Below are 57671 nucleotides of genomic sequence, written 5' to 3'. Positions count from 1 at the left end.
CCTCGGGGATCGAGCTGTCCAACCGCTGCTGAGCGAGCTGGTGCAGCATTTGGGGTAAGGCACCGGGTGGCACCTCCCCGTCGAGTTCGGAGACAGCCTGCAGCACGGTGCCGGCCACCTGCCTCTTTGGCAGGATCCCGTCGAATTCCGCCATCAGGCGTTGGGCGACGCCGTCCACCGACTCCGAGCCGTTCGAATATTTAGTCATCATTCCTTCCTATCGAGCCGGATGTTGTTTCTCCATTTGATCGCAGAACGCGCGAACCGACCTGACGGTTACTGGTCAATTGTGAATGCCTGCACTAGAACCTGTCCTCCTGGCCGCGGGAGATCCTCGCGGATCTCCGCACCGGTAGATCACCACGCTCGGTGCGCACCACCGCGACATCGCGCGTGCTCCGCGTCGCGGTATTGGGTGAAACTGCTGACAACCTGCCGCGGGGCTGCTGCGGTGGCTCCGTCGAAGACGCCTGCGTTACTTGTTCGACCGTTGCCTGCTCCTTTCGAGTCTCTGTTCCCGACGTGCTGTTGCCCAGCGGCTAACTGTGTCCGGTGGCGATTCGCATCGATCGCGAATCGCGACAGAGGAATCCACTAGTGCACTGCACAGTCGTGGGTGCAAGATGCTGTGCGCGCATCCAGCTGCCGTGGGTGTCCACGCAGTGCTGGATTGACATGAGGCACTGGGTCACATCCCCGTATCTATCAAAGCGGGCGATCCGCATACCACAACTACTGCACCACGAGTCCCTGTGTGGACACTGAGGACTGGATGTGATTGATCAAATCTTCTACTAAGATGCTCTCGACACGCCGAAATGAGTTGTACACCTTGCAATTACGTAAGGAGTGGTTCCAGTTTTCCGGCAAGCACCGTGGAACTGGGTGTGGATGCGTCGGAGGGAATTCCTTGACTCCGATTGTCGCCGTCGCCGACAGGGTTAGTCAGGACGGCGAACGAGCCGAGTACGGGTTCGTCCGCAGCGCCCACTGCATATGCCGTCCCGGCAGCGGCCAGCCCAAATCGGTAGTCGTGCCGCAGGATCGGGTTGCAAGGCGTGTGCGGCTAAGCAGTCGGCAGAGGGGGGCGCATCGGACTTGACCTGTTCAGCGAACGCGCTAGCGAAGTCCGAACACCGCGCGAAGCGGTCAGCGGGGTTCTTTCTTGCGAGGGCTGCGCCAGCACCGGGTCGAGACTGGCGAGCTCGGCTCGCGTGTCCGCCAGCGCTGGCGGTGCAGCGTGCCTGCTGATGACCACGGCAGGATTAGGTGGTACAACGGTGAGCCGGTCAGCACGTGATAAGCGGTAGCCGCCAGGGCGTATTGGTCCGCGCCGGCAAGCATCATGACAGTCGGCTCCGACACCGATCCGTGCGACAGCAGTGTGGGGGGCCACGCGCGACGTAATCGGGTGTTATCGGCGGCTGGGCTGCGGCTGCACGTGCGCCGACTGATGAGGCTAGCTGGCAGTTATCTCCACCGTGGGTGGAGATAATGCGGCGAGAAACCACGAGTGACCTGCTCATAACTTAAAGGTCGTATGTCGCGCATCCACCGGCCTGGCGGAAGCCACATAGGTGGCCACCGTGATTCTGGAAGAACACGCGGAATTACGGTGGGCCAGCTTAGATGCTGCCCAGAAACGACCCGGTGTGAGATGTCATCCGTTGAGCCGACCGATTTCTTGGACAACCGTCTGGTTATAGGATTCGACATTTAGACGGCAAAACCCAGCCGACATTTCAATGGCAATGCCACGAGTTGTACCTGGTCGGGGTGCGGCCAAATGACACGCAGTTTGGCAACCTACATGTCCGGACGGCCCGGTGGGGTCGCTGATACTGGTTTCGTGTCGGTTGGCGCGGTGGTGGCTCAGGTCGGTGAGGTGCTGGGCCGCGCGTATTCGCTGTTCGGTGATCCACCGGCCTCCGGGCAAGGACCCGCCGCGGGCTCGGTGATGAAGCTCTCCGGCGCCAGGGAACTGGTGCGCTCGGGGCAGGCGCAGATGGCGCCGTTGTCAGGGCAGCTGGCCACCAACTACTCCACCTTCGCCGGCGGCGCGGGCCCGGCCCTGGACACCCTGGCCGGCAACGACCGGGCACTGAGCACCCAGCTCGACGAAGCCGCCCGCACCGACCGCACCGGCCGCACCAGCTCCGGCACCGTCGTCAACGGCGCCGCCGCCGACACCAACGGACTGGCCCCGTTCACCAACACCCCCGCCGGCCAGAAAGCACTCCTGGTCGCCCTGCGCCAGCGCGTCGCCCAACAACAACAAGTCGTCCAGGCCTACAAAACCCGCGACGCGCAAATGGCGGCGATTCTGCGGTCGATGGCCTACGGAGGGCGCGGCGGTGTGGGCGCAGGAAGCGGCTCACCATTCGGCGGCGGCTCAGGCCTGTCGATGCCACAAATGGGGTCGCCGCTGAGCGGACTTCAGGGGCTCTCCGGGTTGTCTGGGCTAGGCGGCAGCGGCACGCGCCTGATGTCGAGCACGCGACCGGGGGGCCGCGGCCCGCTGGGAGCCTTGGACGCCGGCAGCATTGTCGCCAGAGCCATCCAGGGCCAGCTGCCACCAGTCAAGGCTCCCGAGAACGGGCTGCAGAAGTTCACCGTGCTCACCAATCGCGCTGTCTCGGCGGCGTTTCCGCAGATCCGAGAGATAGGCGGCGTGCGCGCCGACTCGTTGAAGTGGCACCCCAACGGACTCGCGCTGGATGTGATGATCCCCAACTGGAATACCCCTCAGGGAAAGGCCCTGGGGGATGAGGTGCTGGCGTTTGTGAAGGCCAACAAAGAGGCACTCGGCGTCGACCACGCGATCTGGCGTCAAGCGATGTACTACGGCCCTGGGGGCGGTGAACCGATGGGGGCCGTGGCGGGGCCACCGCGAACCATTTCGACCACGTGCACATCGCGACCAAGGGTGGCGGGTATGTGCGCACCTAACGCGTAGCAGCCTCCACGGTGCCACCTGCTGCCGAATTTTGTGTCTGGGGGGTGGGTCTGGGTCGCTGATACTGGTTTCGTGTCGGTTGGCGCGGTGGTGGCTCAGGTCGGTGAGGTGCTGGGCCGCGCGCACTCACTGTTCGGCGACCCGCCGGCCTCCGGGCAAGGACCCGCCGCGGGCTCGGTGATGAAGCTCTCCGGCGCCGGGGACCTGGTGCGCTCGGGGCAGGCCCAGATGGCACCACTGTCGGGGCAGCTGGCCACCAACTACTCCACCTTCGCCGGCGGCGCGGGCCCGGCCCTGGACACCCTGGCCGGCAACGACCGGGCACTGAGCACCCAGCTCGACGAAGCCGCCCGCTCCGATCGCACCGGCCGCACCAGCTCCGGCACCGTCGTCAACGGCGCCGCCGCCGACACCAACGGTCTCGCCCCGTTCACCAACACCCCCGCCGGCCAGAAAGCACTCCTGGTCGCCCTGCGCCAGCGCGTCGCCCAACAACAACAAGTCGTCCAGGCCTACAAAACACGCGACGCGCAGATGGCGGCGATGCTGCGGTCGATGGCCTACGGAGGGCGCGGCGGTGTGGGCGCAGGAAGCGGCTCACCATTCGGCGGCGGCTCAGGCCTGTCGATGCCACAAAGCAGTGGGGGATTCGGGGGAATCCCATTGGGCGGCGGCGGTTTTGGCGGTGGCTCCAGAGGTGGCGGATCTGGTGGGCGACGACCGTCGCCCAGGATCGACACGGGCCGCGATATCCCTCCTGGTAGGGGTGGGCAAGCTGTCCAGGCGGCGTTGTCGAAGCTGGGCCGCCCGTATGTGTGGGGCGCGAAGGGCCCTTCGGTCTTTGACTGCTCGGGGCTCACGGGGTGGGCGTGGCGTCAAGCCGGCGTGCAGCTGGGGCCCGACACCTATACGCAAGTGAATCAGGGGGTGGCCGTGCCTCCTGGTGAGGTCCGCGCCGGTGATCTGATCTTTCCCAAGGCGTCCTATGACGGCCGCGGCCCGGGCCATGTCATGTTGGCGATTTCGTCGACACAGGTAGTGCACGCCCCTCAGACCGGTGATGTGGTGCGTATCGCGCCGATGCCGCCAGGGTTTATCGCGCGCCGCCCGGTGGCCACCTAGCCCGGAAAATCGTGCACGGAGGGGGATCGGCGCGGCTTTAGGCTCGTAGTTATCCGCCCGAGGAAAGGATGTGGCCGTGGAGTCTGGGTTGCAGCAACAAGCCAGTCAAATCTTGGATCTCGCGACGCGGGCGAAGAAAGTCTTCGGCGGTGATTCCACCCCGCAGCGGCCACCGGAGTTCGCAGCGCCGCGCGATCTCGAAGAGACGATCTCCCGTGATCACTTCTGATTTCAGTGCCGCGGCGGGCCTATCGCCGTCAACGATGTTCGTGCAGAAGAGGTTACGATGACCGACGCTCGCAAGTTCGATGAGCTGGTGTCCTGGCATGCCAAGCCAGTCGCCGGGGTCGGTATGGGCTGGGATCCGGGTTGGCGTGCCGACGGGGGAGCGTTTGCCCCCAACATCAGCCCCTCGGACCCGTACTGGAACACGGTGTTGGACAAGGCCCAAGCGGCTTATGGCGATCCTGGTATGCGGTTCAACACCTCTGACCCGAGCGCCGACCGCTATCTCGTTTTCAGCGACGGCACGCGGGTACCGACCGATGGCTCGTTGGCCTATCGCGACAACGGCAACACCTACGTGATGAACAACGATGGCTCGGTGTCGCTACTCGGTGGCGACGGCAAGGCCGGTCAGCCGTTCTTCCCGGAGTTCCGGCGCAACGAGGCCGGCCAGTATGTGCCGGTCAACGCTCAAGGCCAGCAGGTCGCCCCGCTGGCCGCCTCCTACGTGGACGATCCAGCAACAGGCAAGCGCACCTACTACAACGCCAACGGAGACGTCGTGGGATCTGAGCAGCGGCCCGCCACACCGCCTCCGGGCAGCCAGCCCGGCGTGGCGACCGATGAGCAGCAGTCGGGGCGCACCGCTGACGCGGTACGCAAGCTGCACGACGAGATGAAGGACCGCTACAGCCAACTCAGCGAGGCTGAGGGCAAATTGACCGAGGCGATGCTGAGCGCCCGGACCACGACCGCCGAGGGCCAGCAGAAGCTCAACGACATCCAGCAGAAGATCGTCGAGGCGGTTAACAACCCGGCGATGTCTCTGGACACTCCGGCGGGCGAGCAGTCGTTCTTGAAGTTCTTGCGCAGTCAGGTCGCCGCGATCGGCGAAGTACTCCAGTCGGGGACTTTGACTGCCGAGGATCAGGCCAAGGCGGCGTCGGCGCTGGCCGCCCTCTACGACATGGACGGAGCCTCCCCGGACACCGGGGGCGAGACTCCCAGTGACCCCAATGCCCAACCGGGACCTGCGACTCCGGCTCCGGCGCCGCCGGTCAGCGATCCCGCGCTTGTCGATCCCGCGCTCACCGATGCGGGGCTGGGGCCGATGGAGCCGATGCCCGATCCGATGTTGTCGGATTTGGGGATGGGCGGTCCGATGGGTGCTGACCCGCTGGCGGGGCTGGCCTCCGCGTTGCCGGCCGCGATGGGGGCTTTCCCTCAAGGTGGCGGATTGGGTGGCGGCAGCCCGCTTGATGCTCTCACCGGAGCCGCTGCGCCGCTGGCCGGTCTGGCTTCCCAGCTGGGCGAGCAAGCCCGCCGTGAGGAACCCGACCCCGGCGTCGAGTCGGAGAAGGACAAGGACGACGAGCTCGACGAGGACGAGGGTAAGGACGACCACGACCACGCACCCGAGCCAGTGCCCGAGGAAACCCCGCCGTCCACGACGCCGCAATCGGGCACTCCGCCCGAGCCGGTGCCCGCGGGCACACCCGGGGAGGGCGCCCCACCGGCGGCACCGGGCCCGCCCCCACCGCCGCCGACGGCAATCACGCTGCCGGACGGCTCGACCGCCAATGCACGCACGCCAGAGCTGGCCCAGGCCGTCAAGGCCCACCTCGACGGCAAGCCACTCGAGGAGGCCTATCGCGAACAGCACCTCGAGCTGCCCCCGCCGGGCACTCCGGTGACCGCTCCGGTCGATCCGTCGCGCCTGTCGGCCGGCATGCTCGCGGTGTTCAACGACCATTACGCGGTCGCGCTGAGCTCGGTGAAGGCGCTCCAAGATGGCCAGGTTGTGCCAGCGTCGATGATTGCCTCCAGCCCGGGCTTCTTGGGCTGGCTCGATCCCAGCGCGGTCGCCGCACCAGCGCCCACGCCAGCTCCCACGCCGGTGCCTATCCCACCGAGCTCCCCGGCCACCGACCCGGCGAACCCGGCGCCGCTGGCCAGCGCACCGGTGCCCACCCCCATCGGATAGCGGCCGACGTATGACGCGGCGGCAAAAAATCGCGACAATATCTAGATCAAAGGAGCTATGAGATGACCGACCCGATTCATATCGACCCTGAGGTGATGCGCACCGTCGCCAACCAGCACGACGATGTCGCCGACCAGATCGCGCCCGCCCGTGAGGCCAGCACCGAGATCCTGGCCGCGGTCAACACCTTCGGCCCGATCATGCACCAGTTCAAGTCGGCGGTGTCGGACTTGATGGTCAACCGCGACGCCGCGCTGCTCCACCACGAACACACCCACCGCAGCGCCGCGATCGGGTTGCGCCGCGAAGCGGCCAACTTCGTCACCCGCGACGAAATCAACGCAGAAAACCTCCGAGTTGACCAGCAATGACAACCTGCCGCTGAGCGAGCAGGCGTTCCTGGCCAGGACCCCCGACGATGCGGTCCTGGTCAGAAATGCCGTCAAGGGGCACATCCTGGGCGTTCAGCTCGAACCCAAAGCCATGCGCGACAACATGCACGAGTTAGCTCAGCGAATCATGGCCTGCGCTGACGTGGCGTATCTTCAGGGGCAGGTGGCACTGCGCGAGCAGATGGAGCACGCCAAGCTCGATCCCGTCTGCTACGCAGATTTCCCCACCGAAAGGGACCTGGCCGCCGCCCGTGACCGACTGAGGAATCTCTAGACCGATGGTTTCTGTTGACCCGAGTGGACTGGTCTCGGCAGCGCAACGGATCACCGCAGCGCTGTCGGATGTGACGACAGCTAACCCCGAGCATCCCCCGCTGGCCGCAGATCCGGCGTCGGTGGGCGCTGCGGGCAGGCTCACCACTGCGGGCACCACCTTGGCCAGCGTCCTGGTCGAACAGGCGGCAGGGCTAGCCGCGACCGCCGAGCAGCTGGCCAACGTGGCAGCAGGTTTCACCGCCAAAGATGCGGCCAACGCAACCAAAATCTCCAGCCTCAACACCGCCAGTGAGGGCGCCGCCGTGTCGGGCTGGGCGCCCCCGTCGCCACCAATCCCTCCCGACGCGCGTCCAGTGCTGGCCGCACCACCCGCCGCGCCCGCCGAGATCATCTCCAATGCGGTGCACTCCGGCGACTCCGCCAGCGGCGAAGCGTTCATTTCGGGATGGCGTCAGGTCGCAGGCTCGGCCCGCGACGCCTCAGCCGCGGTACGGTCGGTCGCCGATAGCCTCCCAGACAGCTGGGATAGCCCCGTGGCCACCGACGTGGTGCGCGGACACCTGATCAAATACGCCAATGCGTTGGAAACCTCCGGCCAGCGCGCCGATACGGTCGCCGAGCAGGCCAATCGCCATGCTCAAGAGGTCGCTCAGGCGCGCAGCGACATCCCGAGTCCGGACGCGTTTCAAGCGATGAACCACCAGCTACAGACGCTGGCGCAGGCTAACGCGCAGACCGGCGGGATGTACGCGGTGCCGCTGGCCAACGCGGTGGAGCAGAAAGCTCAGATGGAGGCCCAAACCGCGCAAGGCTTCGGCGGCTACTACGCCAGCACAGAAGCCACCACCGCCGGTGAGGTTGATCTGGACGGCGACGGTATCCCCGACGTTCCCGCCGGCGAGGCGGCTGCCGCGGCCGCTGCGGGGGAAGGAACGGGTCTGCCGGGCGAAGCGACGCCGGGAGAGCCCGGGTCACAGGATATGGCCGGTCAGCTGGCCTCGATGCTTCCCAGCATGATCCCCACGGTTCTCGGGGCGGCCGGGGGACTACTGGGCGGCGCGATGTCATCGATGATGAAGGCGCCCGAATCGCTGATTCAGGCCGGAACGCAGGCGATGGGTGCGGCTACTCAAGGGCTGTCGGGGTTGATGCAACCCGAGCTCGACGACATCGGCACCGAGGACCTGGGCCTAGACGATGCGCCGCTCGATGACATGAGCGGCTTCGGCGGCGGAGGGGGCGGGGGTGGCATGACGTCGCCAGCCTCCGGCGGGGCACCGTCGACGCCGCCGGTGATGCCCTCCACGGGCCCCAACCCCACCCCGCCGACCTTGCCCACCGGTGGGTCGCTGCCTCCGCCGGTGAGCCCCACGATGGGCCCGGGCGGCGGCATGATGCCGATGGGAGGCATGCCGATGGCCGGCATGCCAGGGGGTGCAGGCCAAGGCGGCGGGGCCGACGAGCGCAATGCAAAGCCCAAACAGGTTGTGGGCAAAGATCGTCCGCACACAGAATCGGTGACCGGCAAGGTGACTGCTGACCGGATCGCAGTGTCGACAACCGCACCGGACCGCAAGGACGACGACCCGCCGCCCAACGACGACGCACCTCAGCGCAGTAGCGCTCCGCTGATTCGCCGTATCACGACCGTCGCACCGAAGGACGGCGCCTAATGTTGGGCGGCGTGGGGTTCGACGATCTCGGCGACGAGGAAAAGGTCAAGTTTTCCGAAGCGGAACAGGCCGCGACCCTGGAGCGTCTCGACAAGATGATCGCCCAGCTCGGGGCGCTGCGCACCGAGGTCGAAGACCCCGATGGCTATGTGCGGTTCACCCTCGGTGACGACGGCCGGCTCCTCGAACTGTTCATCCACGAGGCTGCCCGCACATCGCTGACCAACTTGGCGTTGGAAAAGAAGCTCAACGATCTGTTCGCCGCCGCGAACGAGGCAATGATGCTGTCCCGCAAAGAGTTCTGGGACCACTACAGCATTACCGACATCTGATCCGCAGGTCTAGCTCCGAAAAGCGCTGAGTCAGAACCGAGTTTTTCAGATCGGCCTTGGCGGGCCTATAGCCAAAACCCCGCGCTGATTGACTAACGCACGGGGCACGGTCTGGGGCAGGCAGACTGACTGTGATCGCGAGAAGTATTGGCAACAAATGCCGTTCGAAAGTTTTAAGTGGAAGGGCCCGACCAAGGGTGGGAGGAGTCGGGCCCTTCCGGTTCCGACCTCGGGGGGCGCGACCGGAACACCACGAACGCTACCGCAGCGCCCACGCCCCTCCGTGCACAAAATTCGGCGGCGCGATGCTGCGCCATCGCAGCGGCTCGTTGAGGTGCCGCGCGGGTCCGCTACAGATCCGGGGTAGCTGTAGGCAGCCAACCTGTGAAAGGCCGCGAACATGTGTTGACAGGGAGGTGCCGAGCGGATCGGGGCCTAATTTGGCGGTGCCAGACCCCACCGGGGCCGTTTACCCTGGAGGTATGACAGCGGGCGGGAAAACCCAAGCATATGTGCCGCCGCCGAACGGTGGCCCCTATGGGCCGCCTCCTGGCCCCGGCCCATCCGGCTACGGCCCGCCGGCGCCTCCACCGGTGTTGCAGCCCCGACGCCCGGGACGCCTGCGGACGGCACTCGCCGCCGCGGGCATCATCCTCGCTGTGGTTCTGGCGGCATCCGCGCTGGTAGTGGCCCTGACAACCCGCGTCGACAGCAACGACTCGAACAACGCCGCTCCATCTGCTGGAGACCCGGCCGCGTCATCTAGCCCCGCGTCCACTGAGCAGGCCGACCGCGCACTCTGCGCAGCCATCGGACCGCTGATGAGTGAGTACAGCACCACCGCCAAAGCGTGGTTCGCCCTTGGCCAGCCCGGAACACCTGCAAGGGACGGAGCTCTCCCCAAATTCATAAGTGACACTGAGGACTGGGTGGCCCGCGTCGAGGTGGCGATGAAGGAGCATCCGGGAGTTCAGCCGCGATTTACCCGCACTTTGGAGCGCCATATTGATGACCTGTGGCTGCTGGTCAACAACATAGAGCCAGGGCCAGAAAAGTCCTATGACAGCGCGGCCTGGACCGACAGCCTCATTGCCTATGGCGGTCCGCAATCCATCTGCGATTCGCTCGGTGCTGGCTGGTAGCTGATGGGGGGGACTAGCTGATGCCGGCTTCAGCAGCAGTTGCCACAGGCCCGGGGATGCCGACACGGCCGTACTCAATGCGCATTCTGGGCGGGTCCTGGCCGTCGACGTCGCCGGAGTCGTGGTCGGACACCGCGAGCGCGCTGAGTAAGAAAAGTGCCGATCTGAGCATGTCGGCAGCGGCGATCCGTCGCGCAGCCGATGACCTCGGCGGTTCCAATTCCGGGCAGATGATCGACGCGATGTGTGAGCGCTCGTATCGCACGGCGCAGACGGTGATCAATCACTCGGACCTCTACGGCGAGATGGCCAAGGCCGTCAAAGAAACAGCTGAGCTGATCTGGCATGCCCGGGGCCGGCTCGAAGAGATCGACCGCAAAGCACATGAGGAGATCGAACGGCTCAAGCAGCAACTTCAGGCTTTGGCGGGCTCGCCGTTAGGCGCTGGCGCGGCAATGGCCGCCATCTACGCAGCAATCGAAGCCGTCATCACCGCAGCGCAAGGGGAAGCACTGGCTGTAGGGACTGACACAGCCGCGTCTATCGCAGAGCTCGCCGCCAACATCGGCGGCACCCCCTCAAGCCAGCTGCCCAGCGGCGGCCAGATCACACCAGCCGATCACACCACCCAAGGCGGCAACGGCGACAACGTCCAGGCCCTCGACAATCCCACTGGCTCGGGCGGCACGCCGCCTTCTACTCCAAGCGACCGGCCTGAAAATTTCAGCGGATCGAATGGAACACCAGGCGCCGACCGGCCTGAAGGCAACCCCAGCCCGGGCTCAGATAGCCAAGCGGGCGAAAGTCCCGTGCCCGGCCAGACTCCGGGAGAAACTGGATCAGCAGGCAAGGATGGCGTCGAGACCCCGGGCGACGGTGCAGCTGATCCTATGAAAAACGGGCCGCTTGCCGATGGGCGGCCGGAGCTATTCGGCTCTTCGCCGAGCGCTGTTCCAACCGCGCCGCCGCCCGCGATGACCGGGAGCGGAGGCGGCGGGTCATCGCCGCTAGGTTCGATCGGGAGTGGGTTTAAGCCGCCGTCTGCGAGCGGGTTGTCGTCGGCGGGGACCGGTGGTCTGTCGCCTAGTTCGTTGTCTTCCAATGCGGGGCTGTCGTCGTCGCTGCCGTCTTCTGTGTCGCCGGCGGCGGGCGGTCTTCCGTCTGCAGCTGCGGGTGGTGGTGGCGCACCGGGGGCGGCTACCTCGTCTGACTTTTCCCGCGGGTTCAATGCGGGCTTAGGTACGGGCTCGGTGTTGCCGCCGCCTGTTGCTCCTCCTCCGGCGCAGCCCCTGAGTTCGACTACGGGTGCGTCGAGTACGCCGGTCTCGGCCGGTCCCGCGCCGGTGTCGGCGGCTGGCGGGCCTGCGCACGTCGCGTCGCCAGGGTCGGCGGCGAGTGTTCCGGCCGGCCACATGGGGTCGATGGGTGCGCCGATGATGCCGCCAGCGGCCGCTCCGGCTGGCCCGCTGCCTCCGTTCAACTCTGATTTGCAGCCCAGGCAGGTCGCGCCAGCTGCGGCGGGCGCACCGCCGCCCGCGCCGCCGCCAGCTCCACCTGCCAGCCCGGGCCAGGGGACAGCGCTTCCGCCGGGTGTGGTCGCCTCGGGTGTCAGCGCCGCAGCGGCGGGCGCGATCGCAGGGGCGCAGTCTGGGGCGCCTGACCCGTTGCTCGATAAGGCCTCGGAACTGGTCTACGAGCTGATGCACGCCTCGCGGGTTTATGGGTGCATCGACTGGTGCGTCGGGATGTTCAAGACGCCGTCAGGACCGCAGGCATGGGTGGTGAGCAGTGAGGGCAGCGGGTTCATCCCGCCGGGGGTGTTTCTGCCCAGCTCCGCGCGGCTAGTTTTTTCAGATCCTGGTTTGGACAAGGATTTTCACGCCCGCTGGTTCGGCTGGGTCAACCCAGCCCAGACGATGACCGCGTACGGGCAGATGTGCATGGCGAGCAACCCGAACGTCGAGTTGTGGGCGCTGGCGGTGTCGACGGACTATGGCGGCAACGCCGCTGTGGCGCGGGATGCCGGTGTACGGCATATCGAGAATTGCGCGTTGACCACGTCACCGATCAAGGCCGACTCAGCACCGCCGGGGCTGGATGAAACTCGTATTCATCGGCTGGAGTCCATTGACCGCCCCGAGTACGCGCGCCTGACCACCGGCGGGGTGGTTGATCGTTCCCAGCTATGGGCGTTGACGGTTGCCGCAGTGCGCACGGTCCTATCTCGCGCCTCTGAGCTGCTGGGCTTCCAGGTTCCTCCGGCCATTCGCCAGGTCGCTACGGCGATCGAGAATGGTGAGCCGGTGATCGAAGAGTTGTGGGCCGATCTTGACGTGGCGATGCGCGCAGCGATCCTCGACAGCGCGGGCCAGCGGCCAGGTCGGGTGGCTGGCGACGTGGGCCCGTCTGCCTATGCGCGTTGTTTCCACAACGTGGCCCGCGCCGCGGAGCTGCTGTCGTGGTGGCGCAGCACGACACCGGATTATGTCGAGATCGCCTACACGGCAAGGCATATCGCGAAGGAAGCTGAACTATGGCCCACGATGGCCGCATGAGGGGAGTTGTGTAGATGCCTGCAGTATCTGGGGGCGCGAAGCCGATCGAGGTGTTGCCCGCGGCGGTCACGGGCACTGCCCAGTCGATCGCTGGGGAGGTGAGCCGGTCGGCCCAGCCTGGCCCGGTTCCGATGCCTGCGGGGGGTATTTCGCCGATCGATGTCGCCGCCAACGCCGTGGCCGTCGCGGTGGCCGAGAATGTCGCGCACTGCTCGGCGACGCTGGCGCCGGAGCCCATCGAAGGGGTTCAGAAGGCCGAGACCGCCACGACCGAGCTTCGGGGGCAGGACACTGAGAGCGCCGCCGACATCAGGTCGGTCGCTCAGACTATGCAGCCGATGCCGCCGCCGGGGGCCAGCGGCGGCGGGGGCGCACCGAGCATCCGCCCGGTCAGCAATACCGGCGCGGATAGTTGGCATTGGGAATATGACCACAACGGGCTGATGGTCAGGGTCGATGACGTCGAGCCAATTGATCCGGGCGGCGCGGCCGGGGGTGGTTTCGGCGGGCTTGCCCCGGTGGGCCCCTGACAGTTCGATTACCGGTTGTTGCGTGAAGGGGGTCGCAGCATCGTGGGTTTTCTGGTTATCGGGCGCTCTGAAATTGGCGCCGATATAGCCCCCTGGACGGGGTTAGGGTCGGATACGTGACCACTCAACAGTTCAGGCGGCCCGGCCCGATTGCACGCCCGCCGGCGACGGCGGGCGGCAAGATCGCGATCGATCCGCCAATTCCGGCGCCGATCCCGCCGCCGCGAAGTGTGTGGGGGATTGTGCTGCCGATCGTTCTGATTGTCGGTGTGATCGGGTTTATCGTCGCGATGTACATGTCCGGAATGCGAAGCTTCGCATCGGGTTTCGGCATTTTCGGGATCATGATGTTGATCGGCATGGCGGGCATGCTGTTCCGCGGCCGCGGAGCGGCGCAGAAGATGTCCTGGGGTGAGCTGCGGCAGTACCGGGCCAACTACTTCGCCCGCCAGGACGATGTGCGCGATGAGATCGAGGTGCAGCGCCGCGCCCAGTTCGACCATCGCGAGCATTTCCATTGGGACCCGGCCCAACTCGTGGCCGCGGTCGGCACCGAGCGCATGTGGGAACGATCGCCTAGTTCGGATGAATTCGGCGAGGTCCGGGTCGGGGTCGGCAAGGTCAAGCTCGCCATGACGATCGAGAAGCCGAAGATTCCCGAGGCATCACAGATCGAACCGGCCACCGGTCACGCCCTGCGCAAGTTCCTGCTGGAGCAGGAATACATCGACGACATGGCCAAGGTGATTTGGCTGCAACGTTTCGCGGGGGTCTCGTTTATCGGGGATATGGACGAGGCACGCGCTCTACTGCGGGCGATGGTGTGTCAGCTGGCGGCATTCCACAGCCCCGCCGACCTGCAGATTCTGGTGGTCAGCGACGCCCCGTCGGTGTGGGACTGGACGAAGTGGCTGCCGCATATGCAGCATCACAGCAAGCGCGACGGCTGCGGTGAGCGCCGGCTGCTGTTTTCCTCCCCAGCGCAGTTGGAGGAGTTTTTCGACGAGGCGGAGCTTCCGCGTAGCGAGTGGACACCCCCGGCCAGTGGGTTGCACGGCGCGGGGAACAGCGTTCTGCCGTTCCGGGTGATCATCGACGACAACTGCGGAACCCCCGAGGACTGGGCCGGCCTGACTGGCAGCGCCGGGTATGCCGGCACCTGCTTTGTGCGCCTTGCACCGTCGGTGCCGCCGCCCTCGCCGCATGATGCGTTCGGGACGAAGAGTTGGATCGGGTTTTCCCCGGAGACCACGTACCGCCTCGTGGGTGGTGCGCTGCGCAAGCGACTGCCCGCCGAGGACCTCACACCGTTTAGCGGTGTGCAGCATCCGTCCTCCGACGAGCTCGACGACGCGTTCTACGCCAAGGCCGACCAGCTGTCGATCACCGCAGCGGAGCGGTTCGCTCGGGCGATGGCCCGATTCCGCGCCTCCGGTGGGGTCACCACGGTCACCGATTCCGGCCACCAGCAACGCACGCTGCTCGACGCGGTGGGGGTGCGCGACCCACGCCACCTCGACGTGGACCGCCTGTGGTCCCCGCGCCGCAGCCAGGGCCCCGAGTGGATGCGCTTCCCGGTCGGTCTCGACGACAGCGGACAGGTCGTCGACCTGGATCTCAAAGAGGGCAGCCAGCAGGGCATGGGCATGCATTCGCTGTTCATCGGCACGACCGGCGCGGGCAAGTCCGAGGGCATCATCACCGAGGTCGCCTCGATGGCGTTGACCCATTCACCGGAGGTCGCCAATGTGGTGTTCTTCGACTTCAAGCTGAAATCAGCCGCCGGCGTGCTCGAACAGTTCCCGCATGTGGTGGCCAGTGTCAGCAACCTCGGCGATGAGCGCCACCTGGTCGGCCGCATGTATGAGGCGCTGGAGGGCGAGCTTGATCGGCGCGGCGCGCTGTGCAACGCCGCCGGCCCGGACGTGGTGGATCTGACGGTCTACAACCAGCGGCGGCTTACTGATCCCTCGCTGCCGCCGGTGCCGGTGCTGTGGGTCATCGCCGACGAGTACCAGGAGCTGCTCAGCGACCGGGACTGGGGCGATAAGTTCCGCAGCTTGTTCTGGCGGATCATGCGCCAGGGCCGCGCCTATCACATGTTTTTGCAGCTGGTCGGCCAGACCGTCGACACCCAGAAGCTGCGCGACATCCGCAAGCTGCTCGGCTTCACCATCGCCGGCCGTACCGGCACTGAGGAAGATTCCCGCGAGGCCCTCGGTGTGGGGATCGCCGCCAAGATCGACGAGAAAGGCGCGGAGGGAACTGCATTCCTGCGGGTGGCGCAGCGCCAGCCACGCCAGTTCCGATTCTTTTATTCCTCGGCTGATTTCGTTCCGCAGACCGGGCCGGATGACAGCCGTCCGCTGGAGGCCGGCACCTGGTTCGAGCCACGTGCTTTCACGGCCGAAGAGGCCGCCGACATCGATGGTCTGCTGGCAGAGCCGGTCGAGCGCGACGCTGCCCCGGCGACGGTCCCGGAGGCCGCCAGCGTGAAGATCATCGACGCGGTGATCGGTTCTCTGCAGGCGACGGGGGCCGCCCCGCCGCGCCAGCTGTGGCTGCCGCCGCTAGGTGCCCCGCCGGCCGCCGACGATTTGGTGGCTCGGCTGCGCGGCAAGCCGTGGGATGTCGACTACGGCCAGAATCCGGGCCTGGTGTTGCCGGTGGGGCTGGAGGATCGCCCGCGTCAGCACCGCCAGGATGTCTGCTACCTGAACATGCTGGAAAGTAGCGCGCTCATTGTCGGTGCCCCCCGTATGGGTCATACCAATGCGGTGATGACCATGATCACCGCGGGGGCGTTGATGTACCGGCCGGAGCGGGTGCAGTTCTACTGCATTGCCGCCAGTGGCCCGCAGTTGGCCGTGTTGAATGATCTTCCGCATGTGGCCGCGGTGGCGGCTCTGCACGACACCGAAGGTGTTACCCGCCTGCTGGCCACCGTGCGCGGGATCGTCGACGAGCGCGAACGGCTTTTCGCCACCCGTGGCCTGGATATGGAGCAGGTGCGGGAGGCCAAGTTCGGCCCTCATCCGACCGATATCGGCGTCTCCGGCGGTGATGTGGTGCTTGTCATCGACGGCTGGGGCAACTTCAACGACGCCAACCAGAAATGGGCTGAACAGGTGATGTCGCTGATGCGTGCCGGCAACTACGGGGTGCGCACGATCGTCACCCACACCAGCTATCTGTCGAAACTCAACACCCAGGTCAAGAACCTGTCCACGGAGCGCATCGAGTTGCGCATGACTGATGAGCGGGAATCGGAGCTGGGCCGGCGGGACCCCACGGTCAACCGGGGCAAGGAGGTGCCGAACAAGCCAGGACATGGCCTCAGCGCCGCCGGGTTCCACATCATGATCGGCGAGCCGGTGCTGGCCAATGATCCGTCCGGCCGTATCGACGCTCGCGGCGTGGGGGCGGTCGTGCGCCAGGTGGCCGGGGTCGAGAAGTTCGCCGAGGTCAAACGCCTGCCGGAGAGGGTGCCGCTGTCTGATGTGTTGGCGCGGGTCAATGGCGGCGCGCAACGCGACCTGGTTCCGTTCGGTCTGTCGGAGTCTGATCTGGGCCCGGCGTTCATCGACTTCGCCGAAAACCCCCACGCGGTGGTCGTAGGCCGCGCGCAGTCGGGGCGCTCGGCGTTCCTGCGCACGATGATGCACAGCGTCATGGCCCACTACAGTCCCGATGAGGCCACCATTGTGTTGATCGATCCGCGCCGCCGTCACATGGGCGTGGTGCCGGAGGAAACGTGGCTGTCGCGCTACGCCTATACCCTCAACGACATCAAGAAGGCCGCGGGGGAGTTGGCCGAGTTGTTCGACAGGCGCACCCCGCCGCCAGGCACCAGTCCCACGGAGATGCTGAAACGCCAGTTCTGGACCGGTCGCAAGATTTTTGTGTTCGCCGATGACGTCACGTCGTGGAACTCGGCGCAGAATCCGCTGATGCAGTTGGCCGACTACGTTGAAACGGCCGATCAGCTGGGCATGCACATCATCGCGGCGGCCGATATCAAGCTGTGGAGCTTCCAAGCGTCGGGCAACAGCATGCTCGGCCGACTGGCCGGCGCGTTGCAGCCGACGATCATCCTGGACGGCCGCCGCGAACACGGCCCGATCATCAGCGGTGTCTACGGCGAGCCTCAACGTCAAGGTAAGGGTATCTACGTGCACCCCGGCGGCACCACCGACGGTGTGCTGGTGGCCTGGACACCCGAACCGGTGCGCTCGACACCTCCTCGCCATTCCTCGCCGATAGGCCAGAGCTAATGCGATCACCAGTGACCTATGCGGGCGATTGGGCTACGGAATTAGTGGCCCGAGCGCCGGAATCAGACATTTCGAGCTTTCTCAACGGCCATTTATCGAGGTCTTCGGTGGTGATAGGGGCCGTGCGGAATTTAGCGCAGGTAGCCCCTTAGCACTGGGCTTAAACTGAGTTCGGATCACCCCCACGAAGGGAGAGGCAAACATATGTCCGTTCCAATCATTGGTGTGGAGCCGGCGCTGGTCGGAATGCTGTCGGCTGCCGAGAGCGCGGGCGCGGCGACCATGGCAGCCGGGACGTCCGGGGCTGCCCCGGTGATGACGACGGTGCTGCCCCCGGGTAGTGACCCGGCGTCGATGGCGGTGGCGGCGGCGCTCAACGCGCGCGGCGCGGCAGCAGTGGCCGCGCTGACGCAGCTGACGATGACGCGGGCTATGTTCGCCGGCAACGTCGGCGTCAACGGCACCAGCTACGCAGCCATGGATGTGCTGCAGCAGAGCGCTCTGGCGATCTAGAAGCGCTTTCGGGCGATGCCAGGCTTCGGGGATTCGGCACTCAATCCGCCGCAGGTGAACTACTACCAGTTGGTCACCGGCGATGAGGCGGCTACTGCTGCGGCAGCCGCAGCGGCTCATCAGGCGACCGCGGCGATGCTTTCCGCCGAGATTGCCACCATGACCACCAGTACGACCAGCACGGCCTCGGTGGGTTGGCAGGGCGCCGGTGGTGCGGCGATGACGATGACCGCTCAGGCGTTTGCGGGAATCTTGGGCATGGCGGTGGCCTGGTTTGAGGAAGCTGTTGTGCAGGCGACGGCCATCGTGGATGCCTATCACCTGGCCAAGACCACGATGGTGCCTGGACCGGTGTCGGATCAGAACCTCGTCGATACTGAGGCGCTGGTCGCCACGAATTTCATCGGGCAGAACAGTCCGGCGATCGCGGCCCTGGTCGCCGAGTATGAGCGGCAGTGGATTCAGAACGCCACGATCATGTCGAGTTATCAAGGTGTGGTCACCGCGGCGTTGGGCGTGCTGGCGACGCCGCCGCCGTTCGCGCCGATGGCACCCAATCCGGCCGCAGCATTGGCCGCCTTGGGCGACGCTGGGGCGCAGGCCGGTGTGCAGGGCGCATTGCAGGCCAGCTCGCAAAGCATGCAGCAGGCGAGCACGGCCGCGGTACCGGCCAGTGAAGCGGTCTCGGCACCCGCCGATGCAATGTCGGCGATGGGCGGGCCGATGGGGATGATGGGGCAGCTCTCGTCGGTCACCGGCATGATGGGCCAGGCTCCGCAGATGCTGGGCCAGGCCCCGCAGATGCTCAGCCAGTTCATGCAGATGCCGATGGGCATGCTCGGCCCGCTGTCGTCGAGCATGGGCGGTCTCGGTGGCGCCCCGGGGGCCGCGTCAGCGGCTCCGCTGACCGGTACACCGGTGGCGACGCCGGGGTTGGCCAGTGCGCTCAGCGGCGGCGGCGGCGGTGGCGGCGGCATCGGTGCCGGCGGCAGCGGGGTCGTTCCCACCAGTTCCTACACCCGCCCGGTGGGGAGTTTCAGCACCCCGAATGCCCCCAAACTGCCCGGCGGATTCGGAGGTGCCATCGAACCGGTTGCCACCGGACCGAGCCCGTCAGGGGGTGCAGGCACTGGTGGTCTGTACGGCGCTCCGGCCTCGGCGATGGGGCGCGACGGCGCGGCAGCGACCGAGCAGCGGCAGGGACGCACGATGCAGGTCACGCTTGCCCGATCGGCTGCTGACAGGGGGGACAGGTAACAAAAAATTAGCGCACGGCGGGGTGTGTAGACGCCCATAGACTTTGTCTAGAACCAAACACCTTCCAGAACAGGAGTTTCCATGGCACAGCAAGTTGTTGGTGCGGCGCAGATTCAGTCCACCGCCGACCAGCTCGACGATCTCAAGATGCGGGCCCTCGACGTGCTCAGCCGCTACCAGCAGCATTCGACCGAACTGCAGGCCTCCGGCGGCCTCGACGGCCAGGCCGGTGTCGCCAACGTGGCTACGGCAGAAGAGATCTCGCAGGCACAGCGTGAGATGAACATGCGGTGGGAGTCGCTGATCGCGGCGCTGCGTAACAGCGCACCGGACTTCACCAACATCGACACCCAGAGCGCCCAGCAGATCCAGTCGGTCGCCGGCGGCCTGCGCTTCACCTGACCCTTCCACCACCACAGACAGTCGAAAGGATTCCACCACAATGGACGGAATGATCAAGGTCAATCCCGGCGCGATCGTCGATTACAACGCCGCCCTGGGAACGTTCAGCGGCGAGCTGGACAACATCGCCTCCGAGGCGCAGAACCTGCTCGGCGGCATCGCCGAGTACTTCACCACCGATCAGGCGTCGGTCACCTACGCCCAGGCGCAGCAGATGATCATCGACGCCACCAACGAGGGCAAGGAAGTCATCCACCGCCACGGCCAGGCCGCCGACCAGGCTGGTGTGGACTTCGTGTCCCAGGACGGGGCCTCTGCCCAGACGTTCATGGTCTAGGACGGCCCACCAGGGGTGCTGTAGCGACAATGCCGAAAGGGGGGCCAACTGAAGTTGGCCCCCCTTTTTGCTGCTCGAAAGAATAGATAGAAGGGATAGGACATGGCGCTGACGACAACCGTCGGGGGCGTATGGGTACTGCAGGCGCTGCTGGGTGTGGAATCCATGCCAACAGCGTTGCGGCTCAAGCCATTTATTCCGTCAGTGCATCACGAACTGATTGTTGAGACCACAGCAGGGCCGGTCCCGATCGCTGAAACCGCCGAGTATCTGAGCCTGGTGCAGGCCGGCGCTATTTCCCCCAGTGGCGCGGTCGACGACCCGGTGCGCGACTGGATGACCGTGCTGGGCCGCCCTGATCGTCAGGCCGTCCTGACCATACGGCGACCGTCAGGGCAGGCCGTCCACAACGGTGAGCTCCCGACGGTGGAGGAGCGGGTGGTCGTGGTGTGCCGGTACCGCCGGTGGCTGGCGATGGCTGCCCGCGACGGCAACGAGATGGTCGTTGACGCGGTGGGGGAGACCGATTACCCCGCAGTTCAGGCGGACTTGATGTGCCAAACCTTGATGCCGGCGCTGGGTGTGGCCGCACCCGCTGATATCGACGGCGTCAACATCCCCGCCGACCTGATGCAATCGACGCTGGAAGCCGCTGTCCCGCAAGGGCGAGACGCCACGATCGCCGCGATGAGCCGGCTGGGACTGCAACCCCAGCAGGCCGAGGTCCTGGCTGCGGCGACACGCTTGGACGACTCGGCCATGGCCGTCGCCATGGTGATTGACCACGACATCGCCCAGCATGTCCATCCCCGGGTGGTCACGGTGGCCGACACCGAGTTTGGCCGCGTGAGCATCACCACGAGCACGTCGGCAGACGGTAAGCAGTGGCTGAGCTTGTGGCCGGCCACCACCGACGCCGTGCGCGAGGACCTCTACGGGCTGCTTTCCGCGCCACGGGCGGCCGCGTAAAACGCCATGCGTACATATGTCGGGGGGCATGAAATTGGTGCCGATTTAGGGTCATTGTCCCTAGTAGGGTGGGCAATATGGCGCTGAATTTGACGTCGCGGCTGCAGGTGACGGCCCACTATTTCTGGAACCGCCGCAACGCCGCGGCACTGAGCCATCACGGCGTTCGGCTCGAATACGACCCCGAACAGCGCCGCAGCGCTGCCCTCATCCTCGGGGTCATGTTCACACTGCTGGCCATGGCGCTGATGTTCGTGCTGTCGTGGTTCAAGCCGGCCGGCCAGGTCGGCCAGTCGGCCATTTTGGCCGACCGCGACACCGGCGCGGTCTACGTGATGGTCGACGGTCGACTACACCCGGCGCTGAACCTGATGAGCGCCCGGCTGATCGCCGGCCAGCCGAATAATCCGACGTTCGTCAAGGCCGCAGAGCTGGAGAAATACCCGCAAGGGCCGCTGGTGGGCATCGTGGGCGCTCCCGCGGCGATGCCCATCCGTACGGCGTCGTCCTCGGACTGGACCGTGTGCGACACCGCACCGACACCGACGTCGACGACCTCGGCCGCCTCGGAACCTGTGGTCACGGCGATCGCCGGCCAGCTGACGCTAGGCCAGCGCTCAGCGCCGCTGCAGATGCCCGATGCCATCTTGGGCCGCTACGGCGATCGGACCTATGTGATCTGGGAGGGACACCGCTCCGAGATTGACCTCAGCAATAAGGCGGTCGCTTTAGCCTTGGGCGTCGATTCGACTGCGCCGGAACCGATTCCGTTGTCCCGACCGCTTTTTGACGCCCTTCCGGCGACCGACCCGCTGGTGAGCCCGGCCATCCCGGGGGCCGGGGAACCGTCACGATGGAATGTCGCCGACGGCGCGGTGATCGGGTCAGTGCTGACCGTGCGCGACCTCGGCCAGCCCAACGCTGCCGAATCGCTGTACGTGCTGTTACGTGATGGTGTGCAACGGGTTTCGCCGTTCGTCGCCTCACTCCTGCGATCGGCGAACTCGTTCGGTGATGTGGCCCCGATTCAGGTGGCCCCCGACAAACTCGCTCCGATACCGGTGGTGGATAAGCTGCCGGTGTCGTTCTACCCGGCCACTCGGCTGCGCCTGGTGGACACTGCCGTCAACGCCACCACCTGCCTGGCGTGGTCGAAGGGCGCTACAGACCGCGCTGCCGAAGTCACGATCTTGTCGGGGCAAGGGTTGCCGATCCCGCTCGGCTCCGCCGATAACCGCCTGGTCAAACTCCCGAAGGGCGTGCGCGATCCCGAATCGGTGGAGGCTGACCAGGTGTACATCGGCCCCGGTGCCACGAACTTGGTCATGACGACCAGTGCGGCCCCAGCAGCGTCCTCGCGCGAAGCGATGTGGTGGATTTCAGATCAAGGGGTCCGCTACGGCATCGAGTTGTCCGACGACGCGTTCACGGCCCTCGGGGTGTCCCCGGATCGGTCGCAGCAGGCACCGTGGCCGCTGATCCGGGCATTTGCGCCAGGGCCAGCACTCACCCGCGCCGACGCACTGGTCCAGCACGACTCGCTCGCTCCCGTCGGGGGCGCCGAAGCGCTCCCCACCAGGTCGCCGGGAAGCTAGTTGTTAAAAATCGAGGGTTGAAAAACTAGTGCCGATATACGACATACACGCTGATAGGATCAGATTGTGACTGACCGCGATCTCCCCCCTGAGCAGACGGGCTACCCTTCGAGCGAGGGCGACACCCGCGACACCGGTGCGCACGCCGCAGAGCCGCCGGCACCGCCGGCGGTGCCGGGCTGGCCCCCACTACCGGCGAGCGGTGGGGAATCCGCGGGCGCTCACGCCCAATCCTCAGTGCCGCCCCCACCCCCGCCGTGGCCGGGCCGCACCCCGGATGTGCCCAGTCCAGCATCGCGATCCGACGCAGCTCCGCCGTGGGGTCAGCACGCACAACCCAGCGAGTCGGAGGTTGTGGAGTCGACCACGGAGCAACCCGCGGCGGCCCCGCAAGATCCTGACCCGGGCGCGCCGTACCGCCCGTCGGATGTTGAGACCACAACGTTTTTCGACCGCCGCGACTTCCCGCCCCCGCCGCTACGCGAAAGCCCCTCCCGCGGCGGCAGTTTCGGCGACACCGGTGCGGGCCAGCAGGCGGTGCCGCCCACCTCCTCTCAGTGGGGTGGCGAGCCTCCACGGCATCAGGCCCCACCGTTTCCGCAGCAATCCGGCCCGCAGCGTCCCCCGTCGCCCGCCCAAGGCTGGCCCGGCGAGCGTTCTGCGCCTCCTGCCGGTGACCCGCGCCAGTGGGGCGAGCCCGCCCCGGCAGCCACGGGGCCGGCGAACTACTCCTACGTCGACTCGATTCGGCCTACTGAACTCGTGCCGACCCGCAAGATTCCCCCCGGCAAGGGGTGGCGGAAAGTGCTGTACAAGAGCACCTTCGGGCTGCTGAACTTCGGGCAGTCACCCGATGAACGGCATTTGGCGGAGCTGGAGGCCAAGATCCGCTCCCTACTGCGGGGCCGCTACAAGATCGGGGTGCTCGGCAAAGGCGGCGTCGGCAAGACCACGATTGCCGCCGGGGTGGGGTCGATCTTCGCCGAGCTCCGCCAGGATGACCGGGTAGTGGCCATCGACGCCGATACCGCGTTCGGCAAGCTGGGCCTGCGCGTGGACCCCAACGCCAAGGGTTCCTATTGGGAGCTCGCCGCCGATCAGGACTTGCGCACCTTCGCCGACGTGCGTTCCCGCGTGGGTAACAACACCGCCGGCCTGTTCGTGCTGGCCGGCGAATCTGCCACCGCCCGCCGCCGAATACTCGAGCCGAACATCTACCGTGAGGCGACCGGCCGGCTGGACAACCACTTCACGCTGTCGATCATCGACTGTGGCTCCACGATGGATTCCCCGGTGACCCGGGAGGTCCTGCGCGATCTTGACGCACTGATCGTGGTGTCCTCGATGTGGGTGGACGGGGCCTCCGCGGCGGCACAGACCATGGAGCTGCTCGCCAACACCGGCCATACCGGGCTGCTGCATCGCACGGTGGTCGTGCTCAACGACGGTGACGGGCACGCCGACAAGCGCACCCGCGAGGTGCTTCATGAGCAGTTCAGCCAGCGCGGCCAGCGCGTGGTGGAAGTGCCGTTCGATCGACATCTGCGGCCCGGCGGTGTGATTGACGTGCAGAACGAAATCGACAAGGTGACGCGTCGACGGTTCATCGAGATCGCCGCGGCGATCGCCGAGCACTTTCCCACAACCAGCGACAGTCTGCGGGGGCGCCGGTGACCACGGTGAGCCCGTCGACTCCCACGTCAGGATCGTCAGCCCCCGGTGGGCCGCTGGTGCCCTCGTCGTGCAGGGTGTCGCTGTTGGTCGGCGACGCTCACCAGATTGACCTGGTGTTACCGGCCGCAGTCCCGCTCTCGGCGTTGACCGACTCGACTCTCGGGGCGGTCAATCGGCTGCTGCGCAGCAAGGGTGAAGACGAACTCCCTGTAGGGACATATGAATTCGCCCGCGCGGTGGGGATGACACGGCTCTCGGAGGAGGTGTCGTTGTCGGCGCAGGGTGTCGCCGACGGTGACCTGTTGGCGTTCGTGCCCGAGAAGACAGCCCGCCGGTACACGCCACTGATCGAGAATGTCTCGACTGCGCTGGCCCGCTGGGCCCATGCCCACTTTCCTCCGGTGTCGACCCACGACGCGGTGGTGGTCGCCGGGGCGCTCACCGCGGCGGCACTGATTGGGGCGGCCCTGCTGGTGTGGCGACTGCGGTGGGCGGCCCAGCCGTTCTGGCTGAGCCCCGCGATCTTCGCCGTCACCGCGGGCATCCTGTTGGCCACCGCGATGCTGTCGGCGCGCGCTGGGGCCAGCCGCGTCATCGTCGACGGCGCCGCCTGGGCGGCGTTGGTCGGCCTCGTCCTGGCTGGCGCGAGCGCGCCGTATGGCAACCAGCCCGGGGCCCCGCATGCTTTCCTGGCCGCCGTGGTGGCCACCGTCGGGGTGCTGCTGTTGGCGCGGATGACGGGCCGCCACTGGACCGCGGCGGCGGCGATCGTCACCGTGACCACGGCCGTCATCGCCGCCGGTCTGACCCGCATGTTCTTCGACGTTCCCGCTCAACGCATCGCCATTGTCATGTTGATGGCGGTGCTCATCGCTTCTCGGGCGGCGACCGCGATCGGGCTGTGGATGTCCAAAGTTCCGCGCCAAAGCTTCGAGTCCATCACCGGGCGCGACATGTTCACCCGCGCGCCAGGTCAGCCCGAGGACACGCTGACACCTGTGGAGTCGGCCGCCCATGACGTGACGCTGCGCGGTGAGCAGGTCGCCGAGGTGGCCCGCCGGTCCAACCGGGTGCTCACCGGCACCCTGCTCGGGATCGCCGTGGTGCAGCTGGCAGCCTCCTGGTGGGCGATCGCCCCGGGGTCGGGCTCGCAGTGGCCCTCGATCGTCGTCGTCGTGGTGACGGCGCTGTGCCTGATTCTGCGGGCCCGCGGATTGCGGCACCGCCGTCATGCGGTGACCATCGTCAGCGGGTCGGCACTGTCGCTGATGGCGATCCCGCTGCACTACGGCCTCAGCGCTCCGGCCTCGGCGACCGTCTCGGTGGCGGTGTCGGCGGCCGTGGTGTTGGCCGTGGCCGTGGCCGGGCTGCTGGCCGGGGCGGTCATTCCCTCCCGCAGCTTCTCTGAACCCATCCGGCAAGTCGTGGAATGGCTGGAGTACCTCGGCTATGCCCTGATCGTGCCGTTCGCCGCATGGGCGATCGGGCTGCTGCAATACATCAGGTTGCACTGATGCGGGGCAAAAGTGTGGCGGCCGGCCTGGCCGCATTCGGACTGCTCAGCGCCAACGTGTTGGCGCCCCCGGCGGCGCTGGCGGTGGCCCCGCCGGTGATCGACCCGGGCGCACTGCCGCCGGACGAGACTCCGGGCCCGCCCCAGGAGATGCGCCAAACCAAAGCGTGCGTGACCCCGGTGGTGGTGGGCGATCCCAACGTGGCGCAACCCGACCCGGGCAACACCATGCTCAACATCGAACAGGCCTGGCAGTACTCGACGGGCGCTGGAGTGACGGTGGCCATCATCGACACCGGCGTCACCCCCAACCCACGGTTCCCGCGGCTGTTTCCCGGCGGCGACTTCGTGCAGGGACTACCCGACGGCGGGCTGACCGATTGCGAAAGCCACGGCACCATTGTCGCCTCGATCATCGGCGCCGCGCCGGCTAACCCGGCCGACCGCCCCACGCCGCGTCCTGCGGGAGCAGGGGCGCCCCCTCCACCCCCGGGCGTGCCGGCCAATCCCGCGCCGCCAGCGTTTCCCCCGCCGCCGACGATCACCGCGACCGCGACAGTGACCGCGCCCGCGCCGCCGCCCGAGCCGCCGCCACCTCCTGCTGAGCCGCCGCCGGGGGGACCGCCGCCCGGTGGACCGCCGCCGGCGGGACCTCCGCCCGCGCAGGGCCCGGGAGACACCGGCGCCGCGCAGCCGTTGGTGCCGGGGCCGCCGCCGGCGGGACCGGACGGCGTGGTCGGCGTGGCCCCCGATGTCTCGCTGATTTCGATTCGGCAGTCCTCGACGGCGTTCACCCCGGCACGACCAGCCCCCGGCGACATCGAGGGTCAACGCAAGGCCGGCGACATTGCGACCCTGGCCAAGGCGATTCGCCATGCCGCAGACCTGCCCGGCGTTCAGGTGATCAACGTGTCGTTGGCGTCGTGCATCAACGCCGCCGCCCCGGTCAACCAGGACGCTCTGGGCGCGGCGGTGCGCTACGCCGCGGTGGACAAGGACATCGTGATCGTGGCCGCCGCCGGCAATCAGGGCGGCGGTGACCAGGGACAGGACTGCGGACAGAACCCCGCCTTCAATGCGCTGGACCCCAACGATCCCCGGGACTGGGCTGGGGTGCGCACGATCGTGACTCCGGCGTGGTTCTCCGACTACGTGCTCACCGTCGGCGCGGTGACCCCCGAGGGGCTGCCGCTGCCGGATTCGATCAACGGCCCGTGGGTGTCGGTGGCCGCCCCTGGCTGGCGGATCATGGGCCTGTCGAACACCAACGGCGCCGCGGTCAACGCCCGACCCGATGAACCCGGCTTGGGTGCCGGTTTCTGGGGGACCAGCTTCTCGGCCGCCTACGTCAGCGGCGTGGTCGCGCTGGTGCGGGCCAAATTCCCCGATCTCACCGCGGCCCAAGTCATGCGGCGCATCACCGAGACCGCCCACAATCCGGCCCGCGGGGTCGACAACCAGGTCGGCTACGGCGTGGTCGATCCGGTAGCGGCGCTGACCTTCGATGTGCCGCTGGGCGATCCGAAACCAGTCGAGCGGCTCAGCACCGACCTGTATGTACCTCCGCCCCCGCCGGGACCGGATCATCGCCCGCGCAACAGCGCCCTGCTCGCCGGCGCCGCGGTCCTGCTCGTCGCCGCGGTCGCCGTGGCGGTCGTCGGCATGCGACGGAGGCTGCGATGAAGGCCCGCACCGTGGGCGTGCGCGCCGGAACACCGGTGGTAGTCGCGCTCGAAGTCGTTGCCCTGGTGGCATTCATCGGTCTACCGCCAGCGCGGTTTGGATGGTGGCCGGCCGCGGTGATCACCGCCGTGGCGCTGCTGCTGCTGGTACCCACTGTGCACCGCCGCAACGTGCCGGGCTGGCTGGCGGCCGTGCGGCGCTGGCGTCGTTCCCGGCGCGGGAAATACCCGGCGGCGGCTGCGGCCGTGGATGTGCCCCACGGCAACATCGTGTGCGGTGTGCGCGTCGAGGCCTACGAAGCCCTCACGATGATCGAGGTGACCGGAAAGCCCTACTCGCTGACGTTCCTGCGCGGCTCCACAGTGTCGCTGACCCGCAACCTGCTGCCGCTGGAGGTGCTGACCGAGCTGCTCGACCAGCCCGGCGGGATTCAGCTGGCGGCCATTGACGTCGTGCCCGCCGGACACCGCGTGCGCCGCGGCAACGAATACCCCCCGCTGTACAGCACTCTGCTGGCCGACCGGCCCGCGGCCGGGCAGCGCACCATGCAGTTCGTGGTGCGCCTCGACATCCGAAACTCGGTGCCCGGCTTGCAGTATCGGCAATCGGTCGGGGCTGCAGCCGCCGCCGCCACCGAGCGAATCATCAATGCCCTGTTAGAGCGCGACATCCGCGCCACCGCCCTGACCGCCGCCGAGCTCGACACCGCGCTCGACCGGTTGGGCGCACGGCTGCAGCCGGCTCCGGCGCCCCCGGTCATCGAGGGCACCGACAGCCCAGCCGACCCGGTGCCCTTTCGCTCCACCAGCCCAGCGCAGCGGCGCAGCAAGGTCAGCAACGAGGTTGGCTGGCGCACCATCAAGGGCCACCCCGGGTTTCTCACGACGTACTACTTCTCACCCGAGGACATCACCACCGCGTCACTGCATCAGATGTGGGCGCTGCGCAGCGACGAGGTGGTGTTGACGCTGAGCTTGTTCAAACGCCGCTACGTGGAGGCCCCTGACGGCGATGGCCCGGTGATGATCGCGGCCACGGTGCGCACCAACGATCCGCAGCCCCCTCAGCAGCCACCGACGCTGTATCTCAACACGTTGCCCGGTGACCAGTTTTCCGCCGCACTGCGGCCGGCCCCGACGGCGCGTCCGGGCCACCTCGACATCCCCGCGCGCCCGCTGGGGGAGCCCAGCGCGTTGGAGATCCCGATCGGCTCGACGGGCATTCTGGTGGGAGCTGCACTGCGCGATGACCGCCGCGCAGACCCGCCGGTGCAGCGCGACGATCTGGTCATGTTGTCGCTGACCGATCCGCAGCAGGCCACCCGCATCGTCATGGACACCAGCGAGTATTACGTGCGCCAGCTGCTCATCCGCGCCGCCGCGGTGGGGGAGCGGATCGCCATCTATTCCAGCCAACCCAACCGGTGGGCGAGGTTGGCCCAACCCAATATCGCCGTGGTCGACCGCCGCCGGCCCGCAGAGTTCGTGCCCTCGATCATCGTCAACGACCGGCCCCTCATTGCGCCGCCCACCGGATTGTCGGCCACCGTGATCACCCTCGGGCGTGCCCAGCCTGGCGGGCAGCAACCCGACATCCACTTTCAGCAGATCTCGCGGGAATCGGTGCGGATCAGCACCGCCCGCGACACCGTCGAGGTCGCCATCGTGGCCTTCAACCAGGAACAGGCCTGGCTTGGCCTATGAGCGCTGCGCAGACACATTCTCCGGCCTGGCCGGGTAGGCGTCTCCTGGACGCCCTGGGCGTCACTGACCTCGACACGTTCGACCCGCGCCCGGGGTGGCGACGCCGCGCCCACGATGACGTGCTGGCGATCCCGGTCGGTGCGCCAGTGGACGCGCCCGACTCGGTGGTGTCGATTGAGCTCGGCGATCACGCCAACGTCGCGCTCTGCGTGGGCATCGCTGGGAAAACCACAGCGCTGCAGTCGCTTGCGCTGAGCGTGTGCACCTTGTATCCGCCGACCCGCGTGCAGCTCGCGATCGCCGACACACAGAACGGCATCACCAGCGCAAACGCCACTACCGGCCCTCCTCCTCACGTTGTCGCCCACTGCGCGGGCTACCGGCGCGCAGCCGACCCTCCGGCGAACTGGGACACCTGGTGCGCCCAGGTCGAGGCCGCGCTGAATGAGCGCACAGGCCAGTCCCAGCCCGAGCTGCTCGTCGTCGTCGATGCCGTCGACGAGCTGCTGGGGTCGCACCCACAAGTGGCGGGTACGCTGCAGCGCATCGCCGACGAAGGCCGCGACAAGCGTGTCCGGCTCCTCATGTCGAGCACTGAGCAGACCTCGAAGTTCGCGGTTGGCGCCCGGTTGGGGCGGCCCGTTGCGGCAACCAGCGACGTCGTGATTGCGCTGAGGACCGCGACAGCACAAACGTCCATGGATGCCCTCGGTGGACCCCAGGCGTGGCAGCTGCCGATGTCCCCTCTGGGCCTTGGCTATGTCCGACCACCTGACGGTGCGATCACCGGACCCGTACGGCTGTTCACCGCTGCCGATGTGGCGCCCGCGCTGTCGTCTCGACTCATGACGATCTGATGTGCGTTCGGCATTTTGTGCCTGTCGGGCACCTCGGTCGGCCGTAGCCTTATATCCATGCCCGATGAGCAGCTCGCCGCGCCGCTGTGTTTGGAGTCGTTTCGCCGCCGCAAAGTGGCGGCGCCGATCAATAGCGGGCACGCTCAGTTCACGATCGCTGATGTCGCCGCCGCGTGCGGTCTTCCACAACCTGTTGTGGCGCAACTAGTTCCGCGCACCTGGACCGATGCAGGCTGGATGTACACCGCCGATCAACTGCAGTTCGCAGTCCAGATCGGGCCTGACGTGCGCGCCGGGGAGTACGTCTCGCCGCGGCAGGACTAAACAGCGCCCGAAAATAGTGCACGGAGCACCCCTGCGGCGGCCCTACTGTTCCAACTATGAGTGCGACACCGGCCGCCTCCGGCGGCTATCGGCCACCGGTGACCCCGTTCGCCGGCTGGGTCCACGACGACCGCGGCCGACTCGTGCCGCTGGAGACCGCCCCGCATATCGGCGCGTTCGCCCCGCCGGGCACCGGCAAGACCCGCAAGTGGCTGGCGCAGTCGGCGGTGCTGTGGCCGGGCCCAGCAGTGGTGTCGTCCTCCAAGGACGACCTCATGCAGATGGTGGCCTCGCGGCGCTACGGGCCTGCCGCGCTGCTGGATCTGCGGCCTATCGCTGCGCCGTACTATCCGGCTGACCTGCGTCCGTACCGGTTCGATCCCACCGCATGGATCACCGGACTTGAGGATGCTAAGGCCGTCGCTCGCACGTTGTTGAGCACCTCGGCGGTCGCGCTGTCGGGCAGCTCCTTTCGCGGCAGCGACCCCGGCCCGTGGGATGACCTGGCGTTCGCCCCGCTGACCTGCCTACTGTTGGCCGCGAGCCCGCAAGGGCTGGGGCTGGGCATCGACTGGGTAATCGAGGCTGCCGAGGACGTGACCCTGCCCAACCCTTGGCCCACCTCGCCGCAGATGAGCACTGATGCCTCCTGGGTGACCGCGGCCGTCTGGTCGTCGAACCGCTACTTCGAGGCCCGCGTGCGCAGCGTGTTGAGCATGGAGGCCAAGCAGCGCGACTCGGTCAAGATCACCGTGACCAAGGTCCTGACTGCCTGGCTGCAGACGATGGAACGCGACAGAGGCCTGCCAGTCCTCGATGAGGAGTTCCTGGAGGACCCCAACGCCACCATCTATCTGCTGACACCCTTTGATGGCACGGTCGCCGCGCAGGCGATCACTCTGATGGATCAGCTGATTAACCGTCAACGCGTGAAAGTCGCTCAGTGGGACGAGTTTTCCCGGTTGGGCATGTTTCTCGACGAGATCACCAACACGCCGTTGCCGCGACTGCCGCAATACATCGCCGAGTCCCGCGGCCTGGGGGTCTCGCTGTGTTTTGCCGCCCAGGCCGGCGAGCAGCTCGACGCGATCTACGGCCCGCTGCAGGGGGCGGCGATTCGCGCTGTCGTTCCGGCGTCGCTGCTGATGTACGGCTCCCATGAGAAGGACCTGATGGAGTCGGCGTCGTTCTGGAGCGGCAAGACCACCCGCAGCCAACTGTCCTATGACCACAGCCTGGATTCGACGTCGACGAGCCGAACCTTCGGCAATGCCCTTGAGCCTGAGGAACTTATGCCACCCAATGACTCGTTCGCGCGGCTGCTGATCCGCGGCACCCCCGGGCGCATGGTCACCCTTATCGACTGGACCGAGTTCGTGAAGTACCTCGACGAACTGCGGGCAGCGCGGCTCCACAGCAGCGGCGGCCGCCAGCGATTCAGCGGCCTCGACGCGGCGGCGACGGCATGACGACCGTTGGTGCACAGATGATTTCCTCTGCGTCGCAGGAGACCTCGCTGCGGTCACTGAACGCGCCCGCATCCACGGCAACGGCTCTGGCGCGAGCGCGTCGTGATCTTCAGCACGCAATCGTGATGGGTGTCGACGCGCATCGCCGCCGCCAGTACGCCCTCTCGGCTCGCGATGAGGCCGCCACGGTGCTCCTGGCCGCCGATGCCAGCTCCCGACAACTGCGCTATGCCCGGGTGTATCTCGTTGCCGCGCAGCGCTTCTTAGACGCCCGGGCCCTTCCGGTGATGTGCGACCGCGGCGAGGGCTACCCGGCTGCCAGCTAAAGGTGTAGCGGGTAGCCCACCGCGCCGAGGGCAGCCCCATTTCCGGTGCCGGGCTTGCCGGGTGCGACTGCTGACAGCAGTCACGGCGCTGTGCTTGGACGACCCGCACGGCAGCCGGAAAAATAGTGCACGAGCGACCCTTTGGGGCGTTTTAGGGTCAGAGTATGGCTGATCCCAGCGACAAATTTGATGAGGTGCGGCGGGCGTGGGTCGCCCGCCACCAGGGGTGGTCGCTGATCCAGCGGCGCCGCGCCGAGCAGCTCGGCCGCCGGGTCCGCGCCCGTCAGCGCAGCACCGTGGCCGCCCTACCCGATCCGCATGACGACACGTCGCTACCGCCGCTGATTCTGCGCGCCGCCAAGTCGCCTACCTCTCAGGTGGAGCTGGTGGTGGTGGCGATCCTGGCGGTGTGCGTTCCGTTGGGCTGGCTGGCCGGCGTGGCGATCAAATCCGTTCTGGTGAACCTGATTCCGCAGACGCTACGGGCATTTCCAATCGCTGCTCTGCTGTGGTCGGGGGCTGCACTCGGGGCCCCGATCCTGGCTCTGTATGACCCTGCACCGACGTTCGGTCAGATGGTGGTGGTGCCGTGGCTGTGTGTCCAACTGGCTGCGGCCCCGGTGATGGCCGGCGTGTACGGCATCGCCGAGGGCTGGTTGGCGATCCCCGGCTCAGATCAGTGGTGGCCGCTGACTCCAGCAGAGCCCGCATTGAGCCCCGAGGATGCCGCCGAGATTCTGGGGCCCTACGAGATCACCGGACCGCCGGTGGTAGAGCCCCACCCGCTGCCCGACCATGGCGAGCGGATGCCGCGATGGTGAGCGCCGCCGGCGCCTCAGCGCTGCACACTCTCGGCTGCGACGTCGCGGTCGGCGAACTCCTCGACCAGGCTGCGGTCAACGCGCAGTTCCTCGGCCAACCGGTCATGTGCGGCGTAGAGACGGTTGATCCGATCGTCGAACGCGCGCAGGTCGTCGTGCGCGCGCTCGATTTCCTCGTGCAGTTGGGTGAGCAGCCGATCGGCGATGTCGTCTTTGGTCAGCGGCGTCGCGGCCTGCTCCTGGAGCCGCACGTTTTTGGTGGCGCGTGCGGTGATGCTCAGCGGATAGCCGCCCAACAGCACGACCGCCGCCGAGCCGGGCTGCCAGCCCAGAGTGCGATCGATGCGCAGCAGCGTGCGCACTCGGGGGGTGTTCTGGGTATCGCGGTCGCGCACCGCGGCCAACGTGCTGAAGTTCGGGAAGCCTCGCCGGTTGGCTTCTTCCCTCGACATCCGCAGCTTGGCCAGCCGGGCGTCGACGAAGTGCATAAGCCGGGGAACGCCGTCGGCGGGAACCGTCATATTTTCCAACTTACCGCACCCGATTGGCAAAGTCGGCCAGCGAATTTTCACCCCCGATATATGTCATATGCCGACGTTAGGTTGCCCGCATGAAGATTCTTCTGGCCCTGTTTGCCGTCCTGGCCGCCCTCGCGGCGGTCGCCGTTCTCGCCGTGGTGCAGCTCGTGATCAAACTCGCCCCGCTTCTGGTGCTACTCGCCGTGGCGGTGGTCGTCGCCAAGGCTGTGCAGGCTCGTCGGCGTCCGCCCCCGCCGCTGATGCCGGCGCTGCCGCCGGCCCGGCGGGTGACCCCCGCTGTCACCGCACCGCCACGACCGGTGGGATGGGCGCCGCAGGCCCCCGGCGGGTGGGTGCTGTTGCCGGTGTGGATGGGGCCCGCGCCGGTGGCGTGGCGGCCTCCGCCCACCGTGATCGACGCCGACGTGGAGGGCGAGCACCGTGGCTGATACCCCGATCATCACCGATGAGAGCTGGGTCGATGAACTGATGGGCGGGCCCGACCCGGCCGCGGTGCCCACCGCCGCGACGATGCAGCCAGGCGTGGCCGACCTCGACGCCGCCCAACCCGAGCCCGAGCCTGAGCATGAGCCCGAAGCTGAGCAGTACGACGATTCGGCCGAGGCTCCTACCGATCCGCGGCTGCAGTCCGGCGCCGGGATCGCTGACGAGGCGCCGCCCGTGCATCTCGACACCGCAGCAGCCTTGACCGCCGAGCGCGACGAATCCGGGGTGGCCCGCGCCGACGCGGGCGCCAAACGCACTGCCGTGGCGCTGGGGGTGGGGCTGGTCGTGGCGGTGAGCGCCATCGTCGCCGCGCTGGTCACCTTCAGCGACACCGATGCACCTGCCGCGCCCCGTCAGGACAGTGCGGCTGCGGCCGCGCCCGTGGCCCAGCCGCAGCCGGTTCCTACCTCCGCCGCCCCGACCGTCCCTCAGGATCAGTCCATTCCCTTCACCGCCAGCGCCCCGTGTGCAGCCGGGTCAACCTCAGCGCAGTCGCTGACCGACACCGCCACCGATTCGGCGTGGGTGTGCGCCCGCGGCTCACGTGATGAAGCCCTCGAAGGCAAGGTCCTCACTGTCGACTTCGGCAAGAGCTACATGGTCTCCGGTGTCGAGGTCACGCCGGGATGGGTGGCGAAAACGCCTGGGGGACAGGACCGATGGCTCCAGCATCGGGTGGTGACGCGGCTGCAATACATCTTCCTCAACGGCAACGTGGTCTCTGACATCTTCACTCAGGACACCGGGAACGCCCACGGCCCGGTCACCGCCGCGCTGCCGCGACGGGTCTTGGCCTCCCGGGTCAATGTGGTGGTCTTGCAGACCTCCCGCCCACCTGCCTCACCGTTGCCGCCGGCCACCGATCCCGCTGCCCTGCCTGAGGCGCAGCCGGGGCTGGTGGAATCGCTGCTCGGCGAGGGTGGCGGGCCGCTGTCGGAAACACCGCAGAACCCTGAGCCGTATCCGGATCTGACCGTGCCCGACAACGGCAGCGACCCCGTGGACAACACGTTCGCGATGAGCGCATTGAAGTTTCTCGGTTACCAGCCCTAAGAAAAGAGACCACTGTGGCACTGTCGAAAACCTGGCAAGGGCGTCTCCGCCGATGGCGCGGTGGCGCCCATCGGGCCGGTGTCATCGCCCTGGTCGCCGCCGCGGTCTTCGGCGCCGCCGCGGGCTGCAAGGTGTTCTTCGCCCCCGATCGCCCTGACTTCATCGGGATCGCTCAGCGTGAACGCAACCAACAAAGCGTTGTCGGCGCGTTCGCCTCGGACTTCGTGGTGGCCTGGCGCACGGCGACGGTGAATCAGCGCGACAGCTTGGCGCGCTTCATCACCCTGCCCGAGCAGGGACTGGCGCTGCCCTCGACGCCGGCTGCGGTGATCACCGCGCCCCAGGTGGGCCCGGTGCTGCGGATGGGCACCCTCGATGACACCGAGCTCTATACCGCGGTCATCTCGGTCAACGAACGCCCCTACGCCTCGGCCCAACCGACCCGCACCTTCTACCAGGTGCCGGTGTCGCTGTGGAACCGTCAGCCACGCGCTCTGGACTTCCCGGCCCAGATCAACGATCCCGGCCCGGGCGCGGATTTCGCGCTCGACTACCGCAACGCTCTAGGACCCGAAAGCCCGGTGTTCGCCGTGGTGGCCGGATTCATCCGCACCTACCTCACCGCCACCAACGGCCTGGATCGCTACGTGGTTGCCGGTGCCCCCCTGCGCCCGATCGGCGGCTACCAAAGCGCGGTGGTCTCCTCAGCGGCCACCAGTCGCAGCGTGCCCGAAGCGCCGGCGCCGGGAGAGCAATTGCATGTGCGGGCCACAGTCGTCGCCCAAACCTCGCAGTTTGCCACAGTGAATCTGGTGTACCCGCTGACGCTGGAAAATAGCGGCGGGACCTGGATGGTGGCGGCCATAGACTTAGTGCCACAGGTCGGCGGTCAATCAGAAGCCGATCCGGTAGCCAAACCACATAGCTAACGCACCTCAAGAAAGGCGAGACGAATATGGCAGAGAATACCGAATTACTCGCGGCGTCAGGCCTTTTTGAGGCCGGCAACAAGCTCGGCCTGGCGGTGCTGGGCTTCTTGGCACTCGCCGCACTGGTCATCGGCGCCGGATCGGCCATCCGCAAGCTCAAAGAAGGCTCCGGGGCGGCCATCACCGCCGAAATCGGTGCCATCGTGTTCGCGGTCCTCATCGGGCTCTCGGTCGGCATCGCCTCCGCGCTCACCCAGGAAGCCGAGGACTCCGGCATCCGCAACCCGGTCCGCGTCGACAGCGTGTGGGATCGCTGAGCGCATGGGCAACGACACCTCGGCCAAGATCTACTCCGATCAACGCTCGCTGCCCATCCATCTGGGCGACTCCGGTGACGGATTCACGCTGCCGTTCAAGGAGAAATGGCGCGCCCCCGACGCTATCGCCGCGGTGCTGGGCTTCGTGGTGACCGGTTCGCTGGTGACGGCCAACATCACCAACGGGGCCAGTGCGTTCCGCATCCTCATCCTCGGCGTGGTGATCACGGTGGCTGCGGTGTGGCTGCTGTCGAAGCTGCCCGCCACCCGCCCGTCGCTGCGCACCCGCGCCCACTGGTGGTGGGAAAACCTGCGCCCGCAGGTCATCTCATCGCACCGCCCTCCCCGTTAAGAAGGGTCCTGCCATGTCTGTGCCCGCCCCGCTGCGCGCGATCGGCAACCTGCGGCTGACCCCGCACGGGGTCTACGCCGACTATCTGCTCTCCGGACAGCCGTTCATCTTCCTCTCCGAAGAGTGGCAGGACCGGGTGGCTGCCGAGCACGCCGAGCTGTGGCGTGCGCTGCCGTCAGGATCTTCGATCAGTGGCCTGACGGTCCCGGTGGCCCCGCGCGCCACCGTCCGCAAAATGCTGTACAGCCACCCCGATTTGCGCCCCGGCGCGGCCGCCCCCGAGGGCGTGTCCGAGGCGGCGCGGCCCTGGGTGCAGCACTGCCGCAGCTGGGAACCCACCATCGCCGGGCACCGCGCTCGCCGCCGTATCTACTGGCTGAGCCTGCCCCTGGATTACGGGCTGGCCGGGCGCACTCCCAGCGGCACGTGGCGGCGCATGGTCGACGCCGCACTCGGCCGTGACAAGGACACCGACTCCTCCATCGCCTACTACCGTGACCTGGCCGCCCAGATGGTCGCCGCGCTGCCTGCGGTGTTCTTTCCCAAACCGGCCACGGTGGAACAGATCTGGTGGCATTGGAACTACATCGCCAGCCGCGGCGCCTGGGATGCGCCGCTGCCGACACAACCGTTCAATCCCGACGCCACCCTGCCGGGGTCGGCGTTCACCCCGGTCCACCTGGACCCAGGTGCGGCTCAGCTGCGCGCCCGCCGCTGGCGGGCGGCCCGCACCGACGCCGACGTGTTCGTACGTACCTTCCGGGATCGCACCGATGGTGTTGCGGACTCCTATCAAGCGCTGCTGCCCTTAGACAGCTTCCCCGACAACGGAATTGCCTGGCCGCGCTCGACACTGTTCAAGGTTCTCGATGACCTCACGACACCGACCACGGTCTTGGACTGGACGATCAACATCACCTTCACCAGTGCGGATGTGGCCGTGTCGACCGCAGAGAACGTCATCGTCAACATTCGCGACCAGTACCGCCAGCGCGGCCGCCACGCATCGAGTTCCGACGAGCTGCTGCGCAAGCTGGCCTCCGGGCGGGAGCTGGCCTCAGAACTCAAACGCGGTAGCGCCGAGCGCGGTGTGAACGCCGCCATCGTCATCGCTGCGGCCGCCGGTGACCCGGATACGGTGAACCGGGCCGTCGCCGACGTCGCCCGCACCTACCGCGGCCAGAACATCGGCTCGAAACGGTGGCGCGGCAGCCAGCCCACATTGTGGCGGGCGTTCACCCCGGGCGGGGAGCGCCGCGCCGCCCTCGACGAGTTCCGCAACCCGACCACCACCAAGCGGTTTGCGCCGTTCGTCCCGCTGCTGGCGAGCAAGCTCGGAAACAACACCGGCGTCCCTTTGGGGATGAACCTGACCAGCCCGGGGCTGCGCGACGTCGTTCTCCTCGATGTCCTCAACGCGCCGGCCCGCGAGAATCCGGCGAATCTGGTGATCTGCGGCTCCCCGGGCCGCGGCAAATCGCATGCGACGAAGAATTTGAGCCGCTCGTGGCTCAAACTCGGCGCCGGTCTGCATTTATTCGATCCCACCGACGCCCGCGAACACGAAACAGCGTTGGCCGATTTCGACGATAAAGTCGTCATTGATGTCAGTCGCATGAATTTCAGTCTCGATGGATTGCGGGTTTTTCCTTATAAAGAAGCCGCAGAACGAACCATCGACCATTTGCTACCGCAATTGGGATTGTCGCCATTGAGCCGGGGCGCTCAGCGGCTGTGGGGGCTGCTGGCCCCGGAGTCACGCGAGGCCAACGGCATCGGCAGCACCGCGCAGCTGATCAGATATCTCCGCGACATGCCCACAGCGCGGCGCACCGACGCCGACGAAGATCTGCTCATCGGGTTGGAGGGCCTGGCCGCCCAACGCCTGCTGCGGCCACTGTTTGATGAGTCTCTGCCCGTTCCCGACATCGCCACCACCCAATGCGTGATCTGGAATTTCGCCGGACTCAAGCTGCCCACGGTCACCGAGGAATACCAGGCCCACCTGCATCAGCAGACCACCCCTGGCCAGCGCGCCGCCCAAGCGCTCTACGGGCTGGGCGCCGAAGTGGCGCAGTCGATCTTTTTCGGCCGCCCCGATCAGCCCGACATGTTGGTCGTCGAGGAGTGCGCAGCGTGGACCAACTCTCCGGGCGGACAGAAGTGCGCGAACACGATCATCCGCCAGGGCCGTAAGGCCTGGACGGGGTTCTGCGGTATCAGCCAGCAGCCGATCAAAGACTTCGCCGTGCTGGAGGACGAGTTCATAGATCAGCGACTGTGCCTGGGGTTCAAGCGATCTGACATCGCCAAAGCAACCTTGCAGTGGTGTGACCGCGACCTGGACCGCCACCCGGAGCTGCTGGCCAACTACGTCAACAACACCAGCCCCGTGCAGCTGGTCGACCACGGCGACGATGCGATCGATGACCGCTACGGAAAGGTGATCCCCGGCCGCGAGGGCGAAGCGTGGTTCCTCGACGAGTTCGGTGGCTTCGGCAAGGTGGCGCTGTTTGCAGCCCCGACCGCAGCACTGGCCGCCCGCTTCGACACCAACCCCCACCGAGCTCGGCAACGCAGCCAGGCCACGCAGCGATCATGACCGCACGCCTGCACTACTGGTATCTGACCCACCCGCGGTCGGGCCGTCCGCTACTGGTGCTGGGCGTCCTGCACACGCTGGCACTGCTCGCGACCGTCACCGCGCCGACGGCCAGCGCGTCGACCAACGCGATGGTGCTCAACTGGACCGGCCTCAAAGACACCTACGGGGTGCCGCTGGGCAACTACTACCTGAGCCTGCCCACCATTCGCGAGCAGATCACCCAGGCCGGCCCCGACATCGGCTGGACACCCGATAGCTGGATGGCCTGGACGCTGCACGCCATGGAAACGATGGCGTTCAACGTCACCTCGGCCAGCATCCTCACCGCCGAGGCGGGGCTGTTCATCGGCATCATCGCGTTGGCACTGTGGCTGATGAAGATGACGGTGAGCACCTACTGGCTCACCGTCATCGGCGAGATCGCCCGCGCAGTCACCAACGCGGTCATCACCGTCACCACGCAGTTGGGCCTGTTGGCGATCGCGATCCCAATCGGGGTGTTCGCCGGAGTGGTCACCATTCACCGCGGCGAAGCCGGTCGGGGCTGGACGATGATCCTCATTGCGTTGACCATGCCGGCGCTGTCGATCGCGATCTTCGCCAACCCGGCCGGGCTGATGTATGGCGAAGGCGGGCTCCTCGAGTTCGCCCGCCGGGTCGGGTTCAGCGTCGCACAGGCCGCCACTCCGGGCCATAACGGCACCTTCGACGGTGTCGGCTCGGGCGGGCAGGTCGACGCGCTGACCGCCAGCCTCATCACCCACACCGTGCGAGAACCGTTGCAGCTGTGGAACTTCGGTCAGGTCGTCGATCGGGTGGGTGGATGCGGCGCCGCCTGGTCGGCGGCCGTCAATCGCGGTGCACCCGATGGACCGATCCGTGCCATGCAGTCCTGCGGCAACACCGCTGCAGTGTCCTACGCCCAGCACCTCGACGGCACCAACATCTGGGTCGGCCTGGTGTTCGTTGTGGTTGCGCTGCTGCTGGGGGCCTTCATGGTGCTCTCGGGCTGGGCAGTGCTCAAGGTGTCGGTCAAGGCGATCTACACAACGGTGATCCTGCTGCCGACGCTGTGGCTGGGAGCCATCCCCGGTGCCCCCCAGCGTCGCGCTACCGCTGTGGTGTGGCAGTTCTTCCGCCACGCCATCGAGGTCCTGGTCTACATCATCTTCGTCAGCGTCATGGGCCTGGCGGTGGAGTCAATCGTCGCCGGCCGGCTCCCCGCACAACTGGGCGGCAACAACCCGTTCGCGCACGTGCTGATGATGGGCGCAGTCTCGGTCGCGGCGATGATGCTGCTGCGCTACATCCGCGCCGACCTGTCGGCCGAACGCCCCGGACCCGGCCTGTTCCGGCAGGCCGGCAGTGTCGCCCTTGGCATGGGGATGCACGCCGCGATCGGCGGCGTCGGCGGTGCCGCCGCGGCCGGGGCCAAGGGACTGGGATCGCGACTGCGCAGCCGCGGCGATACCACCCCGTGGGACCAGCTCGACGCCCAGGCCGCCGACGCCCGCCAAGTCCACGGCGGACCTCAGCCAGGTTTTGAACCGGTGCCCACCGGCGGCAACGGGGCAAGCTCGGGCGGCGAAGGCGGCTCCGCGTCCGGCGCACAGCAACCCCCGGCCGGCGGTATCGACCCTGGCGGCGCAGCACACCCCGCCCCGGCGGGCGGTGGGGAGCCGGCACTGTCAGCGCCGCCGGCGGCGGGCGGGGGAATCCAGGGCATGCTCAGCGGCTTCGACAACGCCCGCGCCACAGCCCCGGCCAACCGCCACTCTGCCCCGGCTCCCAGCGGGTCTCCGTCAGCGACCTTTGAGCTGCCCGGCGAGGCCCCGGGAGGGCTCGGCGGGGCAGCGACATCTCTGCCTGCGATGTCCGACCTCCCCGAGGCGCGGTACCTCGACGAGGTTCCACCACCCCCGGAGCCGCCGCACGACGACGAGGAGTTTCCACCACCCGACGACGAGCCAGGACCTTCCTCCGGGCCACCGACTACCGTCAATCCCATCACCAACACGTAGCCAAGCAGGGGAGAAGCGCCACCCATGACCTCGCCGACCGAACAGCGCCGCGCGTTCGACGCCGCGATGGACAGCTACCGCTCCGGGGACCGCGCCACCGCACTGGGCATCTTTACCCGCGTCACCGCCGACAACCCCGCCATGTCGGACGCCTGGCTGGGTCGCCTGGCGTGCGGAGACCAGGAACTCGACACCCTGGCCGGCGCGCACGAGAACTCCCGGGCGCTCTACCGCGAAACCCGCCGCATCGGTCTCAAGGCCGGCGAACTGCACGCCGTGATCGTGGCACCGCTATACCTGACGCTTCCGGTGTGGTCACGGGCCACGTTGGCTCTGGCCTACGCCTCAGCACTCATCCGCGCCGAACAGTACGCCCAAGCCGCGTCACTGCTCGACCACCCGTCCATCACCGAGGACACCCAAGCCGCCCAATGGCGTCAATTCATCACCGCCACACTGCACTACCGCACCCGGCGTTGGCCGGATCTGCTCGCCGCCACGGCGGTGTCCCCGCCGCCGGAGGCAACCTATGTCCTGGAACCTGTCAGCGCCGCGGTCGCGGCGCTGACGGCGGCGGCCTCCGCCAGCCTGGGACAGTTCCAAACCGCACTCGACACCGCTGACAAGATCCACACCGACAACCCCTACGTCAGCGCCGATGTGGCGCTCACCCGCGGCTGGTGCCTGCGTGAACTTGGCGACCCCGACGCTGCGCTGGCGGCGTTCCGCGCCGCCGCAGTGGAGGGGCAGTTGTTGCCCGCGGCCCAGCAGGCCATCGACGACCCCAGCTACCGCCTTGTGGTCACCGATCCCGAAACCATCGCCACCCGCACCGACAAGTGGGACCCGGCCACCGAGACCAGCCGCGCCCAGCGCGACGCGGCCGCATTGGCCGAAGAGCAGAAGGAAGTACTGGCCAACGCCAAGCGCCGCCTCGACGAACTGATTGGACTGGAGGGCCCCAAAGAGCAGATCGCGGTGTGGCGCACCGAAATTCAGATTGATCAGCTGATGGCCGCTCAGGGCGATGAAACGTCGTCGACCGGTGAGAACCACATGGTCTTGGAAGGTCCGCCCGGGACGGCGAAAACCACGTTCGCCCGCATTGTTGCCGAGATCCTGTTCGGCTTGGGCAAGATTCAGCGCCCCGAGGTCATGGAAGTTACCGAGGAGGACCTTGTCGTCGGTTACGTCTCTCAGACCGCGCAGCGGATGAAAGAGGTCTGCGAAGAGGCGTTGGGCGGGGTGTTGTTCATCGACGAGGCCTACCGGCTGGTGCCGGAGACTGAGGGCCACAGCTTCGGCAAGGACGCCATCAACACGCTGCTGAAATACATGGAGGACTTCCGCGACCGGCTGGTCGTCATCGTCGCTGGCTATCCCAAAGAGATGCGCCGCTTCCTGGCCGCCAATCCGGGCCTGGCGTCTCGGTTTAACTTCACCCTGACCTTCACCAGCTACACCGCCGATGAAATCGTGGCGATCGGGCGCCACATCGCGGGTAAGGAGAAGATCGCAATTGCCGAGGAGGCGTGGCCCATGCTGCACGCCGAGGCCACCCGCTTGCGCGCCACACCGACCGACGCCGGCACCGCGCTCGATATCGCCGGCAACGGCCGCTACGCCCGCAAGGTGGTCGTTGCCTGCAAACGGGAGCGCGCCCGGCGACTCAGCAGTAACACTCCGGAGGAATTGGCCGCCTTGGCCGCCGCTGATCCGTCGCTGCTGGTGGTCAACACCGATGATATGGCCCGCGCCCTGGCCTCCTCGCAGAGCGGCGATATCAGCGCCGCGCCGGCGACATGACTGCCCATACTGGCCCGGCGCAGGCATCGAAGCCTCATATTGCCGCGTCTTTCTTCTCCGAGCAGCTGGCCGCGCTTATCGAGGACAATCCTCGGGTTCGGATGCTCAATACCGGCCGCACCCGCACGACGAAGCCGCTTACGGTCTACAAGCTGATCCGGGATCACTGCCCGGAGTTCAAGACCTCCCGCACCCAGTGGTACCGCCTCTACCACGGCGAGCGGGCACCGCGTGTCGACGAAGTGTATTGCGTGGCAAAGGTGTTTGGTGTTTCGCCCCGCTATTTTCTTCCCGACACCACCGACTGAGGCGCCGCGATCACCAACTCCAGCCGGCCAGCGTTTCTAAGCGGCGGCACCGCTCCTCGCTGAGCTGACCGGCGCGGCGCTTTTTGCGTTGGTCGCTGACCCAGTGCCCCAACCCGTGACCTGACTCGGTGACGAGCTTGCTTCCCGGGGTGGCCGCTCCGTGTTCAGCGCAGTACGCCTGCAGTTCGCGAAACCCCCTGTCCCACTGAGCATCAAAGGTGTTCCATGCCCACCCGGGCAGGGCTTCCAGGCGGCCGATGCGGTCGGGGAAGTCCCGAGCCATCCTCCCGGTCCGGTACGCCGCACGTTGGTTGGAGACCCAGTGCCCCAACGCCATCCCGGATGCGGTGCGGTAGTGCTGGCCCGGTGCGGCGTGGCCGTGTTCGTCGGCGTAGGCGACGAGCTGGTCATAGTTCTCGTCCCAGGCGGCGTCGAATCGCCGCGCCTCCGGCGACCAACCCGGCAACGACTGCAACCGCTTCAGACGCTCTGTGGACAGACTGCCCGCGCGGGCGGCGCGGCGCACTCCCCGTATCCAGTCGGCAATGCTGGCACCGGTCGATGACACGTAGTCGGGCGGGGGATCGCAGCTGCGGTGTGTGGCGGCAAAGGCCGCCAGCGCGGCGAAGTTTTCCTCCCATCGGGCTTCGGCGAGGTTCCACGACCAGCCCGGCAGCGCCTCCAGACGCCGGCAGCGCTCCGCGCTGAGCTTGCCCTTGCTGCGTGCCTGACGCTGCGCGGTCACCCACGACGCCAAGGACCGACCATCGTCGGTCTGCTCGCCGCCCGGCGGGTTGGTGTGCCCGTGCTCCGCGGCGTAGGCGGCCAGCGCATCGAACGCGGCCTCCCACGTGGGTCGGGCCCGATACTCCCAGGACCAACCCGGCAGCGCCTCCAGACGCCGGCACCGGGCACGGGCAAGCTTCGCCCGTCGCGACGGTCGCCGTAGATCGTGCACCCACTGGCCCAGTTCAACTCCGGCGTCGGTCACGTAGCCGATCGGCGGGCTGGCGTGACCGTGTGCGGCCGCGTACGCGGCGAGCTCCTCGAAGTAGCTCTCCCACTGACGGGTTTGTCGGTGAGCCCAGCTCCAGCCGGGTAGATCTTCCAGGCGTTTACGTTGGTCCTCGCGCAGCCGCTGCCGCTGCCCGGGCCGGCGCAGCCCGATCACCCATTGGTTGAGGCGAAGATTCGCGGTGCGCGGCGGGTAGGAGTGCCCGTGGGCGTCGGCGTAGGCGGCCAACGCAGCGAAGCTCGTCTCCCAGCGTGCGTCGACGACGTTCCACGCCCATCCGGGCAACCCTTCGAGTCGCTCGATGCGCTGCGGGAGCATCCGGCCGTGACCGTGGGCACGTCGCTGTCCGGATACCCATTGCCCCAGGGGGCGCCCGTCAGCAGTTGTGTACTGCTGCGGCGGGCTGGCGTGACCGTGCGCGGCGGCATAGGCGGCCAGCGCGGCGAAGTTGTCTTCCCACTGCTGGGTCAAGGTGTCGACGGTGTGCACGCTGAAGGCGCGCAGGAACTGCTCAGCCAGCTCCGAGGGCAGGTCGGTGGGGATGAGGATGTCGACGAGGTCGGTGTGCACGGAGTCGCTGTCACCGGGGCCGGTCTCGCCCAGGGTGCCCCAGAGCCGGGTGAGATCGGCGCCGATGCTGGGATCGTGGCTTTGCAGCGCGAGCAGCACTTGCCGCGCTTTCTTGAATTGGCTGATGTCGATGACGGTTTCGGCGTCGAGGCTGTCGTCCACCGTCAGCGCCAGCACGATCAGCGCGGGACGGTCGTGGTTGGGGTTCTTGCGGATGGCGCGTCCGACGGCTTGGGCGACGTCGATGTCGGAGGACCGCGGCTCGGCGAAGAACACCGCGTCCAGGGCGGGAATGTCGATTCCCTCGGTGATGCAGCGCGCGTTGGTGACGATGTTCCATTGATCGGGCCGGTGCTGGCCGAGGGTGTCTTCGGCCGCGGCCTTGCGCTCCCGCAGGGGGGAGCCTCCGTCGATGTGGGTGATGTGGGCTTCTCGTCCGTCAGAGACGAGGCCGCGGGCACGCAGCAGCGCGTGGGTGCGGGCGAAGGTGGCGGCGAAGTCGCGGCTGGCGGCGATCGTGTTGTGGAAGGCCAGGACGCTGGAGAGCTGGTAGTCGTCGGCCGCTTGGGTCAAAGCGATGGCGGCGGCTACATGGTCAGCGCGGGCGCTGCCGTCTTCGCCGGCGGCGAGGCTGATCAGGCGGACATCTTTGAGGGCGGAGGCCACTGCCGAGTCGGTAACGGCAATGACAGCCACCTTGAACGGGCTGAGGATGCCGCGCTGGATCGCGTCGCGGGTGGGCAGTGAGAACACGCGCCGCCCGTAGAGGTCTTGGTTGTCCATGGAGGCGACCGCGTTCCTGCGCGGCCTGGCGCTGCTGCGGCTCGGCGAGGAACCGCGGGCGTGCACTTTGGGGGTGGCGGTGAAAAAAAGGCGGTGCGCGGCCGGGATCTTGTGATCGTCGAGCACGACGGCGAACGGTTTGCCGCGCCGCCCGGCGGTGCGGTGGGCCTCGTCGCACACCATGACTGTCCAGGCCGCTGCACTGAACGCGCGGTGGGCCTCGACCAGGACCGCCGCCGATTGGTAGGTGGCGAAAACTACGCGCACACCTGCGGTGTCGGCCAGCCAGTGAGCCAACTGTTCAGCGGAGGTGGTGCTGGGTATTGATAGCTCGTCGTCGGCGATGTCTTCGGGGTCGCTGATCTGCTGGGAGCACACCGCCAGCGCGGAGAACGGCATTGGTGCCTCGCCGCGCCACACCTGATAGGTCTGCTCCAGTAGGCCGAGGGTGGGAAAGGTCAGCAGGACCGTGCCGGGGGCGCCGGCGAGCAGCTTGGCCACGGCGTGCACCGCCATGAGAGTCTTGCCGGTACCGCAGCCCGACACTAGAAGCGCCCGGTGCTCGTCGGGGGTGACGGCGTCGACGGCGGCGCGCTGATAGTCGCGAAGGGTCAGCAACAGCTACCTGCCGGATCGGGGAGAGTGGCTCAGTCGTATCAGAGCGTATCCGGCGCGCATTAGAAAGAAGGCGACGGCTGCGGTGACCTGCGACGAGAACTAAAGCCCTGGCGGCGTTAGCGGGTTCAAGGGCGGGGGAAGCGAGTCCTTTGCCGGATCTGCTGGCGGTGGCGGCGTACCGGCCGCGAGTCAGATTGGTGGCAAGCTGTCGACGATGCTCATCGTTTTCACGCTGACGGTGACAATGCGCTTGATTAAGTCGACGATGTATCGGGGGTCGTCGTGTTCGCTGCACCAGGTATTGGGATCGTTGACGATCCCCGAGCCGCGGCTGTCAGTCTTGATCTGGTAGCGCTCAATGATCCATTCGAGCGCTGAGCGCGACCCGAGTCGGTAACGGTGCGCGTCCTCGGGAATTCCTGAGAGGGTGAGCTGGGAGTTGTAGATCAGGACGCTGCGGTCAGTCTTCGACTTGAATCGCATCTTTGTGACGCGCAGGGTCTCCTGCGGAGTGCCGTTGAGAGCTCCGGTCGTTGTTTCGAGAAGGGGGTAGGGAGCTGCGGTTTCGTATCCGCGGTGAAGGTCGCTGAGCGTGTGACCAGCGTGGGTGAAAGCGTCGAAGTGCTCTCGGGCTGCGGGTGGGGGGATTCTGGGAAGCATCTTTTTGAGGTCGGCGGCGAACCTCTGTCGGTATTGCGGAGAGTGCAGCAGCCCGTACGTGTAGTAAAAGATGTCGTCGGTGCTGATGTCGTCGCCGAGGGCGGTGCGGTAGGTGGCGAGCGCCTGCGGGCTGATGGTGTCAACGCGTCGGTATTCGGTGTCAGCCTGTGCTGAGTCGTCAAGTGTTAGTTGGCCGCCACCGGCGCGGGTCTGATAGGTCCAGCGTGGGTAGAAGTTGACGGCGCTAATGCCGGCGGCGCCGAGATCTGGGAGCGCGTCGGTCATTAGGCTGAGGAACGGTGGCGCCAGGTTCCCGGGGTTAGGAACGAAGAACCCGAAGTTCGGCAGGTCCTCGCGAGGGAAGAGGTAGTGCAGTCGGCCGCGGCGGTCGTTGAGGTCGTCGTCGAAATAGACGTGCATCTTGCAGAACGGCCGGTACATCGCCAAGCGCCGATGAGTCGGCTGGTAGCTGATACGTTGTCCGCGTTGCACTTTAGGGAGCAGGCCGGAAGACCAGCTGATTTTGGCTTCATCGTAGGCGACAGCGTCCTCGACAGCGAGTTCGGGGTTGGCGGCGACTGCACGCTGGTAGGCGTCGACCTGTTCGTTATAGAAGTCGATGGTGGCGGACATGCTGTCGGCCAGCTGCGCGGCAGAGAAGTTGTACACCCAGGCATCGCGGTTGGTTTTGAGTCCGCCTGAGTAGTCGGTGAAGATGGCCAGGTCGTCGGATCCGCGTTTGACGGCGATTGGTGTGTAGGAGCTGAAGGCTTCGTCCCGGGGGTCTACCCAGTCGCCTTCGTCGTTAGGGGAAATCGTCTCCCACGCCATGGTAGGTAGTTCGCTTTTCGCGATAATTGCAAGCTTGTCGTCGCGGGATAGCCCGTCTCCAATGTTGCGATAGTGGATCTGGCATGGGCCTGTGGCGGCGGGGTTCTTGACAGCGATGAGAATCGCAGCACCCGTTTGTGACCCGTCGTCGAAGATCTTGCCGCCTTCGGCGCGCCAGTCGCTTTGACGTTGGTTGCCGCGGAGATCGTAGATATAGAGCGCCGAGAACTCCTCCGGCATAGCAAGCCGAAGACCAGCGGTGGTGTTGCCGGTGATCCAGCCGGAGTTGGTGACGTAGGCGATGATGCCAGCGTCACCGATCCTGTCGGTGGCCCAACGGATGGCGCGAACATACGAGTCGTAGAGCTTGCTTTTCAGTTTGGCGGTCGACTTGGCGGCATAGGTGGCGGAGATCGCGGCATCAAGTGTGGGGTACGGCTGATTAGCATTGTTGTCGTTGGCGCTGCCCTGCCCCGACTTGTAAGGCGGATTCCCGACGATCACACGGATGGGTTGGCTCTGCTGGGCGATGATCCGATCGTTGTTCTGAGGGAATAGTTCGGCATCCATGGTGTCGCCGACCTCGGCGATTTGAAAGGTGTCGGTAAGGACAATGCCGTTGAATGGCTGGTACTCACCACCAACGGCACCGTGGTAGGCGGCCTCTATGTTGATGGCGGCGATGTAGTAAGCCAGCAATACGATCTCGTTGGCATGCAATTCGTTGGCATACTTGCGGGCGAGGTCTTCGGTCCTGATGAGTCCGGTCTGGATCAGGCGCACGATGAAGGTGCCAGTCCCGGTGAATGGATCGAGGATGTGCACGCCGGGCTCAGTCAATGTCGTTCCAAATTCGGCGCGAAGTGTGTCATTGGCCGAGCGCAGGATGAAGTCAACGACTTGTGTTGGCGTATAGACGATCCCTAGAGCTTTAGCGGTTCGCGGGAAACCGATCCGAAAGAACTTCTCGTAGAGTTCGACGACGATGCGCTGCTTGCCCTCGGCATTGTCAACCCCGGCCGCGCGCATACGCACTGATTCGTAAAAGCCCTCTAGGCGTTGGGTTTCTGTGTCGAGCGCTTGGTCATGCAGGGTAGCGACCATCGCCTGCATGACCTGTGAAACCGGGTTGTGGTCCGCAAAATCGTAGTCTTCGAAGAGGGCGTCGAACACGGGCTTGGTGATCAGGTGCTGGGAAAGCATCTCCACGGCTTGATCCCGGTTGATCGAATCGTTGAGATGGGCGCGCAGCGCTCCGACGAACTTATCGAATGCTGCTGCGATGTCGGGAGTGCTCTCGTTAAGCAGCGCCTTGATGCGTGTCTGCTGGGCCGTAGCGATTACGGCGACGTCCTTGGCCCAGTCCTCCCAGTAGGTGCGCGTGCCGACCTTATCGACAATCTTGGCGTACACAGCGTCCCGCCACTGGTCGGGGGAGAACATAGACAGCTGTTGGGCGACCTGCGCCGACTCGGCAGCCGCGGTATCGGCAGAGGCTGTTGTACCGTCGCCGGAAGATGTTGAGTCGGTGAGATTCTCGGCGGCGTTCGGTACGTGGCCGACGAGGATTGAGTCCGTGGCGTTCTTGTTGAGTTCGAGTTTGTTGACTGTGGCGTTGAAGCGGTCGTCGTGAGCCCTCAGCGCCTGTAGCACTTGCCACACCACCTTGAAGCGGCGGTTGTCGGCGAGTGCTTGGCTAGGTGCTACGCCCGCCGGTACCCCGACGGGCAGGATGATGTACCCGTATTGCTTGCCTTCGGCTCGGCGCATGACCCGGCCGACAGATTGCACGACGTCAACCACGGAGCTGCGCGGGTTGAGGAAGAGGACCGCGTCGAGGCTGGGGACGTCCACCCCTTCGGAAAGGCAGCGGGCGTTGGCCAGAATGCGGCATTGATTGTCGGGTAGTGGCGCCTTGAGCCATTGCAGGCGGTGGTTGCGTTCCAGGGCGTTGTAGGTTCCGTCGACGTGTTCGACGTCGCAGCGCAGTAGGTGGTCGTCGGCCTGGTCATAGGCGTCGATGACGGTGGCGAACTTCCCTGCGAGCTTCTTAGAGGACTTGATGTCTCGAAGGAAGGCCACGGCGCGTTGCATGGGGCGGGTGTCACCGCCGAAGTCAGCACCGCCGGCGGCTTTGCCAGTTCGTTTGGCGAGGCCGTTCCAACAACCGACGATTTTGGTCGCGTCGTCGAGGTTGAGTTCGCTGTTGACGTCGGCAAGCTGCTGCTGCAGTGGGCCGGCGATGTACTTCTCGTCGACGGTGAGCACGAGCACCTTGTAGTCGGTGAGCAGTCCGCGCTCCACGGCTTCGCCGAATCCGAGTCGGTGAAAAGTGGGGCCGTAGAGGGCTTCGTCGTCCATCGACGCGAGGACCGCGGAGTGTTCGGCGGCCTTGGTCTTGGTTTCCTCCGCGAAAAGCCTTGGCGTTGCTGTCATGTAGAGCCGCTTGGCTCCGGCGAGGAAGGCTGCGTCGTGCACCTTGACGAAGTTGGATTCGTCTCCGTCGACGAGTGTGACGCCGGTGGTTCGGTGCGCTTCATCACACACAATGAGGTCGAAGTCGTCGAGCCCGACCGCCTGTGCTTCAGCGATTACGTTGATGGACTGGTAGGTGCTGAACACCACGGTCAGTCCTTTAGCGCGTTTGCGGTGCGCCATTTGTGCGACCAGCGTGGCCGGATCGGTGGTGGCAGGAAGTGGCACGTCGTAGGGGTTAATGTCTTCCACCGCGCGGGAGACCTTGGTGTCCGAGCACACGGCAAAGGACCGCAGGTCCACCTGGCACTGAGCGGTCCATTCGCGCAGCGTTTGGGACAGCAGGGATATTGAGGGCACCAGGAACAGGATCTTGGCTGTTCCGCCGAGGTCGTCGGCGATCTGCTCGCAGATCTTGAGCGCGGTGAAGGTCTTTCCCGTGCCACACGCCATGATGAGCTTGCCGCGGTCGTTTTCGGTGAAGCCGACGATCACTTTGTCGATGGCTTCACGCTGATGAGGCCAGGGGTCCCGTTTGGGGGCGGGGGCCAGCTCAAGGTTCAGTCCGTCGGCGGGGCCGGCGAAGGCCCAGTCGATCGGGGCCTCGGCGATGTCAGCCAGTCCAATGCGCTGAACGGGAATCTGCTGGTTGTCGACCGCGTCTTCAGCATTTTTCCCCCACTTATCCGTTGTGGAGATGATTAGCCGGTGGGCGAAGGGATGCTTTCCTGACGCGGACAGGAACGAGTCGACGTCCGGTTTTCCCAGCACGTGATCGGGTTCGTAGAACTTGCATTGGATGGCCCATAGGTCACCGGTGTCGATCTCCTCAGCAACGAGGTCAATTCCGGTGTCGATCTTGCCGCCCCGCCCAGGCCAGTCCTTCCATAACCAGACCTGCTTAAAGAGTCGGCCGTAGAGGGAATCCAGCGGCAGGTACTGCGCCATGAGCTGCTCGAATTTCAAGCCGCGTTCGTAATTGCTAGGGGCACGCCGAAAAGCCTCGAACACCTCATGCACCGACGTCGCCACCCGTCTAACTCCTTTCGCTGAAGCTCGAAGTCACCCTAAACGCGGAACGCAATATCGCAGGGAAGTCGGGCCGGGGCGGGTAACAGGGCTCGTTAGTTCCGCATGTTGGCGAAGGGGCGCCGTCCGTGGTGGGCGTGAAACTGGGCGATCAACGCTGTTTCGGTGGCGGCCGCGGCGGTGTCGTCGGTTACCTGCCAGCCGACGCGCAGTTGGGCGTGGTCGCTGAGTTGCCAGATCCGCCGCCCGCCGCTGTGGCCCACGGGTTGGCCGGCGCCCGAGCGGCGGAACTCATCGAGCCGTTTGCGTAGACCACGGCGACCGGTGCGCCCGGCGTTGGCTTTCCCGATGTAGATGATGCGGGTTCCCGGCACCCAGAGCGCGTGGAGCTCGTCGACCGGCACGGTGGGGTCTTTGCCTTTGAAGTGGCCGGCCGGGGAGGTGTCCAGGAACGTGGGCGGGTCGTCGGTCGGCCGTACGACCACATACACGCCGGGGGAGGTCGGCACGTCGGTGTTGGGCAGCTCTGCGAACGGCACCCAGCCCGTGAAGCCACTGAGGTCGATCGGCTCGGTGATCATGGGTCCATACTGGCGCGCCACCGTGCGGGACTCTGTGGCGCTTGCCGCCAGCGCGCCGCTGTTGCCCCGCGAAGGGCCTGTTGTGTCCGGGGGCTGTCGCGGCGCGCCCATAGGCTGGCAACTATGGCTCTGGACTTCGATACGTCGGCTCCGCTGCGGTCACCGCAGAGCGTGACCGCTTTGGTGGAGGCGATTCATCGCGCCGACCCGGGAAGCCAGGAAACCCATTGGCTGGAGTGCAAGAGCACGCTGGATTTCGGGTCCAAGGCTGATCGGTTCGCCGCGGCGCGCGCCATCATCGCGTTCGCCAACCGCGATCCGGTCAGCGCGGGCCGTGACTGCGGTGGGGAAGCCTATCTTGTGGTCGGCGTCGCGCCGGGGCAACTCGTCGGCGTCACCGAGGTCCTTGATGCTGCCGCGCTGCACGACAAGCTGCGGCCCTACGTGGATGGTCCGCAGTGGTCGGTGGACTATTTCAAGGTCGAGGGCCATGACGTCGCGGTGTTCACCGTCGCCGCGCCGCGCCCCGGCGACCGAATCCACTCGCTGGTCACCACCTATGAGAACAACCGGTCGGGCACGGTGTTTCACCGCGGCGTGGCCAGCTCACCCCCGGCCACGCACCGTGAGCTGATCATGCTGCAGGATCGGCTGCTCAAAGATCCGCCCCGCCCGCTGGGCGAGCAGTTCCGTGACGCGGTGGAGCAGGGCAACCCGCTGGTGGTTGCCCGGCTGATGCGCGCCACGGTCCAGCAGCTGCAGGCGGCCCGTGCTGACCCGCAGGTGTTCCCGAACACGTTCGCCAGCCGCCAACCGGTAGAGCAGTTGCGCCAGTATCTGGCGATGGCGCAGAGCTACGAGGAGCTCACCGCCCCGCTGCTGGATCAGCTCATCACCGCATGCGCATGGCCCAACGCCGATCACGAGCGCATCTGGGCGGACACGATGGCTGCGCTGGCCCAACCGGCACCGTTGAGCGACACGGTGACCGGACAGATGCGGGTCGGCGCCACCCAAGCGTTGATCGTGGAAGGCCGTGACGACCGTCTTCAGGCGTTGGCGTTGCTACCGGCCACACTGGCGCTCTACGCGGGCTCGATCTCTGCGGTCCAGGGACGAAACTTCGGTGCCCTGCGGGCGCTGACCACCGACGCCACCGTGCCGTGGTCGATCACGCACCCCAATTTGCGGGTGACGGTGATCGAGAGGGTGGGCCCGTGGGAGGCGCTGTCGCGCGAGGACAGCTTGGCGTTGACGCTGCGGGCGGCCCAAGTCGCCGGCGACGACGCGGAATTGGAGCACCTGCTGGGCGACATCGCCCAGCATCGACGGCGTAAGCCGCCATTTGTCGCCTCGTCGTATCTGTTCGACGCGCTGCAACCGCACTTCGCCGGCCTCTACGGCCTGCCGCGCTACGGCGAGCTGTTCGACGAGACCGAGATCATGTTTTCCCTCGTCGTGGCCGACCAGATGGCGCAGGACCGCGTATTCACCGAGCCGTGGCTGGGTTTGTTCGTCACCGACGCCAGCCACACCGCCCGCCTGGAGGACAGCCGCTACGGCGCGGTGCTGGCTGAGGTGAACGCCGCCGGTGACGACTGGCCGCCGCTGCAGGCGGGCTTGTTCGGCGGGTCAATACACCGCCTGTCGGCCGCCCTGCAGCGCGTCACCGAATACACCGAACAGATGCGCCACCGCGTCTTCTGACCGATCAGGGCATCGGTACCGGCGTGGTGGTGACGGGCGCCGCCGGCGTTCCCGCACCGGCGGCCGGGGCTACCTCGGGCGCGGGCAGGGGGGTGCCGGCGCTACCCGCGGGCGTCGCGGTCGGCGCGGGAGCGGCGGCGGTGGCGGGGGCGGGGGTCTCGGCCGGCAGCGGGGTTCCTGTGCTGATGTCGGGGGTTGTCGTGACCGATGGGCTACCCGCTGGGGCTGGGGTGCCGCCGGGCGCGACGGCGTCGCCGGTCGGCAGGGGAGTTCCCGCGCTGCCGGTGGGCAGGGGCGTACCGACACTGCCGGGGGTCAGTGGTGTGCCCACGCTGGCGGGTGCGGGCGTCATAGGCGTTTCGGCTGCCGGCGGGACCGCTGCCGGGGCGGCTTCGGTATCTTGCGCTGGCGAGCTGGCACTGGGGGTTCCCCGGTAGGGGGCCGAGCCGCCGGCCGCGGGGGCTGGCGGTGCGGGCGGCGGGGTCAGCCAGACCGCGAGGTCGCGGGCACCGTCGTTGTAGACGACGCTGTCGGGCTGGGCGCCGGTCACGTCGAAGTAGATTTTTCCTGAGGTCTGCTGCCCTTGGGCGAGCGCGGCCGGGTTGACTCCCTGGGGGGTGGCGACCAGGAACAACGTTCGGTAGGTGTCGCCGTTGCGGGCCCGCGCGTTGAGGTCGGACACGATGGGCTGAACGGTGCCCGCGACCGCTGTGTTGGTGGCGGTGGCTTCCCACAGCGCTCCGCGAACATGCCAGGGGATGACGTCGCTGCTGGGCTTGAGCCCGCTGATTGTCCAGGCCTGCACCACCGGCCCGTTGATCAGTTCGGCTGGCTGCCCCAACGTCACCAGGTTCGGAGTGGGGTTGTCGGCCAGCGCGATTGGTGCGCTCATGACACCGATCCCGGCGGCCGCTGCGGTTGTCGCCAACACGGTCGTGATCTTCACCTGGTGCACTCCTTGCGTCGTTGGCCGCTGGCTCCCCGCAGTAACCGGTCAGGTTCTGACGCTATCGCGCGTTGGTGGCACTGTGCGTCAGCAGATCAGAGTTCGAGGCCGTCGATGTCGCGCCCCCGGTCACGGTCGCGTTCGGCGACGGTCTCGGCGACGGTGGCCATCCGCTGGTAGGCCGCGGCCGCGGCCCGGCCGGCGGCGCTGTGTTCGCGCCATACCGCGCTGCGGGCGCTGCGGCGCTGCTCTTGGGCGATCAGCAGGTCGCTGACGGGTTGGGGGAGTAGGTCACGTTCGGTGCGTTCAGCTTCGGCGTGCATGGTGCGGGGCCGGTCGTCGTTGGCCAGGATGGTGCGGAAGTGGTGGGCGGCAGCCCATTTGTTGCCGCGCCGCAGGACGTGAATGTCAGCCCCGGCGACCAGGCGTGAGTGTTCGTGGTCGGCTTCGCCGCTGATCCGTTGGTAGACGTAGGCATGGTTTTCGTCTTTGGCGCGGGTCATGCCGACATAGGCCATGGCTCGGCTGGAGGTGTCGGCCAGGATGGAGTGGCACACACCGGGAGTGGTTTTGTTGCCCACGGTGACTCCCTGGGCGGAGTGCACGGTCACCGCGTAGCCGAGGGTGACGTTCTGGCGCAGGTAGTCGCCGTCGAAGACGACGCGCGCTTTGTCGGTGAGCCGTTCGGCGGCCACCCGATTGGTCTTCTCGTCGATGCCGGCGACGCGCCACCGGTTGCCGTTACGTACTTGGTCGACGGCCTGGCCGACGGGGTGCTCGGCCCCGGGGTGCACGGGGATGCTGATGTCGTTTTCGCGGCTGATGATGATGTCGCCGACGGCGATGCGCTGGTCGCGGGCGGCCCGCACGGACGGCCCGTCGCCGACGAGGGCGTTGTGAACGCGCTGGTTGAGCGCGTCGGCCATCTCCCAGGAGTCGCAGACCATCAGTGAGTCTTTCCCGGCGGCCCGGTCAGCCAGGTAGGCATCGCCGGCGTCTTTGGCCATCGCGATCGGGTCGCCGGTGTGCAGGCGGCCGTGACTGCGATACCAGCCGACCGCCTTGCGCAGGCGATTGCCGTGCCCGGACCGCAACGCCAGGGAGGCGTCGCGCTCCTCGGCGCTGCGCATCCGCCACACTTCACCCAGGCGCTGCGACCAGGGCAGGTCCCCGCAGAGATGCTCGAACATGCCGCCGCGGGCTTTCACCGGCGCCAGCTGGTAGGGGTCCCCGACGAGCACCATCTTCGCGCGCCCGGCCACCGCGGCCGACAGCAGTTTTTTCAGCTCGGGGGTGCCGACCATGGAGGCTTCGTCGACGACGACCACGGTGCGCCGGTCGATGGCCAGATTGTTGTCCTCGATGAGTTTGAGCGCCTTGGCCACGGTCAGGCCGCGGTCGCCGGCTTCCTCCTGCATCGCCTCGTCGACGGCTTTGCCGGTGGGCGCGAGCACGAGCACTTCTTTGTTCGCCCGGTGCGCGGCGGCGCGCAACGCTTTCAGTGAGTGAGTTTTGCCAGCACCGGCCGGAGCCTGCAAGGGCTGCACCAGAAATGGGGAGACGGCGATGTTGCGGATGGCGCGCTCTTGGTCGGCGGAGAGGTCCCCGAGATCGGCAGCGCGCACATCGAGTCGACTGCGGTTGTCGGAGGTATCGACCATGTCGAGGATGCGGGACTCCTCGAGCATGATCGCGTCGACGGTGTACTTCTCGTGCCCCTCGCGGTGGTGCGCTTCGCGCGGCGCGCTGATGCGCACACCGACGTCGTCGACGAACGCTTCGATGAGCGCGCGCGGTTCCCCGACCGCGCCGACGGGCAGCTGCGCGCCGACGATCTCCACCATGTCCGCGCGCGTGAAGGCGGCCTTGTCGATGCGCGCTGCCATGTGCGCGATGCGCGCTCGGTCCAGGGGAGTGCGCGCCTGTGCGCGCCGCGCCTCGCGCGCGGCGAAATGCGCGTCGCGGTCCAGATCCAGACCGCGCGCGTCGGCGCGCCACATTGCTTTGAGTTCGTCCCAGGCGAGCTGCTCGGGTTTAGTGGGCCGGGTGGCTTTCTGCGCGGTCGCCAACTGCGCGGCGGTCGGCTCACCGTCGACGACGACCAGGTTGTCTTTGGCCCATTCCCGCAGCCGCGTCGAACGCTGCGACCACGCCTTGATGCTCGCCGCGGTGACGCCCTCGATCTCGGCCATGCCGGAATGCTCGTCGACGGGCTGCCATTCGAAGCCCCGCTCGGCGTGCAACTCGTGGCGCAGCGTGGCTTGGTAGATGATCCCGGCGGCTTTGGCTTCGTGATACAGCGACTTGGAGTCGATCGACACCAGCCGCCCATCAGCTCTGACCTGGCGATTCGGCACGATGACGTGCGTGTGCAGGTGCGGGTCCCCGCAGCGGCTCGTCTCGTGCTGGTAGGCGATCGCGACCAGCCCGGGCAGCCGCTGGAGGTCTTTGTTGCTGGTCAGCGGGTTGTGCACCCGCGTGTACCCGGCATGTTCATGCAGGTAGGTCATCGCGGCTTCGACTGCTTTGACGTGGGCGTTCTGCATGACCTTTTCGGCCACGTCGTCGGTCAGCGACCGCAGCAGCGACACACTCTTGGGCGCGGCGAACATCAGGTCAAACCCGTGCACCCCGTTGGTCCCGAACGCCCGTCCGGCCTCCCCGTTGGGCGTCACGCCGTCGTCGAGCCACCGTGCCGCTACCTCGGTGTCAGCAAAGCCTCCGTCGAGCGCGGCGCCGTCGAGTCCGGTGGCCTCACCGACGGTGGCCTTGTCGCCGACCACGACCCAGGTCGGGACCCGGGTGTCGCCTTCGGAGTAGTACTCGCCCAGGCCGCCGCCGGCGGCCTGACGGTCCATCGAGGCTTGCCGGGCCTGATTGGCGGTGTCGTTGTAGTAGCCGATGCTCCAGCGACTCAGCCGCGAGATCGTCAGCACGGTCGCACCGCCACTAGACCACCTCACCAAGCCGGACAGGCCGCCGCCAGGCGGCCGGGGTTCGGGCGCGCCAGCGCCCGAAGCCGAGTATTGCACAACTTGTGCCAATGTGCCGGAAGTCTGGTGGGTAGGAGCGGAGCGGAGGCGGAGTGGGTGTGCTGCAAGGGGGGAGGTGGTGAGGAATTGGTGCCAGTGTGTGG

At 66.9% G+C, this 57671-nt stretch carries 44 protein-coding genes (1 of these 44 running past the window's edge); 37 read left to right on the top strand and 7 right to left on the bottom strand.

What is annotated here, in order from left to right:
- Window positions 1–208: the 5' portion of a hypothetical protein gene (locus tag G6N53_RS00225; protein WP_235682691.1), read on the bottom strand. 38 nt of this gene lie to the left of the window's left edge; 208 of the gene's 246 nt are visible here — the first part of the coding sequence; its start codon is at window positions 206–208; its stop codon lies off the left edge, out of view.
- Between the two features lie 1641 nt (window positions 209–1849).
- On the opposite strand from G6N53_RS00225, the gene G6N53_RS29745 reads away from it, so the two are divergent.
- The 27 genes from G6N53_RS29745 to G6N53_RS00085 all read left to right on the top strand — a co-directional run bounded on the left by G6N53_RS29745 (window position 1850) and on the right by G6N53_RS00085 (window position 32904).
- A complete protein-coding gene (locus G6N53_RS29745; protein WP_237166276.1) occupies window positions 1850–2956 on the top strand; it encodes a VldE C-terminal domain-containing protein in 1107 nt (368 codons plus the stop codon).
- Between the two features lie 33 nt (window positions 2957–2989).
- Complete coding sequence (locus G6N53_RS00205; RefSeq protein WP_163886440.1) at window positions 2990–4078, top strand: C40 family peptidase; 1089 nt, start codon at window positions 2990–2992, stop codon at window positions 4076–4078.
- A 70-nt stretch (window positions 4079–4148) separates the two neighbouring features.
- Entirely contained in the window at window positions 4149–4307 is a 159-nt protein-coding gene (locus tag G6N53_RS29740; protein WP_164481798.1) for a hypothetical protein, read from the top strand.
- A 57-nt stretch (window positions 4308–4364) separates the two neighbouring features.
- Window positions 4365–6287 (top strand): DUF4226 domain-containing protein, encoded by a 1923-nt coding sequence (locus G6N53_RS30380; RefSeq protein ID WP_163886439.1) that lies wholly within the window; start codon window positions 4365–4367, stop codon window positions 6285–6287.
- Between the two features lie 62 nt (window positions 6288–6349).
- On the top strand, window positions 6350–6658 hold the full coding sequence (locus tag G6N53_RS00195) for a type VII secretion target (RefSeq protein WP_011767955.1): 309 nt from the start codon (window positions 6350–6352) through the stop codon (window positions 6656–6658).
- Complete coding sequence (locus tag G6N53_RS00190; RefSeq protein ID WP_163886438.1) at window positions 6645–6953, top strand: DUF2694 family protein; 309 nt, start codon at window positions 6645–6647, stop codon at window positions 6951–6953. The genes G6N53_RS00195 and G6N53_RS00190 overlap by 14 nt, the downstream gene beginning before the upstream one ends.
- A gap of 4 nt (window positions 6954–6957) precedes the next feature.
- Window positions 6958–8628, top strand: coding sequence for a PPE domain-containing protein (locus tag G6N53_RS00185; protein ID WP_163886437.1), 1671 nt, complete (start codon window positions 6958–6960; stop codon window positions 8626–8628).
- A gap of 11 nt (window positions 8629–8639) precedes the next feature.
- Window positions 8640–8960 carry a hypothetical protein gene (locus tag G6N53_RS00180; RefSeq protein ID WP_236694330.1) on the top strand — a complete coding sequence of 107 codons (321 nt, stop codon included), beginning with the start codon at window positions 8640–8642 and terminating at the stop codon, window positions 8958–8960.
- Between the two features lie 659 nt (window positions 8961–9619).
- Window positions 9620–10102: a hypothetical protein gene (locus G6N53_RS00175; RefSeq protein ID WP_237166274.1), complete on the top strand. Its 483-nt coding sequence runs from the start codon at window positions 9620–9622 to the stop codon at window positions 10100–10102.
- Window positions 10103–10122: 20 nt separating this feature from the next.
- The gene (locus tag G6N53_RS00170; RefSeq protein ID WP_163886435.1) at window positions 10123–12657 is read left to right on the top strand and encodes an EspK C-terminal domain-containing protein; all 2535 of its coding nucleotides are present in this window, start codon (window positions 10123–10125) and stop codon (window positions 12655–12657) included.
- Window positions 12658–12671: 14 nt separating this feature from the next.
- Window positions 12672–13187, top strand: coding sequence for a hypothetical protein (locus G6N53_RS00165; protein WP_011767961.1), 516 nt, complete (start codon window positions 12672–12674; stop codon window positions 13185–13187).
- A gap of 116 nt (window positions 13188–13303) precedes the next feature.
- On the top strand, window positions 13304–17461 hold the full coding sequence (gene eccCa, locus G6N53_RS00160; protein WP_163886434.1) for a type VII secretion protein EccCa: 4158 nt from the start codon (window positions 13304–13306) through the stop codon (window positions 17459–17461).
- 204 nt (window positions 17462–17665) lie between these two features.
- Entirely contained in the window at window positions 17666–17974 is a 309-nt protein-coding gene (locus tag G6N53_RS00155; RefSeq protein ID WP_011767963.1) for a PE domain-containing protein, read from the top strand.
- A gap of 15 nt (window positions 17975–17989) precedes the next feature.
- On the top strand, window positions 17990–19231 hold the full coding sequence (locus tag G6N53_RS00150) for a PPE domain-containing protein (RefSeq protein ID WP_163886433.1): 1242 nt from the start codon (window positions 17990–17992) through the stop codon (window positions 19229–19231).
- Window positions 19232–19312: 81 nt separating this feature from the next.
- Window positions 19313–19633 carry a hypothetical protein gene (locus G6N53_RS00145; protein WP_011767965.1) on the top strand — a complete coding sequence of 107 codons (321 nt, stop codon included), beginning with the start codon at window positions 19313–19315 and terminating at the stop codon, window positions 19631–19633.
- Between the two features lie 40 nt (window positions 19634–19673).
- Window positions 19674–19970 carry a WXG100 family type VII secretion target gene (locus G6N53_RS00140; RefSeq protein WP_048424368.1) on the top strand — a complete coding sequence of 99 codons (297 nt, stop codon included), beginning with the start codon at window positions 19674–19676 and terminating at the stop codon, window positions 19968–19970.
- Window positions 19971–20072: 102 nt separating this feature from the next.
- Window positions 20073–20939, top strand: a complete 867-nt coding sequence (locus G6N53_RS00135) for an ESX secretion-associated protein EspG (RefSeq protein WP_163886432.1) — start codon at window positions 20073–20075, stop codon at window positions 20937–20939.
- Between the two features lie 77 nt (window positions 20940–21016).
- Window positions 21017–22534, top strand: coding sequence for a type VII secretion protein EccB (gene eccB, locus G6N53_RS00130; protein ID WP_083741723.1), 1518 nt, complete (start codon window positions 21017–21019; stop codon window positions 22532–22534).
- 66 nt (window positions 22535–22600) lie between these two features.
- Window positions 22601–24208, top strand: a complete 1608-nt coding sequence (locus tag G6N53_RS00125) for a MinD/ParA family ATP-binding protein (protein WP_115329239.1) — start codon at window positions 22601–22603, stop codon at window positions 24206–24208.
- 5 nt (window positions 24209–24213) lie between these two features.
- On the top strand, window positions 24214–25722 hold the full coding sequence (gene eccD, locus G6N53_RS00120; protein ID WP_237166273.1) for a type VII secretion integral membrane protein EccD: 1509 nt from the start codon (window positions 24214–24216) through the stop codon (window positions 25720–25722).
- On the top strand, window positions 25722–27404 hold the full coding sequence (locus G6N53_RS00115) for a S8 family serine peptidase (RefSeq protein WP_115329241.1): 1683 nt from the start codon (window positions 25722–25724) through the stop codon (window positions 27402–27404). The genes eccD and G6N53_RS00115 overlap by 1 nt, the downstream gene beginning before the upstream one ends.
- Entirely contained in the window at window positions 27401–29107 is a 1707-nt protein-coding gene (gene eccE, locus G6N53_RS00110) for a type VII secretion protein EccE (protein ID WP_115329242.1), read from the top strand. The genes G6N53_RS00115 and eccE overlap by 4 nt, the downstream gene beginning before the upstream one ends.
- Window positions 29104–29964: a hypothetical protein gene (locus tag G6N53_RS00105; RefSeq protein WP_115329243.1), complete on the top strand. Its 861-nt coding sequence runs from the start codon at window positions 29104–29106 to the stop codon at window positions 29962–29964. The genes eccE and G6N53_RS00105 overlap by 4 nt, the downstream gene beginning before the upstream one ends.
- Window positions 29965–30021: 57 nt before the next feature.
- A complete protein-coding gene (locus G6N53_RS00100; RefSeq protein WP_163886430.1) occupies window positions 30022–30288 on the top strand; it encodes a hypothetical protein in 267 nt (88 codons plus the stop codon).
- Window positions 30289–30344: 56 nt separating this feature from the next.
- Window positions 30345–31757, top strand: a complete 1413-nt coding sequence (locus tag G6N53_RS00095) for a type IV secretory system conjugative DNA transfer family protein (protein ID WP_163886429.1) — start codon at window positions 30345–30347, stop codon at window positions 31755–31757.
- Window positions 31758–31774: 17 nt separating this feature from the next.
- A complete protein-coding gene (locus tag G6N53_RS00090; protein WP_237166271.1) occupies window positions 31775–32083 on the top strand; it encodes a hypothetical protein in 309 nt (102 codons plus the stop codon).
- Window positions 32084–32247: 164 nt separating this feature from the next.
- On the top strand, window positions 32248–32904 hold the full coding sequence (locus G6N53_RS00085) for a hypothetical protein (RefSeq protein WP_163886427.1): 657 nt from the start codon (window positions 32248–32250) through the stop codon (window positions 32902–32904).
- Window positions 32905–32918: 14 nt separating this feature from the next.
- Here G6N53_RS00085 and G6N53_RS00080 read toward each other — a convergent pair whose 3' ends face one another.
- Entirely contained in the window at window positions 32919–33425 is a 507-nt protein-coding gene (locus G6N53_RS00080; RefSeq protein WP_172527962.1) for a hypothetical protein, read from the bottom strand.
- 89 nt (window positions 33426–33514) lie between these two features.
- Between G6N53_RS00080 and G6N53_RS00075 the strand changes: the two genes are divergently transcribed.
- The 9 genes from G6N53_RS00075 to G6N53_RS00035 are packed head-to-tail and all read left to right on the top strand — an operon-like array spanning window position 33515 to window position 43320.
- On the top strand, window positions 33515–33871 hold the full coding sequence (locus G6N53_RS00075; protein WP_083741715.1) for a hypothetical protein: 357 nt from the start codon (window positions 33515–33517) through the stop codon (window positions 33869–33871).
- Window positions 33864–34982 (top strand): discoidin domain-containing protein, encoded by a 1119-nt coding sequence (locus tag G6N53_RS00070; RefSeq protein WP_115329166.1) that lies wholly within the window; start codon window positions 33864–33866, stop codon window positions 34980–34982. Before G6N53_RS00075 ends, G6N53_RS00070 begins: the two co-directional genes overlap by 8 nt.
- A gap of 14 nt (window positions 34983–34996) precedes the next feature.
- Window positions 34997–35911: a conjugal transfer protein gene (locus tag G6N53_RS00065; RefSeq protein WP_115329167.1), complete on the top strand. Its 915-nt coding sequence runs from the start codon at window positions 34997–34999 to the stop codon at window positions 35909–35911.
- Window positions 35912–35937: 26 nt separating this feature from the next.
- The gene (locus G6N53_RS00060) at window positions 35938–36228 is read left to right on the top strand and encodes a hypothetical protein (protein WP_011767719.1); all 291 of its coding nucleotides are present in this window, start codon (window positions 35938–35940) and stop codon (window positions 36226–36228) included.
- 4 nt (window positions 36229–36232) lie between these two features.
- Window positions 36233–36580 carry a hypothetical protein gene (locus G6N53_RS00055; protein ID WP_011767720.1) on the top strand — a complete coding sequence of 116 codons (348 nt, stop codon included), beginning with the start codon at window positions 36233–36235 and terminating at the stop codon, window positions 36578–36580.
- Between the two features lie 13 nt (window positions 36581–36593).
- The gene (locus G6N53_RS00050; RefSeq protein WP_163886426.1) at window positions 36594–39182 is read left to right on the top strand and encodes an ATP-binding protein; all 2589 of its coding nucleotides are present in this window, start codon (window positions 36594–36596) and stop codon (window positions 39180–39182) included.
- Window positions 39179–41206 carry a hypothetical protein gene (locus G6N53_RS00045; protein ID WP_163886425.1) on the top strand — a complete coding sequence of 676 codons (2028 nt, stop codon included), beginning with the start codon at window positions 39179–39181 and terminating at the stop codon, window positions 41204–41206. The genes G6N53_RS00050 and G6N53_RS00045 overlap by 4 nt, the downstream gene beginning before the upstream one ends.
- Window positions 41207–41230: 24 nt before the next feature.
- A complete protein-coding gene (gene eccA / locus G6N53_RS00040; RefSeq protein WP_163886424.1) occupies window positions 41231–43012 on the top strand; it encodes a type VII secretion AAA-ATPase EccA in 1782 nt (593 codons plus the stop codon).
- Entirely contained in the window at window positions 43009–43320 is a 312-nt protein-coding gene (locus G6N53_RS00035) for a transcriptional regulator (RefSeq protein WP_041321927.1), read from the top strand. The genes eccA and G6N53_RS00035 overlap by 4 nt, the downstream gene beginning before the upstream one ends.
- Window positions 43321–43330: 10 nt before the next feature.
- Here the strand turns inward: G6N53_RS00035 and G6N53_RS00030 are convergent, their stop codons facing one another.
- The 3 genes from G6N53_RS00030 to G6N53_RS00020 form a co-directional block, all read right to left on the bottom strand.
- On the bottom strand, window positions 43331–46306 hold the full coding sequence (locus G6N53_RS00030) for a DEAD/DEAH box helicase (RefSeq protein WP_237166269.1): 2976 nt from the start codon (window positions 46304–46306) through the stop codon (window positions 43331–43333).
- 189 nt (window positions 46307–46495) lie between these two features.
- Entirely contained in the window at window positions 46496–51304 is a 4809-nt protein-coding gene (locus tag G6N53_RS00025; RefSeq protein WP_237166267.1) for a DEAD/DEAH box helicase, read from the bottom strand.
- 92 nt (window positions 51305–51396) lie between these two features.
- Window positions 51397–51882 (bottom strand): hypothetical protein, encoded by a 486-nt coding sequence (locus tag G6N53_RS00020; RefSeq protein WP_083741821.1) that lies wholly within the window; start codon window positions 51880–51882, stop codon window positions 51397–51399.
- Between the two features lie 123 nt (window positions 51883–52005).
- Between G6N53_RS00020 and G6N53_RS00015 the strand changes: the two genes are divergently transcribed.
- On the top strand, window positions 52006–53589 hold the full coding sequence (locus tag G6N53_RS00015) for an RNA-binding domain-containing protein (protein ID WP_163886423.1): 1584 nt from the start codon (window positions 52006–52008) through the stop codon (window positions 53587–53589).
- Between the two features lie 4 nt (window positions 53590–53593).
- Here G6N53_RS00015 and G6N53_RS00010 read toward each other — a convergent pair whose 3' ends face one another.
- A complete protein-coding gene (locus G6N53_RS00010; RefSeq protein WP_163886422.1) occupies window positions 53594–54535 on the bottom strand; it encodes an MPT63 family protein in 942 nt (313 codons plus the stop codon).
- A 95-nt stretch (window positions 54536–54630) separates the two neighbouring features.
- A complete protein-coding gene (gene mobF / locus G6N53_RS00005; RefSeq protein WP_163886421.1) occupies window positions 54631–57471 on the bottom strand; it encodes a MobF family relaxase in 2841 nt (946 codons plus the stop codon).
- Between the last annotated feature and the right edge of the window lie 200 nt (window positions 57472–57671).

The organism is Mycolicibacterium hippocampi (assembly GCF_010723735.1).
Classification (GTDB): Bacteria; Actinomycetota; Actinomycetes; order Mycobacteriales; family Mycobacteriaceae; genus Mycobacterium; species Mycobacterium hippocampi.
This window is presented reverse-complemented; position numbering and strand designations above follow the sequence as displayed.

Excerpts from the sequence above, each read along its gene's own strand:
- G6N53_RS30380 (WP_163886439.1), top strand. The coding sequence starts at position 4,365 with ATGACCGACGCTCGCAAGTTCGATGAGCTGGTGTCCTGGCATGCCAAG.
- G6N53_RS00195 (WP_011767955.1), top strand. The coding sequence starts at position 6,350 with ATGACCGACCCGATTCATATCGACCCTGAGGTGATGCGCACCGTCGCC.
- G6N53_RS00185 (WP_163886437.1), top strand. The coding sequence starts at position 6,958 with ATGGTTTCTGTTGACCCGAGTGGACTGGTCTCGGCAGCGCAACGGATC.
- G6N53_RS00170 (WP_163886435.1), top strand. The coding sequence starts at position 10,123 with ATGCCGGCTTCAGCAGCAGTTGCCACAGGCCCGGGGATGCCGACACGG.
- G6N53_RS00165 (WP_011767961.1), top strand. The coding sequence starts at position 12,672 with ATGCCTGCAGTATCTGGGGGCGCGAAGCCGATCGAGGTGTTGCCCGCG.
- G6N53_RS00155 (WP_011767963.1), top strand. The coding sequence starts at position 17,666 with ATGTCCGTTCCAATCATTGGTGTGGAGCCGGCGCTGGTCGGAATGCTG.
- G6N53_RS00150 (WP_163886433.1), top strand. The coding sequence starts at position 17,990 with ATGCCAGGCTTCGGGGATTCGGCACTCAATCCGCCGCAGGTGAACTAC.
- G6N53_RS00145 (WP_011767965.1), top strand. The coding sequence starts at position 19,313 with ATGGCACAGCAAGTTGTTGGTGCGGCGCAGATTCAGTCCACCGCCGAC.
- G6N53_RS00140 (WP_048424368.1), top strand. The coding sequence starts at position 19,674 with ATGGACGGAATGATCAAGGTCAATCCCGGCGCGATCGTCGATTACAAC.
- G6N53_RS00135 (WP_163886432.1), top strand. The coding sequence starts at position 20,073 with ATGGCGCTGACGACAACCGTCGGGGGCGTATGGGTACTGCAGGCGCTG.
- eccB (WP_083741723.1), top strand. The coding sequence starts at position 21,017 with ATGGCGCTGAATTTGACGTCGCGGCTGCAGGTGACGGCCCACTATTTC.
- G6N53_RS00115 (WP_115329241.1), top strand. The coding sequence starts at position 25,722 with ATGCGGGGCAAAAGTGTGGCGGCCGGCCTGGCCGCATTCGGACTGCTC.
- eccE (WP_115329242.1), top strand. The coding sequence starts at position 27,401 with ATGAAGGCCCGCACCGTGGGCGTGCGCGCCGGAACACCGGTGGTAGTC.
- G6N53_RS00105 (WP_115329243.1), top strand. The coding sequence starts at position 29,104 with ATGAGCGCTGCGCAGACACATTCTCCGGCCTGGCCGGGTAGGCGTCTC.
- G6N53_RS00100 (WP_163886430.1), top strand. The coding sequence starts at position 30,022 with ATGCCCGATGAGCAGCTCGCCGCGCCGCTGTGTTTGGAGTCGTTTCGC.
- G6N53_RS00095 (WP_163886429.1), top strand. The coding sequence starts at position 30,345 with ATGAGTGCGACACCGGCCGCCTCCGGCGGCTATCGGCCACCGGTGACC.
- G6N53_RS00090 (WP_237166271.1), top strand. The coding sequence starts at position 31,775 with ATGATTTCCTCTGCGTCGCAGGAGACCTCGCTGCGGTCACTGAACGCG.
- G6N53_RS00085 (WP_163886427.1), top strand. The coding sequence starts at position 32,248 with ATGGCTGATCCCAGCGACAAATTTGATGAGGTGCGGCGGGCGTGGGTC.
- G6N53_RS00080 (WP_172527962.1), bottom strand. The coding sequence starts at position 33,425 with ATGACGGTTCCCGCCGACGGCGTTCCCCGGCTTATGCACTTCGTCGAC.
- G6N53_RS00075 (WP_083741715.1), top strand. The coding sequence starts at position 33,515 with ATGAAGATTCTTCTGGCCCTGTTTGCCGTCCTGGCCGCCCTCGCGGCG.
- G6N53_RS00060 (WP_011767719.1), top strand. The coding sequence starts at position 35,938 with ATGGCAGAGAATACCGAATTACTCGCGGCGTCAGGCCTTTTTGAGGCC.
- G6N53_RS00055 (WP_011767720.1), top strand. The coding sequence starts at position 36,233 with ATGGGCAACGACACCTCGGCCAAGATCTACTCCGATCAACGCTCGCTG.
- G6N53_RS00050 (WP_163886426.1), top strand. The coding sequence starts at position 36,594 with ATGTCTGTGCCCGCCCCGCTGCGCGCGATCGGCAACCTGCGGCTGACC.
- G6N53_RS00045 (WP_163886425.1), top strand. The coding sequence starts at position 39,179 with ATGACCGCACGCCTGCACTACTGGTATCTGACCCACCCGCGGTCGGGC.
- eccA (WP_163886424.1), top strand. The coding sequence starts at position 41,231 with ATGACCTCGCCGACCGAACAGCGCCGCGCGTTCGACGCCGCGATGGAC.
- G6N53_RS00035 (WP_041321927.1), top strand. The coding sequence starts at position 43,009 with ATGACTGCCCATACTGGCCCGGCGCAGGCATCGAAGCCTCATATTGCC.
- G6N53_RS00020 (WP_083741821.1), bottom strand. The coding sequence starts at position 51,882 with ATGATCACCGAGCCGATCGACCTCAGTGGCTTCACGGGCTGGGTGCCG.
- G6N53_RS00015 (WP_163886423.1), top strand. The coding sequence starts at position 52,006 with ATGGCTCTGGACTTCGATACGTCGGCTCCGCTGCGGTCACCGCAGAGC.